Genomic DNA, 48,214 nt, shown 5'->3' with positions numbered 1-48,214 from the left:
GTTGGCAGCAGTACCGCGCCCACGCCCTCCACGGCCAGCAGTGGAACGCTGAGTTATTGGGTAACCCAAACGGTGAACAGCTGCGAAAGCACTCGCACAAAGATAGACGTGGTTGTAACGGCCACTCCCTCCCCTCCAGAGGTTACCACGCCGATAGACTATCCACAAGGTGGAATAGCGTCTCCTTTAAGCGCTGTCGGCACAAACCTAAAATGGTATTTGACTGCTTCTGGGGGTGTTGGAAGTACGGTTGCGCCAACTCCATCAACCGTTGATGCTGGAATGACTGAATATTATGTCACTCAGACAGTGAATAATTGTGAAAGTAATCGGGCTACGATTCAGGTTGAGGTCATTAATGTCGTTGGTTCTTCACAAACTACTGTTTGCTTAAATTTGGCATTATTTTTGGAAGGGCCTTATGCAGGAAGCCTGACTATGACAAACAAGCTCAATCAGCAAGGACTTTTGCCAGGGCAGACACCCATTAGTTCACTTGGTGTCCCAACCCCTGCAGGGCAGCCGTATTCAGGAGCACCGTGGAATTATTCGGGTTCGGAGACCGCAATTTCTTATCCTCCTAATGCGGTCGATTGGGTTTTGATTTCCTTGCGTACTGTTGCCCTAGATCCTCTCACAACCGTTTTTCGTACCGCTGCTTTGTTGCTTTCCAATGGCAGCGTTTCATTGATAAGCCCTTGCCCTGTGTTGTCGACAAATCAATCGTATTTTGTTGTAGTTGAGCACCGTAATCATATAGGGGCTATTTCTCATCAAGCCGTTCCTGTTGTTAATAACAGCATTAACTACAACTTTTCAACGCAGCAATCCTACATTCCCGTTGGCTCACCCGCCAATGGACAAAAGCAACTTTCGCCGGGATTCTTCGTGTTGTATGCCGCTGACTGTACTAAAAATTCGCTTTCACAAATTGACGCAAACGATACTAGTAAATGGCGAGTAGATAATGGAAAAGTAGGCCGTTATCTAACAACAGATTTTAACATGGACGGTGCTCCTGATGCTAATGACAATACGCTATGGCGTTTAAATAATGGTCGGTTTTCGGGCGTAAATTTCTATTAATGGCACGTTTATTGCTTACTAAACGATACGTGTAAAATCTATGTTAGTAAGAAAATAAAAAAAGAATAAATGATATGTAATCACTCATCATAGAGTCTTAATGAAATTATATAGTTATAAATACATATTGTCATGAAAAGTCCAGTCATTGGCCGTGGGCTAATTTTTGTTGGGATAGTACTCTTTTACGCAACGGGAGCGTTTGCCCAGACAAGTTTTAAGTTGCGACTTGTCCCCAAAGTAATCGCTTGCGATAGTGCCATTGTCAGCGTAGAAATTCAGGCCCCCGACAGTGCATTTGTAATGGGAAATGCCAATTTGAGGATTTTCTATAAAACTGCTCAGCTCGCAAACCCGTCTATTAAAAGTCGAAATAACTTTTCCTCAGGAGATTACTTTAGTATAACTTCATTGACAGATGTTGGGGTAGACACCTCTGTATTTACGCTGAATATTTTGTACAGAGGAGAGCAAGGGAGCGGAACTACCGTGGGGGCTTCTTGGATTTCAGTCGCTGACGTCAAATTTGCGTTGACTGGAACAAATACTTCTAAATGCTATGACTTGTTTTTTCTGCCAAAGGGTGCGTCCAGTTCACTGCCCAATACCGTAATAACCCGTGCTTATGCCTCCCCAACGATGGAGGATCCGAATCGGACGCTGACCGCAGAAATAAATGGGACATTTACCAACATTACGAATCAATGTTCGCTTCCAGTAGTTGCGATTGCAAAAGATACCACCATCAATGCGGGTGGAGTGGCGGTTCTGACGCTCTCGTCACAAAATGGAGTCTTTCCCGCTACGGTTACAATTACAGGGCAAGCCCCCATTCAATTAACCCAGGCAGAGCCAGTCAAAACGGTATCAGTATCACCAGCCACTGACACAATTTATCAAATTTTGACCGTTACAGGTAGTTGTGGTTCTGGATCGGCAGCTCCTGGGAAAAGTCAAGCGAAGGTGTCGGTACAGGAAGTCACTCCTCCTGAATGCCCTCCTGTTAAGTGTATCCCGTTGACAGTGAGGATAATCAACTAAGAAATTTACGAACGAAAAATATCCATCAAAAAAGTGGCGGCTCTCATAGGCAGCCACTTTTCGTTTTGTACCATTAGTTCAACTTCGTGGAGTTGTTGGGTGATTGCTTGATGGCTGTAAAATTGTTCTTCCAAGGTCTGGCGTATGAGGCTGTGCATCCACTCCAGATTTTGTTGTCGGCGGTTTTTAACGTGGAATCCAGAGGCTTTGGATTGTGAATCAAATTGAAGAATTTGATTCCATATTTCATATAAACCTCGCTTTTCTAGTGCCGAGCAGGTCAGTACGGGCGGAAACCAGCCATTTTCATTGGGAGGAAATAGATGAAATGCATTTTGGTATTCTATCACTGCCCGTTGGGCCGCGGATTGGTTGTGGCCGTCGGCTTTGGTAATTACTACGGCATCAGCCATTTCCATAATTCCCTTTTTGATGCCTTGGAGTTCATCTCCTGCTCCTGCAAGCATCAATAAAAGGAAGAAATCAACCATTCCTTTTACGACGGTTTCGGATTGACCTACTCCCATGGTTTCCACCAGTATAATCTCAAACCCTGCCGCTTCACAAAGCAGCAGGGTTTCGCGGGTTTTGTTGGCTACGCCACCTAATGAGCCTCCTGAAGGTGAAGGGCGAATGTACGCCATTGGGTCGTGGGCGAGTTCTTCCATGCGCGTTTTATCGCCCATGATACTGCCTTTGGAGCGTTGACTGGTTGGGTCAATGGCCAATACCGCCGTTTTTTTGCCGTCAGCGGTCAGTGTTTTGCCGAATGCTTCGATAAATGTACTTTTTCCAACCCCAGGTACCCCCGTGATTCCGACCCGAATGGCGGAGCCTGTATGGGGTAATATTTGTTCCAGAACCCGCTGGGCTAAAATTCTGTCGGAAGGTAGCTGGCTCTCAATCAATGTAATAGCTCTGCTAAGTATCAGCCGATTGCCTGATAATATACCTTCGACGTACGCATCAACGGAGAGACGAGCTTGCAACAGCGTAGAGATTGGTTTGTGGTAAATACTGCCTATAAACCTGAAGATAAAGATAAAATTTTGCGCCTTAGTTACCGATTTATCAATGTTATTCTTCTGGCTGGGCGGCAAATGCCTCTGCCCACAGTAAATCTTCAGGAGTGGTTATTTTGATGTTTTCATAACCGCCTTCAATGAGTGTAATGGGGTGCCCCGCGTGTTCCAAAACGCTAGCACAATCAGTAAAGGACGGTTGCTCAGGGGTGTCAAAAGCGGGGCGCATCCAGTCTAAACGGAAAGTTTGAGGAGTTTGTACCAAACGATAGGCGGCCCGGTCAACGGAATGATTAGCGCCGTCGGCGTCGACAAAACGAATGGAATCTTTGGGGGAGACCGCCGTAATTGCCGTGCCTTTTTGCGCGGCAACTTCAAAACTTTGGGCAATGATACTTGGAGAAACAAAGGGTCTGACTCCGTCGTGGACTGCAACCAACCCTTCTTTGGCACTTATTTTTTTTAAGCCATTTTTGACCGATTGAAAGCGGGTGTTTCCACCAGCTACGGTGACAATGGCTGGATAAAATCCGTGTTTGTCGCAAAGTGCATACCAGGCTTTCATCTCATTGGCGGGAAGAACCAACAGAATTTGCAACGAAAAATCGTAAGCGATAAACTTTTCAATGGTATGCATTAAAATAGGTTTACCCCTTACTAGCATGAATTGTTTGGGCGTTTTACTCCCCATGCGAGTGCCGTTTCCGCCGGCGACGATGATGGCAAATTTGGTCATAAAAAAATCGTTAGTAAACAGTCGTTAGCCGTCAGTATTAATACAAAAACGTAACTATGGACTATTTACTAACGACCAATTATGAACTTAACTTAAATAATAAGCATGGCATCGCCATAGCTAAAGAACTTGTATTTTTCCTTCATTGCTTCTTCATAAGCCTCCATGACAAGGTCATGGCCACCAAAAGCACAAGTCATCATCAACAAGATGGATTCAGGTAAATGCAGGTTGGTCAGCAATGCGTTGGAAATTTTGAAGTCGTAAGGTGGGAAAATAAATTTATCCGTCCATCCTTCAAAAGGTTTTACGCGGTTGTTGGCCGATACCGATGATTCAAGTGCTTTGAGCGAAGTTGTTCCGATGGCACAAACACGTTTGCCTTTGTCGAGCGCTTCGTTGATTACGTTGGCCGAAGCCTCGGTGATAGCAAAATTTTCGGAATCGGTCTTGTGTTTGGTCAAATCTTCAACGTCAACTTGACGGAATGTGCCTACCCCTACGTGTAACGTGATGGGGGTAAAGTTGATGCCTTTAATTTCCATCCGCCGCTGAATCACTTTCGTAAAGTGCATTCCAGCCGTTGGCGCAGCTACCGCACCAACGTGTTGAGCGAAGATGGTTTGATAGCGCTCACGGTCAGCATCTTCTACCTTGCGCTTAATGTCACGAGGAAGGGGAGTTTCTCCCAACTCGTCGATGGCACGCATCAACTCGTCGTGATTTCCGTCATACAGGAATCGAATGGTCCGCCCACGAGAGGTGGTGTTGTCAATGACTTCCGCAACCAAGTCGCTATCGCCAAAGTACAATTTATTACCTACTCGAATTTTACGGGCAGGGTCTACCAGTACATCCCAAAGCCGCATTTCACGGTTGAGCTCACGAAGTAAAAAAACTTCAATTTTCGCACCTGTTTTTTCCTTTTGACCGTATAAGCGTGCTGGAAAAACTTTGGTATCGTTGACGACCATTGCGTCGCCTTCTTCGAAGTAGTCTATAATTTCGGAGAACTTTTTGTGTTCAATCTTTTTGGTCTGACGATTTACCACCATTAGACGGGACTCGCCGCGGTCTGCAGGATAGAGAGCAATTAAGCTCTGAGGAAGGTCAAACTTAAACTCGGAAAGTTTCATATATCTTTTTGGCTAAAAGACACCGTAAAAAAAAATAAGACCGCAAAAGTAGTAATAAATTGGCTATTATCAGCTAGTTTCGTCTTTTTTTTTAGTGCATGGTCAGGAGCCAGCCCTATTTGGGGTGTGTTATAACCAAAGGAATTATTAGGGAGCTACTACTACATCAAAGGTGATATTTACATCGTCGCTTCCAGGAGCAACGGTACCATTTTTAACGGATTGTCCATTTACGGGGGGCTGGTGGCGCAACTGAAGGCGAAGCAAACCTTGGTTGATGCTTCCAGTGGCCACGGTTCCAGACAATCCAATTGGGAAATTACGGCTGTCTTTGTCGCTTGCCGTGTAGGTAAACAGCGACGAAGGCGTGGGCGTTAATACGACCAAATGTTCATCACCTTCTTCCCGTACTTCGTCGGTTATGTTATCAGTCGGTGTTTTGCTTTCATCCAAAAATTCAACATCTACTTTGTAGCTGCGGCTTGCTTTTAAGGTAATCCGTGAGGTTGTTGGGGCATTGCCGCCGTCGCCGTCCAAATCTTTCCATTCAAATTTTTGGGGAGTCGTTGTTCCGTCTTCGGTGAAAGTCAGGCGTACGGTGGTAATTAGCTCGTTTTCGTCTTCTGGGGCGGGCGCTTCTTTCGTTCCACAACTCCAAATTACCGCAGTAATGGTAAATGCCAATGTAATGGTTAATAATGAATGTGCAGGTTTCATGTTGATATGTAGTTAAAAATTAAAAAATCCATTTTAAACGCAGCGAAAAATTGCGACCCTGCTCTATTGAATAATACCGGAATCGGTTAAGATAGTCGCGGTAGGCGGTATCAAACAGGTTTTGTCCCATAATACCCCACGTTATTTTTTGTTTTTCGGTCAAAATTATGTCGCCGCCTACTTGGATTGACCATAAATGATAGGCAGAAGGCGGTGGCATAAAATCGCTATTGGGCGGAACGCGCTTTTGTTGATCGACCCATAAATGCCCAATGGAAACGAACGAATCATGGGAGTGAATCACTGTCCCTATTTTGTACCGCAAGCCGTTTTCAATGCGATTGGCGGGGATGGCCACCAAATAATCGTTGGCGGCTTGGTCGTAAGCCCTCAGGTACGAAATTTTTGCGGTGTGTTCCCAGCGGGGAGTAATATTCCATTCGGTGGTGACGTCGGCACCTGAAAATGTTGCGTTTGTTTGAACGTATTTAAAATATGGAAAAGCTCCGCGAATGGTCAGAATGGGTTCTGATTGCGGTTTTAGGTAGATAAAGTTTTGAATGGAATTGTGGTAGAGGCCTATTTCAGCGCTAAAACGTTCGGAGGTATATTCCACGTTTCCCATCAAATTATAGGCGGTTTCGGGGCGCAGGCTTTCGCTGCCTTCTTCATAGGCGGCTGCGCCGTGGTGTACTCCTTTGCTGTACAGTTCGTTGACGCTCGGCGGGCGCCAGCCAGTGCCAAAATTTGCCCTTACAGAGAGATGGGAATTGGCATTAAATACGCTCCCAACGGTACCCGACCAACTGTTGAATTGATGGTTTCGTTGGTCTAATGTTTGCCCAATAAAACGATACACTTGAAGCCAACGCATATCATATCGTAGACCCGCTTCCCATTCCCATTTTTGCCGAATCCAGCGCTCAATCACAAATGCACCCGCGTTGGATTGCTCAAAATCAGGGATTAAGGGGCGGCCATCGGTAAAGTTGTATTGGTGCAAACCGCTGAATCCGATTTGACCTGTAATTTCTTTGGCAATGGGCTTATGTTCCAAAACCATATCACCAGTTAAGGTTGTAATCCTAAACAGCAGCGCGGGCTTTAGGGCTGCCTGCGGACCGTGCAGGTCGTATTCGGCACGTTGGTTGTGCTGCCTGCCTAGGGTCAGCGAAAGACGATTCCCTGAAAACTGTCGGTAGGCTTTTATCTTTAACAAATCATGGTCAACGAGCTGATTCGGACGCTCAATGGCGCGGTTAAAATCCGCTTTGATAAAGGGCTCTCCGTTCTGAATGACGCTGAGTAAATCAGAGGTGCTTCCGATGTGCGAGCCTGAAAAGATGCCTAAATTGGTGTGGAATTGACTATAAAAAACTTCGGCACCGAATTTGACAGAACGATAACCCGCCGCTGCCGAAAAATTCTGTTCACGTACACCCGTATTGGCCAAAAAATAATCGGGTGTTCGAATATTGCCGCCATTTTTGAGGGTTCCTTGCAGACGCCAGCCAAACCCTTTCCATTTCTTGAGCCCGCCTTCAAATGTTCCCGACACAACCCCTGTACGTCCATTTGTAAATCCAACCGTATTCAACTCGCCTCGTATTGAGCCAATTGTGTAAGGCAGTTCTGCGGGCTCTACCAAAATAACCCCGCCGATGGCATCCGAACCGTACCGAACCCCGGCAGCTCCTTTCACAACGGTTAGGCGTTTGGCAATGAAGGGGTCGATTTCGGGTGCGTGTTCGGAACCCCATTGTTGCCCTTCCTGCCGTATTCCATTATTTATGATTAGAATCCGATTGCTGTGTAGTCCGTGGATAACGGGTTTGGCAATGGAAGCTCCCGTTTGTAGCATAGTAACGCCCACAATTTTTTGCAGTGCTTCGGCCAAGGTTTGGCCGCGGGTTTGTTCCAACGATTGATTTTGTAACGAACCCGAAGGTTGCGTTAGCGAAGTGACGCGCCGTGCTACGATTTCTACGTCCTGCAAGTGCACTTCATCTTCGCTGAGATTGAGGTTCTCTTCCGCGCTGTGTTGGAGCGCAATGGTGGTGCGGGTGGTTTTGTAGCCAATGATTTTACATTCCAGTACGTAACTGCCCTGACACAATCGGTCAAATTTGTAATGACCATCGGTATCAGTAGTGGTTACTTTGGAGGTGTTTTTGATGGTTAGTACGGCACCGACAATGGGGAGGTTGGTCTCACGGTCTTTTACCACGCCTTTGACGAAACAATCGCAGTTCGCCGTATTTTGGGCGTATACTGTGTTGAAGTCAAGCAAACCAATGAAGAATAATATAATAAATAGACGAACCACCCTTTGTGAATTTTTCACAAAAGTATATTAAATGCAACTTTGTTGCAAATATTAATTTTCAGATTCTTCGGCGGGCGTTTGGTCTTTGGGACGTTCGTAGATAAGTTTTCCCTTGTCATCCCATTCACTGATTAAAATTCCTTCGCCGTCTTCGTACCAGTAGCGGGGATAACGTGTCACTTTCTTGCGTTGGCGTCGGTATTGGTAGTATTCATTCCAAGTACCAATCGGAAGGTCATTGTCGTATTGGCCTTTGACCATTAATTGACCGCCGTCGTAATATTTGAGATAATCCCCTTTTCTTTTTCCATAATGGATAGGAATCACTTCAAGGACTTTGGTGTGAGCAGAGTCATAATAACTGATAACTGATTCGGCGGGGAACCCGCGCGACCATTTTGTTTTGTCCAGTAAGCGGTAGTTGGCGTCGTATGTTTCCCAACGTCCGTCTTTGGTGCCGATGTAATAATTGCCTTCTTCGACCAAGGCTCCTGAGGCATAACGTTTGTAAGGGCCGTGAAGAATAAGGGCCGATTCTTTGTCCTTGATGGCAGCTTTTGAGATGATTCGGTTGCGAGAATCGTACCAAAATACGTCAACTCCATCATATTGGCGCGGTGGACGGGTTTCTTTCAATACGTGAAATTCAATCTGGGTAATTCGGTCACCGCTTCCAGTCGAGGAAGTCATGCGAACAATAGACAACCCCTCATAATCGGTATGGAATTTCTTCTTTTTCTTGCGTTTAGCTTTTTCTGCTTTCCGGTATTCTTTGATTTTAAGGCCTAAATCAGGAATCGTTTCCGTGAAAAAGCCCACGGCGTCGGCGGGTTTTACGGCTTTTCCACCCACGGTTGCCCCAACGCTCGGGGCAGCAGCGGTTGAAAGTCCTGCTTTTTGAAGTAAGCTATCGGCTTTGGCTTTTCTCTCCTGTAACTTTTGGGTTCGCTTGTCGGTTTTTTCAGACGTTGACTGCCCATAAGAAAGCTGGAAAGAAAACAGCAGGGTGACAAAAACCGCTGCTGGGAAGTAATTTTTCATAGTATAAGCTAACTGCTGTAATTTCTCTTTAAGATGATGATATTCAACCTCCAAAATTATACCAAACTTTTAACGCTCGATTTTATAATTTGGTATAAGGAGGATAAATGTAATGAAAAAGAGAGAGTTAAAGCAAGAATTTTGATGCTGGTTTTCGGTGAAAAGGATGGTGAGGTTACATTTTTACCAATCGAATTACTTTTTGACCTGCATCGCATCTTAACATACACAGATAATACCCGGGTGTCCAATTGAGGCCGTTTATGGGAATGGTATAACTTCCGTTTTGTGCCATACCTTCGCGCAACACCTCTATTTCTCTTCCCATCAAATCGTACAGCGCCAGCTTTATATACATCTGTTTGTTGATAGTATAGGTGATTCTAGTCAAGTCGCTAAATGGATTGGGAAAGTTTTGTTCTAAATTAAAGTCAGGATTGGTCGCCAGCGTGGTATCGGGTACAGGTTTGAAAATAGGCACCGTTTTAAATTCCTTATTGCCCATAATGGTCGTTGCCATGGCGCGCTCTACCCCGAGGTAGTCTTGCAATACACTGGTGTAAACTTGACGGAAGTCAAATTCGTATTTAATATCCCCGTTGCTGTCTACGTCACTTAAAACGGGATTTTTTCCAATTAACCCCCCTAATACTGAATTGCCGACCACGAATAAAGGAGCCGCTGAGCCGTGGTCGGTCCCCATGGTTCCGTTTTGGCTTACTCTTCGGCCAAATTCGGAGAAGGTCATGACGACTACTTTGTCGCCTAAGCCTCTTTTAGTCATGTCTTTTTGAAAGGCCGCGACAGCCTCAGAGACGGTTTTGAGCAGGTTGGCGTGGGTTCCCGTGGTGGTTGCGTTGGCCACTACCTGATTGGCGTGCGTATCAAAGCCCCCGATGGTTGTTAAATAAAAAGGTGTTTGTAGTCCACCCGAAATGAGTTCTCCCACAATTTTTAACTGTGTCCCCAAATTAGTGCTGGGAAATGACGTAACGTTTTTGGTCGCATTATCCCACTTTTTCTTGATTATGTCGGAGTAAGCAACGGATTGGGAAGCCACCTGTCGCATAAATTTTAGCTCTTCGCCCGCCAGTGTGTTGGGAATGGGGTCTGTGTCAACACTGGTGCCTTTTACCAAATTATAAAAATTGTTGGGGTCATTAAAAACAACCCCCGTAGATCCTAAATCAGATTGAATCAGGAGTGATTCTACCGCGCCTAGCTGAATCGCCATGGGCTGGTCTGGAATTTGGAGTGGGAAACCTGGATAAAGTTGGGTCAAATACCGCCCCACCCAGCCTTCATCCAATACTTCGTTGGCATCAGACGCAGTTAGCCAAATATCGGTGGAACGAAAATGAGAACGGTTAGGGCTTGGATACCCTACATTTTGAACAATGCTCATTTTCCCATTGTCGTACAGCGCTTTCAACGCGCTCATGGCGGGGTTTAGCCCCATTTGGCTGGTAAGCGGGAGTACGCTTTCTTTTTTTATGGCAATATTTGCGCGCTTGTTATAATAAAGTGGATTCTCATAAGGCACCACCGTATTGAGGCCGTCGTTGCCGCCAGATAGTTGAACCAGCACAAAGATTTTGCCATTCGTGGCCTCCAGATTAAGCGCAAAAGGATTGTGAGCAAAGGCCTTTACTGGAATATTTCCCATCCCAAACGCCACTCCTCCCGAAATAAGACTCAGTTGTTGTATAAACTCTTTACGGTTCATATTCTTTTCGTTATGGATAAAAGACTAGGCAAGTTGAAACTCAGGGAGCCGCATTACAGCCTTAAAAAAAACTTTGAGTTGAACATCAGCGCCCGGCGTGCTGGTAGACCAATTGGCCAAAATAGTACCGCCGAGGAGTGTTCTTACGAGTGCGTCTTTTTTCTGCGCACTGAGTGGAAATTGTAAGAAGAGCGTCACGACATCGTCCACAAATTTTACGGCATCTTCGGAGGTTTTGTATGAGCGGGCGTAATCAACGGGCGCACTTATGTTTTTGAATTGAACCGCTCGCGCATTACCCATCATATTGACCACGTTGTCAGAAAATCCGCCTCTTACAACAAACGTTGTGGAGTTAATCCAGTCGCGTTGGCCCACCCATCCCTGCACACTCGGCGGGAAAAAGAGTTGCTGTTGTAGCGCCTGTGATTGTGTATATACATAGGCCCAGTCGGCGGTAGGGTTCATTTGCGCGGGCGTCATGTCAAAAGCTTTTAAAATACCAATGGTCGTTTCCATGGGGCTTTTGATTTTGGCACCTTTGTAATCGGTTTTATAAAACTCGTCGCTGGTAAGCATGAAAGATAGGACTGGACGAATTTCGTAGTTGTTTTTACGAAAAACATCGGCCATTTGCTTCACAAAAGTTTCGTTGGGCTTATAAAAGATGAATTCTTTGTAAAGCTTCTGGCATATAAACTCGGCCGCTTGAGGTTTTTCCAAAATGATGTCGACAATATCGCCGTAGGCGAAATTGCCTGTTTTGCCCAAAAAAGTCTTCGTAGTGTTCGAAAAACGGTTGGGGTTGAAGGTGGCATTTAAACCGTTTACTTGCCAGCCCGTAAGTGCCAAAGCGGCTTGCTTGACGTCGGTTTCGGTATAATTGCCAATTCCCAACGTAAACAGCTCCATCAACTCACGAGCGTAGTTTTCGTTGGGCGTGTTGCCGCTGCTCAGTCGGCCGTCCAAATAAATTAGCATGGCGGGGTCAATGGTGACTTCTTTGGTCAGTTGCCGGAAATTTCCCCAAGCACTGCGCCTAAAAAGCGTATTTTGTCGGTACATGTGCTGTGGAAAATTGACTTTGTCACGTTCTGAAACAAAATGATTATGCCAAAACAATACCATTTTTTCTCGCATGTTCAGCTTTTCTCCCAGTTGTTGGTTATACCACCAGTAGGTCATACTTCGATAACGGTCACCGTCGGCCGTGCCATTATTGGCAACGGGGTTTTCGTTGACCCAATCACCCGGAGGAGGGGGGAGTGGAAGCGAAGCTAAAAGTGATTTCTCCACAAACTCCTCAAGCGTTGGGTAAGATAACGCTTGCTCCAAATCTTTGCGAGAATAGCCAAATAAACACCGCGAAAGCAGATGTTTAGCGTTTGATATATCCCAAACAGGCATAAGAGTAGTTTTTAACGTTCAAGTAGATGGTATTGGTAAAATGTATTGACAAAATTGGACAAAAAAGGTTTAATAATCTAATACATTACTTTGTTGATTTTCAGGAATATGTATAAAATGGGGAGAGATGCTAATAAATATTCCAATTGGGCAGGGTATTTAATATCTTTGTTTAGACCTCAAAAGAGTCGAGTTGTTATTATAATTTTGGACTTGTTCTCATTTTTGAATTTAATCGTTTGCTTATGCAAGTTGAAGTTTGTGCTTTTTCGATAGAATCTTGTTTAAATGCCCAACAAGCGGGTGCGCACCGGGTAGAGTTGTGTGGAGGCTTATATGAAGGCGGAACCACGCCAAGTTATGGGCTGATTCAACGGGCTCGGTCTGTGCTTTCCATCCAACTCTATGTCATGATTCGACCGCGCGGAGGAGATTTTTGCTATGATGAAGAAGAGCTTGAAGTAATGCGACTGGATATTTTGGCCGCTAAAAAAAGAGGTGCTGATGGGGTAGTGTTTGGATTATTGAAGCCTGATGGACGAGTGGATATCGAACAGACAAAAGCATTGGTTGCTTTGGCTAAGCCCATGGGCGTAACTTTCCACCGGGCTTTTGATGTGGCTTCTGACCCTTTGGAAGCATTGGAGGCGATTATTGAAACGGGGGCTGAGCGTATATTGACCTCGGGTCAACAAAATACGGCGATAGAAGGCAAGGGGTTAATCGGTCAACTGGTGGAGAAATCAAATGGAAGAATAGAAATAATGGCGGGGAGTGGCGTAAATGCTGACAACGCCGTGCTTTTAGCTAAGACAGGAGCAAACGCCTTACATTTAACGGGAAAAGCGGTAAGACAAGGAGCAATGACTTATCACAAACAAGGGGTAAGTATGGCATCTGTTTTACCAGCGGATGAACACGAAATTATTTATACAAACGAGGCAAATGTTAAGAGGCTAATTGAGCGGTTGGATGACGAAAAAGTTAATTTTTAAAATTTTTTATTAATTTAACTCGCTAATTATCTTACAAGTAGCTACCTTTGGACGCAAAAATCACATTTTTTCTTGATCATGATTACTGAACCTTTAATGATTCAAGCCCAAACCGCTAATAGCGGTATTGTAGGTCAAGCCATTACCTACGAAAAGATTCCAACGCAGATATACGCTAATGCCAAAGACGCATCTGCGGCGGTGGCAAAAGAGATTGCTGATTTGATTCGGAGCAAGCAAAAAGAAGGTAAACCTTGCGTGTTAGGTCTGGCAACGGGCTCGTCGCCCAAAACGGTTTATGCGCAGCTCATCAAAATGCATCGGGAAGAAGGACTAAGTTTTAAGAACGTAATTTCGTTCAACTTAGACGAGTATTATCCCATGCAGCCGGATTCGATTCACAGTTATGTTCGCTTCATGCGGGAGCAGCTTTTTGACCACGTGGATATTCCGCAAGAGAATTATTTCATCCCTGATGGCACCGTTCCACCAACGATGATTGCTGATTTTGCCCATCGTTATGATAACAAAATCAACGCCATGGGAGGTATTGATTTTCAGTTGCTTGGGATTGGAGGAAATGGGCACATTGGTTTTAATGAGCCAGGTTCATTAATCAATTCCCGTACTCGTTTGATGACGCTCGACCACTCGACCCGTGCGGCGGCAGCCATGGAATTTGGTGGGCTACACCAAGTGCCCAAAAAAGCCATCACCATGGGGGTAGCTTCCATCATCAATGCCAAACGAGTGGTGTTGTTGGCATGGGGTGAACGCAAGGCGCCCATGATTAAGGCCGCAGTTGAAGGGCCAGTAACAGAATTGGTGCCAGCGTCGTATTTGCAGGCCCATCCCAATGTGGCCTTCTTTGTGGATGAAAGAGCGGCCAACGACCTGACTCGCGTAAAAACGCCGTGGTTGGTGGATACCGTAGAGTGGGATAACTCTATGATTAAGAAGGCCGTAACTCATTTGTCGTTTACGCTGCAAAAGCCTATCTTGAAACTTACCACCAAAGATTACAACGACAACGGGATGAGCGATATGCTGGCCGCTCATGGTTCAGCTTATGATATTAACATCAACGTTTTCAATCAATTACAACATACCATTACGGGATGGCCAGGCGGCAAGCCCAATGCCGATGATACCCACCGTCCTGAACGGGCGCTTCCTGCCAAAAAACGGGTTATTATTTTCAGCCCGCACCCCGACGATGATATTATTTCGATGGGAGGTACTTTCCAGCGCTTGGTTGATCAGGGTCATGAAGTGCACGTAGCCTATCAAACCTCGGGAAATATTGCCGTAGCCGATGATGAGGCGTTTCGTTTCATTGATTTTGTGGTAGACTACAACCACAAGTTTGGGATTGAAAGTCAGGCGGCAATGCAGATATTTAACGATGCCAAGGCGTTTTTGAAGCAGAAAAAAGACAGCGAGATTGACACCTCTGAAGTTCGATACGTAAAAGGGCTGATTCGTCGCGGAGAAGCCAAAGCTACCTGCCGTTTTGTGGGAACAGAGCATTTTCATTTTCTTGACATGCCCTTCTACGAAACTGGAACGATTCAGAAAAAAGGCATTAGTGAAGCCGATGTTAAAATTATTGCCGATTTGATTGAAGAAGTGAAACCGCACCAAATCTACGCAGCTGGCGATTTTGCCGACCCGCACGGTACGCACAAAGTGTGCTGGGATGCTATCGAGGCGGCGCTTAAGCAGCTCAAGCACAAAAACTTTATGAAAGACTGCTGGGTGTGGCTGTATCGCGGTGCCTGGGCGGAGTGGGATATTCACGAAATCGAAATGGCGGTTCCGATGAGCCCCGATCAGGTTGTCAAAAAACGCTACGGAATTTTCAAACACCAATCGCAGAAAGACGGTGTGGTGTTTCAGGGAGAGGACTCTCGTGAGTTTTGGCAGCGTGCCGAAGAGCGCAATAGCGGAACAGCACTTCTCTACGACCAACTGGGCTTAGCGGAGTATGAAGCCATGGAAGCATTTGTGCGTTGGCATTTTTAGAAAGTGACTTTATAAAATTTTACATAGACAAAAGCGTTAGTTGGTCAGAAAATCAGCTAACGCTTTTTGTTTATGGTATCTTTGTCCTAAAATCATTACCTATAGCTTTGTTATGCGTACCACATTATTGCTGTTTTTATCAAACCTATTTATGACCACGGCTTGGTATTGGCATTTAAAATACAAAGACACCTCTCTCTGGAAAGTAATTTTGATTAGTTGGCTCATTGCGTTTTTTGAATATTGTATTGCAGTTCCTGCCAACCGAATCGGGTCGTATGAGTTCAATGCTTTTGAACTCAAAACCATTCAGGAGGTAGTCAGCTTAACCGTTTTTGTAGGTTTTGCCGTTATTTACCTTAAAGAAGAAGTACGGTGGAATTATTTAGTAGGCTTCGGCTTCATAGTTCTGGCCGTCTTTTTTATTTTCAAAAAATGGTAACTTCTTTTTCAAATAATTAATTATCAATTGCTTATTCGTTTTTGAATGAAACAACGAATTGTAAAAATCGCGGTTTTTCTAATTGCACTTATCGGGGTGAATGTCTTGGCTTCTTTTGTGTTTTTTCGGTGGGATTTGACGGAAGAAAAACGGTATTCCATTTCGGATGCCACCAAACGATTGCTCCAGAATCTGGATGGACAAGTGGTGGTAAAAGTCTATTTGACGGGCGATTTTCCCGCTGGATTTGAACGCCTCGAACGCGCGGTTCAGGAAACCCTTGAGTCGTTTTCGGATTATGCAGGCGCCAATATCGCCTATCGTTTTATTGAACCCAACGATCCCAAATTACAGGAAGAGCTCACGCAGAAAGGGCTTATTCCAACCAATTTGTTTGCCAATGAAGACGGAAAACGCACCGAGCGACTGGTTTTTCCGGGAGCCATGCTGGTTTACGAAGGCAAAGAATATCCCGTCCAATTGTTGAAAGGAAATCAATCTGCTTCTCCCGAAGAACGGCTGAATCAGTCGTATGAAGGAGTGGAGTTTGAACTGGCGTCGGCTATTCGTCGACTGACGCTCAAGGAACACAAACGCATTGGTATTTTGGTGGGGCATACCAAAGTACCCCCGCCGCGTTTTTCAGATTTGTTGGCTACACTCCAACAAAACTATGATTTGTACTTCGACGTTCAGAATCCAGACTCTTGGGAGAAAGGCGATTTGCTTATCATTCCCAAACCCGATTTGCCTTTTACGGAAGATGAAAAATACCGACTCGACCAATTTGTGATGCGGGGTGGAAAATTAGTGATTTTTGCCGACGGGGCGCGGGTCGACAGTGTTAGTTTGGAAGGTACATTCGCCCAGCCCTCGGCGCTGAATTTGGATGATTTGCTGTTTAAATACGGATGCCGCATCAATCAAAATCTTATCAAAGACCTCAGCTGTGCCTTACTTCCGCTCAATGTGGGCAACATGGGCGACAAACCTCAGATTAAACCCCTGCCGTGGCGGTTTTTTCCGTTGATTAATAATTTTGGCAAACATCCGATTGTCCGAAATTTAGATGCTATTTACACGCGTTTTCCTAGTAGTATCGATACCGTCGATGCGCCTGGCATTGTCAAAACGCCGCTTTTGCTTACTTCCCAATACACTAAGCTTCTGAAAGCGCCCGCGTTGGTGGCCTACAATGAAGCGCGCCAACAACCAGACCCGAGAGAATATAATGCAGGTGTAAAAAATGTGGCTCTGCTCTTGGAGGGGTCTTTTTCATCGCTTTACAACAACCGACTTCTTCCCAACGACCCGCGCATGAGTTCTTTTGTGGGAAAGGGAAAACCCGCCAAAATATTGGTCGTTTCTGACGGCGATATGTTGGTCAATGACATTGATTACGCCCGCGATGCGCCTTTTCCGCTGGGGTATGACCGTTTGTCGGGAAAAACTTTTGCCAACAAAGATTTTGTATTGTACGCCATTGATTATCTGATGGATTCGGAAGGATTGATTACGGCGCGAAACAAACAGGTAACGCTGCGTCCGTTGGATAAAATCAGGTTGAAGGAAGAGCGGACCCAATGGCAATTGCTTAATCTATTGGCTCCATTGGTATTAATCGGACTTTTGGGGGGAGCTTGGCAATGGATTCGGAAGCGCAAATACGCCACTGGATAAACGTATAAAGACATTAAAAAAGGCCCAGAAATATTGTTTCTGGGCCTTTTTTAATGTTGAGCGAATTTATGCTACCTCTGCTATGGAAGCCTCCTCCAGAATATCTTTTTCTATCCGCAGGTTGTCAATGATAAATCGCTGACGGTCAGGGGTGTTTTTGCCCATGTAATAACTCAGTAATTTGGGGATGGTAGCTTCTTTGTCCAAAATAACGGGTTCAATACGCATATTTTCTCCGATAAACCGACCAAATTCATCGGGAGAAATCTCACCCAGGCCTTTAAATCGTGTAATCTCTACTTTTTTGCCACCGCCGAGTTTTTTGATGGCTTTCTGCCGCTCCTCATCGCTGTAGCAATAAATGGTTTCTTTATGATTGCGCGGATTGCGTACTCGAAACAAAGGTGTTTGCAAAATATACACGTGGCCATTACGTACCAAATCGGGGAAAAATTGCAGGAAGAATGTCAACATTAGCAAACGAATGTGCATCCCGTCTACGTCGGCGTCGGTGGCAATCACAATGCGGTTGTAGCGTAAGTTGTCGAGACCGTCTTCAATGTCGAGGGCGTGTTGGAGAAGGTTAAATTCCTCGTTTTCATACACCACTTTTTTCGTCATTCCGAAGCAGTTGAGCGGCTTTCCACGCAAGCTGAATACAGCTTGGGTTTGTACGTTTCGTGACTTGGTAATCGAGCCGCTGGCCGAGTCTCCTTCGGTAATAAAAAGGGTGGTTTCGTAGCGGTCTTCCGACTTGGCATCGGGAAGGTGATTGCGGCAATCGCGGAGCTTTTTGTTGTGCAAATTGGCCTTTTTGGCGCGGTCGTTAGCCAGTTTTTTAATTCCCGCCAATTCCTTACGTTCCCGCTCCGATTGCTCAATTCGCTTTTTCATGGCTTCCCGCACTGATGGATTCATGTGCAGAAAATTATCCAACTTTGCTTTCAGAAAATCATTGACAAACGTACGAATGGTGGGGCTGTTGGAATCGGGAGAAATATTATTAGAGCCCAGTTTTGTTTTGGTTTGTGATTCGAATACTGGCTCCTGTACCCGCACACTGACGGCCGCGATGATGGACGCCCGCACATCTTCAACTGCATAATCTTTGTTAAAGTGCTCGCGGACAGTATCGACCAGCGATTGGCGAAAAGCTGCTAAGTGTGTGCCCCCTTGCGTGGTGTATTGACCATTGACGAAGGAATAATATTCTTCTCCGTATTGGTTGCCATGCGTAAGCGCAATCTCAATATCATTGCCTTTCAGATGAATGATGGGGTACCGAATGGCGTCTTCGTCGGTTTTGTTCCGCAAAAGGTCTAATAACCCGTTTTGCGAAAAAAACTTTTGCCCGTTAAAATTAATGGTTAGCCCAGCGTTTAAGTAGCAGTAATTCCAAATGAGGTTTTCCAGAAACTGGGGGATGTAGTGGTAATTTTTGAAAATGGTATTATCAGGTTCAAAAATCATGTGCGTGCCATTGCGTTGGTTCGTTGCTTCTTCTGGGGATTCGGCCGTTATTTCCCCCTTGCGAAATTCTACCCACCGGGTTTTTCCCTCCCGAAACGACTGAACTTTGAAATAACTGGAAAGGGCATTCACTGCTTTGGTACCTACGCCGTTAAGGCCGACCGATTTTTGAAAGGCACCTGAATCGTATTTGCCCCCAGTATTGATTTTAGAAACACAATCAACCAATTTCCCCAAAGGAATGCCCCGACCATAATCTCGAACCTCGACGCGGTGGTCCATGATTTTTATTTCTATGGCTTTCCCATGACCCATGGTGTGCTCGTCAATGGAGTTGTCGATGATTTCCTTAACCAGCACGTATATGCCATCATCTGCGGCGGAACCATCGCCGAGTTTTCCAATGTACATTCCTGGACGGAGCCGAATATGCTCCTTCCAATCAAGAGACCTAATACTGCTTTCGTCGTACTTTACTTCTTCTGCCATTACTTTAATTATAGATTAAGGACGCTCTTCGGAAGCGCTGCGGTTACAAATTACGATTTTAAATGTACGAAATACAACGTTTAAAACGTGAAAAACAGTGTTCATAAAATAATTATGGCTAAATATTTGGGAGGTTTAAGGAAGTTTAACTTACTTTGTAAAACAAAGTTCTTTTTATACTCCACTTCGATTTCTTAATACGTTGATTGTTAATAATCTAAAAAAGGAAAAATACATCATTTACGAAAATGAAAATATCGGAAAAATTATACAATAAGCCGCGAAAATGGCCGTAAAAAAGAAAAAAGTTTAAAAAACACAAAAAGTTACGTTACTTTGTCGGCCGGATTCGTTCTTACATATCGAACGGCTTAGCGAATACGTTAAGATATTGTTAATCAGAATCTAAGAATTTTGTTTTGAACATAATTTGCATGAAGAAGTTTTTTGGAAGTTTATCTCTATCAAGCGCTCGGCGCACCATTTTCAACGTTTGCCTGGTAAGTGTTCTCGCCATTATGAGCATAAATGCTCAAACTCCCGCGGGGGCAGGCTCAACTTCAAGCGGTTCGGCAGGGGCGGGAGCTCCCGCAGCAGCACAAGGACAACCTTCGGCAACCAATGCTGGCAATACCCCGACGGCTGCTCAACAAAGTGCCATCAACAATGCGATGTCTAAAAAGGCAGAGCAAGCTAAAGACCCCAACGCTCCCGTGAATCCGACGGTTGTAAAGGCAGATTCGTCGGCATTAGATCCAGAAGAAGCGTATCGGCAGGCACAGTTGGTTAAACTGCGTCGTAAAATATTTGGTACACAGCTTTTTAATAACTCTAAAGTAAGCTTTGCTCCTTCTGAAAACATTGCCACTCCTCGCGATTATACCATTGGGCCAGGGGATGAGCTGACCGCCTATATTTATGGGTACTCGCAATCACAAATTGAAATGGTGGTAAACTCGGATGGGTTTGCATTCATTAAACCCGTCGGAACGGTTCAATTGAGTGGACGTACTATTGAACAAGCTCAGAAAGAGTTGATTACTCGATTGGCCCCTTACTACAACAATTTGGGGACTCCTGGCAATACCAGTGCAAGTACATATCTTCAAATTCGTTTGAGCAGAATCCGGACCATTCGGGTAACTGTTTTGGGCGAGGTAGCTACGCCAGGAACGTACAATGTATCTTCTTTATCATCGGCACTTAATGCCCTTTATTTGACGGGTGGTCCTAATGAACTGGGTTCATTTCGCCAAATTCAAGTGGTTCGCAGAAATAAGACCATTGCCACCCTTGATTTGTACGAATTATTAATGAACGGCACGTTGAATAGCGACATTCGCCTTCAGGATAATGACGTTATTCAGGTAGGTGTTTACAACAAACGTGTTGAAATAAAAGGCAATGTAAAACGGCCTGGTATTTATGAGTTGCTTCCGACCGAAACCATTAGTAAGGTGCTGGAATATGCTGGTGGATTTACTGACAATGCCTATACGGATCGTTTAAAAGTGTTGGGACTAACCACCAAAGAGCGCAAAATAATTGACGTAAAAATCAGCGAATTTGATAAGTATATTCCCAAGAACGGCGATGAAATAAGCGCAGAGATGCTACTGGCTCGTTTTGAAAACATGGTTGTGATTAACGGCGCGGTTTTTCGGCCTGGTCAGTACTCATTAGATCAAAACAAATCTTTGCTTGAATTAATTAAAAGCGCTGAAGGCCTAACAGGAGAGGCATTTACGGGACGGGTTAATATTATTCGTACCAGAGATGACCTATCTGTAGAGAATATTTCTATCAATTTAGCCGATATGATTAACGGCAAAACCGATGACTTGCTGCTAAGACGGGAAGACCAAGTGATTATTCCTTCCAAATTTGAATTACGCGAAGCGGCTTTTATCAACATTAGAGGAGAAGTAAACCAAGGCCCAGCCGTAGGTTTGCCTTACACCGCAAATTTAACTTTAGAAGACGCCATCATCAGAGCGGGCGGGTTTAAAGAATCAGCGGCAAATTCGCAGGTAGAGGTTGTGCGTCGCCGTCGGGATGTGAATGTACAATCTGCTTCAGCGCAAATTGCGGATATTTTCACCTTCGATGTAAACCGGGATTTGACGATTGATGGAAACGACAGTCGCTTTATGCTGGAGCCATATGACGAGATTTTGGTAAGGGCTGCATCTAACTACCAACCCCAAACTTTTGTTACGGTTCAGGGCGAAGTGGTAAATCCTGGAATGCACGGTATCAAGAGTAAAGATGAAAAATTGTCGGATTTGCTCGTGCGGGCTGGTGGCTTAACCGCCCAAGCGTATGTGAATGGAGCTACGCTGTTACGGAAAGTAACCCTGACAGATGAAGAATTAGAACAACGCAATAAGGCCGTGGCGGAGATTTCGGATGATGCAAAGAAAGGCCAATTTGTAGGCGGCGAAATTGATAAGAATAAGGAAGAAGCCATTGGAATTGATTTGAGACGAATTTTGCAAAACCCTGGTGGGAGAGAAGACATTATTTTACAAGACGGTGACATAATAGACATTCCAAAGCGACTAGAAACGGTGCGCTTACAGGGTGAGTTATTATTTCCTACCACCGTTAAGTTTCGCAGTGGTAGTTCATTTATGGACTATATATCGCAGGGAGGAGGGTTTACACGTACTTCCTTAAAAAGAAAGTCATACGTGATTTACCCGAATGGCTCTGTTGACAGAACGCGTAAATTCCTTTTCTTTAATATTTACCCTAAAGTTGAACCAGGCTCAGAGATACACGTTCCACAAAGAACTCAGTCTGATTTGGTTGAAGCGCAACGTGCTATTCAATCGGTTATTGGTATATCTTCAACATTAATGACCTTAATTACGACCGTAATAGCTTTTAGATTTTTGGGGAATCAATAAATAAGATGTAAAAAAATAGAAGCTATTCAGGCTTAAAAGCATCATGGAACAACAACAAGAACAAGTAACACTTAGTCCGAAACTTATATTTCAGAAAATAATTCAGGCCAAAGATTTAATTCTGAAAAACTGGTGGCTTATCCTGATTTTGGTCGGAGTTGGTACCGCAATAGGTTATTACGTCGATTCTGAGAAAAACAAAAGAGTACAATACGTCTCCGAAATCATCTTTAACGTAACTGGAGCTGGTGCAACCCAAGATTTAGGAGGCTTAGGAAGTTTGCTCGGTGGCATGGGAGGAGGGCGTGGTGACGCAGGCTTGTTTACGGGAGAAAATCTTTTCTATGTCATCAAAACACGCCCTGTGTTGGAAAGGGCCTTATTAACCCCCATAACACTGAGTAACGGTAAAAAAGAGCTCTTTGTCAATTATTATCTTGACTCTACTTTTATTCGTCAAGATGATTGGGGTGATTTCTTGAAAGAGTGGTTGCCTGTACGTATTCAGCACACCAAGCGCGACTCAATGTCGAGGCTAGAAAGACAAGTATTTGATGGTGTACTGCACAAAATTCGGGATCGTGAAATCACCATTGGGCAGCCTAATATAAAAACGGCATTTTATGAGCTAACCGTTTCTATGGAAAATGAGGGTGTATCCAAAGTATTTATCGAACTTTTGCTTTCAACGGTAGAAAGGGTATACCAAGAAACCCAAACCCGGAAATCCCGGGAGATGATGGGAATAATGAAAGCTAGGGTAGATTCGTTGGGACGAGTACTCAACCGAACCGAAAGCCAACTTGCCAAAACGACCGCTATCAATGTAGAAGCCGTGGCTCCTACCGCTAAAGTAGCCGAGGGAAGACTCACCCGAAGTACTTCGTTTGTTACAGCATTGTATTTGGAAGCTTCCAGAAGCCTGGAGAGTCTCCAAATGTCAATCGTGAAAGAGTCTCCTTTGTTTACGATTATTGAACCGGTGGTTTTGCCGCTAGAAACAAAGCTTTTTACCCGAGAGAATACTAAATTTGGGGCAATTCTTGGCTTCATTGTTGCTGTCATTTTTGTATTAGCCAAGCAGACGTACTCGGAGGCACTGAAAGACATGAAGAAAAAGTGAGTTGGTATTCCCTTATTTTGAAGGTACTAACTCTTAATTCGTACAATAACTACAGATGGCATATATAAATGAAGTAGTGATTGAGGCTGGCCACGGCGCCAAAAACTATTGGAAAGATTTGTGGAAAAACCGAGAGTTGCTGTGGATTCTTGCCCGGCGGGATTTGTCGGTTCGGTACAAACAAACCGCTATTGGAGCCGCTTGGGCCGTTTTACGGCCCTTGGCTACCATGGCGGTAATGGTTTTTGTTTTTGAAATGGTGGGTAAATTTGAGGGAGATGCGGGTGTCCCGTATCCCTTGATGGTACTGGCAGGTATTACGATTTGGACGTTTTTTGCCAATACATTTACCCAAATTAGCCACAGCATTTTGCTGAACTCCAACTTGGTGACCAAAACGTATTTTCCCCGACTGATTATGCCGTTAAGTTCGGTTTTGGTTGGGTTTATAGACTTTGCCGTATCGCTGGGTTTATACTTCATCATTGCCCTCTGGAAAAACCACTTGCCTGGTTTGGAGATTATTTTTCTTCCGTTATTTGTGTTATTGGCCTTATTGACTTCATTATCATTTGGGCTATTTTTCTCGGTCTTGAATGTTCGCTTCCGTGATATTGCCCAACTCATTCCTTTCTTAGTGCAGATTGGGTTCTATGCCTGTCCGATCGCGTATAGTGCGTCTTTAGTGGAAGCCAGCCAAGATGCGTGGTGGTACGATTTGTATTATCTCAACCCGATGGTGAGTATCATCAACGGATTTAAGTGGTCTTTGCTAGGAGATGGTTCCTTTTTCAAGGTAAGTAGTTTGTACAGCACGGTGGGAGTTATATCGGTAATGTTGCTAATTTCCGTTTACTATTTTCGTAAGGAAGAAAATTCATTTGTTGACTACATTTGATTACTTTTGAACCTATATAAACTTTGGCGCGCTCAATGCAGGTAATTGTAGCAGAAGATATAAGCAAAAAATACATCATCGATCACCAAAAAGCGATGCGTAAAAGTTCGACGTTACGCGATACTTTTTCGGAGAAATTCAAGCATTTTTTCGGTAAAGGTGAACAGGATGAGGTAGAAAAAGAAGAGTTTTGGGCGCTTCGCGATGTGAATTTCACCGTTGAGCAAGGTGATAGAGTAGGAATTATCGGCCATAATGGCGCTGGTAAATCTACTTTGTTGAAAATCCTCAGTAAAATTACTGAGCCTACGGGCGGAAAAGTAACGATAAAAGGACGTGTTGCGAGTTTACTAGAAGTCGGAACAGGTTTTCACCCTGAGTTAACGGGGCGAGAAAATATCTTTCTCAATGGCGCTATTCTCGGGATGAAGCGTCAGGAAATCAAGAGTGCGTTTGAGAGTATTGTGGAGTTTGCAGGAGTTGAGAAATTTTTAGATACTCCCGTAAAACGGTATTCTTCAGGGATGTATGTACGACTAGGCTTTGCCATTTCGGCTCATCTCAGTCCTGAAATCCTCATAATCGACGAAGTGCTTGCAGTAGGCGATGCTGATTTTCAGAAGAAATGCCTCGGCAAAATGCGCGATGTATCTGAAAGTGGCCGGACGATTCTATTCGTAAGTCATAACCTTGCCGCCGTGCAATCTCTTTGTAATCGTGCTTTCTATTTTGAGCACGGTCGCCTAAAAATGCAGGGCGATACCACGCACGTCGTCAATAATTACCTTAGCCATGTGGCCAAAACGAACTTGGAGCATTTTTGGGAAACCCCCGAGGAAGCCCCCGGTAGCGACGAAGTACGTTTTCGGACGGTCCGTATTGATCCTGAGTATCAGGGAGGTAAACATTACATAGATGTAACTACACCGGTCCGGGTTCATATTGAATTTTGGAATATGGCCGAGCGTGCCGATTTAAACTTAAGTCTGCACTTATATGCCTTTACGGGAGAATGTATCTTTAACGTAGGAACTACCTCCCAATCTTTTGAAAAAGGATTGGTGGCTGCTACGCTGGAGATTCCGGGTAACTTCCTGAATGACGGCTCGTACGTGATTTCAATCATGGTCGTAAAAGACACCTCTACTGTATTATTTCAGTTGCCCGATGCACTGGCTTTTGAGGTGGAAGACCACCGGGAGGGTGTTACTTGGTACGGCAAATGGCCAGGGTATGTGCGTCCTCAATTAAATTTTCAAATTTCTCAGTCAGAAGTACTGGTCTAAACGGTCGGCTCGCCGAAGCGAATGATTAACGTTACTAAAACATACCTTCCCGATTTTGATCAATATGTTTCTTATTTAAGAAAAATCTGGGACAAGGCCCTGCTTACCAACAATGGGCCTTTGGCGCAGGAATTGGAACAGGGGCTTAAAGAATACTTGAATGTAGACCATCTGTATTTTTGTGGCAATGGGACTATTGTACTTCAAATGGCGCTCAAACTACTTGATGAGCCAGGAGAGATTATTACAACGCCTTTTTCGTACGTTGCAACCACCAATGTCATATTGTGGGAAAACTCTACGCCTGTATTTGTCGATATTGATTCCCAGACCTATTGTATTAACCCCGACCTGATTGAAGCCGCCATTACCGAACGTACGCGGGCGATTTTGGCGACGCACGTCTATGGTAATGCCTGTGATGTAGAAGCGATTGAAAAAATTGCAAAGAAGCATAACCTCATCGTTATCTATGACGGTGCTCATGCATTCGGGGCTACCTTAAATGGGCGTTCTTTGCTTTCTTACGGCGATTTTTCTACGTGTAGCTTCCACGCTACCAAGCTTTTTCATACGGTAGAAGGAGGAGCAATTATTGCAAATGATGCCAAATGGCACGACAAATTACACCTATTGCGTGCTTTCGGCCATCGGGGTGATGACTATTATTTTGTCGGAATCAACGGTAAAAACTCCGAAGTTCATGCCGCCATGGGGCTTTGCAACCTGCCGCTTGTGCCGCAGTTGATTGCCGCTCGTAAAGCGGTTTGTGATTTATATACTGAGCTACTCGACTGGAATCACCTTGAAGCCCCTCAATGGGTAGAAGGACTAGGACGTAATTATGCCTACTATCCAGTGGTTTTTGAATCAGAAAGTAAAACGTTGGAAGTGCGTGATTTTCTGGTCAAAAACGAAATTACTCCGCGTCGTTATTTTTATCCTTCTCTCAATAAATTGCCCTTTTTGAAGGATGCGGAATCCTGCCCGGTTTCTGAAGATATTTCTTTGCGGGTGCTTTGTTTACCTCTGCACGCCGAACTGCCCCACGAAGACGTGAGGCGCATTTCGGAATTGATTAACCAAATTCTGTAAGTATGGTGCTGATTAGCTTACTAAGTTTCGGTGTTTTTTTAGGATACATCGGACGCACGTCTGCCGGTATTTGTCGTCCATCTTTGATAGAATGGCTGATTACATCATTTCTCCTTTTTGCAGGTAGCATTATTATCACTGGATATTGCCTCTCAGCGCTCGACCTGACAGGTAATACTTGGGCGTGGGCAATTGCGGTTTTTATTCCTCCTACGATTCTAAGAGTTGTTTTTAGTAAGATAGCTCCCCAAACAACGGCTTTTTCACCCCTTAAAATGGTGGTGAGCCGTTGGCACGCCGCCCAGCGTTGGTATGTCAGTGGGACTATATATTTGAGATTCCTGTTTGGAATCATGATTCTTTCGGTAGCCATTATCGGGATTACCAATTTACTTTTAGTGCTTTTCACGGTTCCTAATGAATGGGATAGCATGACAGGGCACTTGAATCGGGTCATTCAGTACATTCAGCGCGGTACCATGGCGCATTTTGGAGGCACCAATTGGAACATTGATACCTATCCCAAAAGCGTGTGTACCATTCAGATTTATTCGTATTTGATTACGGGAAAATTTGAAAATGCCTTTAAGCTTATCCATCATCTTTCGTACTGGATTACCCTCGTTGCTGTTTTTGGGATTGCCCAGCGAATCACCAAAAACCGTCTTAATGCAAGTTTTTTCTGTGCTTTAGCATTTGCATTGTTTTTGGATTTTTTGATGCAGGCCGTTACGACCGAAACAGACATTGTACTAGCGGCTTATTTGAGCTGCTTGCTTTATTTTTTGTTTACGTACCGCGTAACCTACGAAAACCGCTATTTGTATCTGGCAGCGTTGAGTTTTGGAGTCGTTTATGGTCATAAAGTGACGTTTACGCTACTTCTGCCCTCGGTTTTTGTGGTGATGATTTATACGGTGTTTTTGCAAAAGGGAAGAGGTCAAAAGAAAGAAAATGTAACACTGAATATCAATTGGCCCGCTATTTTTAAACTGGGAATTGCGATTGTAGTTTGCTTTTGCCTGTGGACATTGCCAACGGGCTACGTTAAAAATATACAGGTATTTGGGCATCCCATTGGGCCACCGACTTCACTCAAACACCAGTCTATCGAACGGGCTACCTCCAATGGAGGCTACCGAAATCTGTTTGAGCAAGGCTCGCGCAATGTGGTCAGATATGCCTATGATTTTGTCAATCTGGACGGGCTGCGTAATGTAAAAATAGGGCAGGATATTAATCGTGGGATGCGTATTCCGTTGGTTTGGTTAGAAGATAAACTGCGGATGCGGCTGGACGAAACTACAGAATTTTCTATTGTTCCTTTTTCTTTTGAGCGCCGGTTTGAATTTTTTAATGGCAACCCGTATTGGGGAATCTTCGGTTTTGCCTTGGTGTTTCCATTATTGTTTTTAGCGTTGTTTGGCATCCTCCGTTCGCCGGCTCACTGGTTTTTGGCCGTTGCGTTATTACTTCATTTTGCGGCATTGTCTTATTCTGCCCCCTACGACCCTTGGAAAGGACGTTATTTTCAGGAAACGGGTGTTTTTGGGGTGTTATTCTTAACGTTACTCTTTACCCATAAATACAGCCTCGAAAAATCAGGGTATTCGGTAGCGTTGAAAACATACGTGGGTGTTGTGACCGTTTTAGCCTGTATTTCAGCGCTATTGGCGGTATTTCTCAATTTCCGCTGTTTGCCTTTTGATGCCTTGGGCAGAAAGTCAGCCTTTAAAATGGAGCGCATTCCGATGATGACGTTTGCGCGGCCCGATATTACGCAGGCTTACTTGAAATTTGATGAGTTGGTGCCAGACTCCGCCACCGTGGCGTTGGGAACCATCAATGATGATTTTGAGTACCCGCTCTACGGAAAACACCTTACCCGGCGATTGATTCCGATTCGGCCTTTTGAACAACCTCTGCGGCCTATTCCGCCAGGAACCGACTATTTGATGTATGCCAAAAGCGATACCATTGACCTTTTTAAGCCTTTGCCAACGGATATTAGATTAGGAACGGATACGACCATGAAGGGAATGATTGTGAAGGGAGAAGATTATTATTTACGAAAGCTGAAATAGCGTTGGCTCGATAAATATCCTTTTTCCGAACGTTCGTATAATTTATACGAACGGTTTTTTTTAGTATTGATTATAAACTTAACATCTCTCATCTTATGCGCCTTGCCATTATGCAACCCTATTTTTTGCCTTACCTTGGGTACCTGCAACTGCTGAATGGCGTCGATAAGTTTGTGTTGTATGATGATGTCAATTACATCAATAAAGGTTGGATTAACCGGAATCGGATATTGGTAAATGGTCAGGAGTATTTGTTTACGATTCCCCTCAAAGAGGCCAGCCAAAATAAGCTTATCAACGAAATTTTCCTGAGTAATGATCCCAAATGGCGGGGAAAGCTGCTCAAAACGCTTGAACAAGCCTATAAAAAGGCGCCGTTTTATTCAACGGCTTTTGCAGTCACCGAAAAAATTATCAACTTAGATGCCGAAAAACTGAGCGACTGGATTGCCGATGGTTTTCGGATTTTGGTTGATTATCTCGATATTCAAACCGAGATTGTGCCGAGTTCTAGTCTCTATCAAAATACCCATCTGAAGGCGCAAGAACGAATTTTGGATATTTGTAAGCAAGAGAAAGCGGTGCATTACATTAATCCCATTGGGGGTATGGAGTTGTACGATAAAACCGTGTTTGAGCAAAATCACATTCGGTTAAACTTTATCAAAGCAAAGCCGATTGTATATCCCCAATTCAAAAATGAATTTGTGCCTTGGCTATCGATTGTGGACATTATGATGTTCAATGACGTGACCACAATTCAGGGTTTTTTGAACGAATATGAATTAGTTTAGAAGAAAGTCATTGGTTAAACGTTAATTGCAAATAGAATTTCAGGGTGCATAATGCTTAACCAAAGACAATTAAGGATAAAAAAATGGCTAAAGTTGTAATTTTTGGAGTGCTTGACACGGCGGAACTGGCGCATTTTTATTTAACCCACGACTCCGACCACGAGGTAGTTGCTTTTACGGTCAATCGGGAATATTTAAAGGAAGCCACGTTTTGGGGGTTACCCGTTGTTGCTTTTGAAGAAGTAGAAACCCTCTTCCCACCGTCGGAGTTTAAGTTTTTTGCCCCCATGACGGGTCGGAAAATGAACAAAAACCGCGAAAAAGTATACCTCGATGCCAAAGCCAAAGGCTACGAGTTTATCAGTTATATTAGTTCAAAAGCCACGTTATTTGGCAATGAAATTGGCGAGAACTGCTTCATTTTAGAGGATAATACTATTCAACCTTTCACCAAAATCGGTAATAATTGCGTACTGTGGAGCGGCAACCACATTGGCCACCACGGAGTCATTAAAGACCACGTATTTTTTACGTCGCATGTGGTGCTTTCGGGCCACTGCGTAGTAGAATCGTATTCGTTTTTTGGGGTCAATGCCACGATTCGCGATTATACGGTCATTGCCGAAGGTACACTCGTGGCAATGTCTGCTTCTATTACAAAAAATACGGAAGCTTGGGGGGTGTATATGGGAAGCCCTGCGGAAAAAAGACCAACTCCGAGTTATAAAGTATATTAATTCATTGATCATTTAACAATTATCTTTCAGCATAGAGGGCTTCCAAATTGCCAAAAATGGCTGATATTCAATGATAAATGTTCGCTGATAAATGATAAATGTTTTTTGAATGGACGTTTCGATTATCATCATTCATTATAAAACCCTCAAATTAACCACCGATTGTATCCGCTCAATTTATGAGCATACCAAAGGAGTTAGCTTTGAAATTATCGTGGTCGACAATGACTCGCAAGACGGTGCGGGGGAAATCATAACGCGTGAATTTAGCGGCGTTCAATGGCTCAATATGGGTTATAATGCGGGATTTTCGAGGGCCAATAACGCGGGGATTCGGGCCTCAAAAGGACGTTATTACTTGTTGCTTAATTCTGATACTGAGCTTATTGAAGATACTATTACGCGTTGTGTGCAGCGCTTAGATGCGCAACCAGAGACCGTTGCTTGCGGAGGTGTTCAGCTTTTTTCGGACCGTACCCCTCGCCCTTTTTACCGCAGTTTAGCCGTATTTAAGCGGACACTGTACGTGTTGCCGCCTGGGCAAATTTTTAAGACATTGCTCGAAAAATTAATCCCCGAAACCCATTACGACGACCCCGACCAAGTGGATTGGATTCCAGCGGCCTTTTTGTTGGCCAAACGAGAAGCGGTCGACAAAGCGGGATTATTGGATGAAGACTTCTTTTTGTACGGTGAAGATGTGGAGTGGAACTGCCGACTGGGGCGCGTCGGAAAGCTGAAAGTGTTTGAAGATTGCGGCTACATCCACCATGAGTGGGGAAGTAATCCCAAAAGGAAAGAAGTGCTGATTACCATTATCAATCGTTTTTATCCCCAAATTCAACTTTCAAACTTGGTTTGGGTGAGAAAAGAATTCGGCATTGGGCGTTTTCTGGGTCTTATGCTCAACTATTATTTGATGATTCCCGTCTATTTTGGGTGGAAAATAGCCCTTAATGCGAGTAAGTTTCGGAATCCATTTGGTGAATTGGAGCAACAAAAAGACTTCACACGTAAAGTTTGGCTGTTTTCTACCTATTTTTGGAAAATCATTCGTAACAAGCCTTATTTTTATAAGCTCGATCCAAAGAGCCATGTCTAACGCATGAAAATTTTATTTTTTACCCCTACCGGCGCGCGGACAGGTTCGGAGATGGTACTTTGGTATCTGATTAAGCATCTGGCAGGAAGCGATATAAAAACAGCAGTTTATACGCGTCAGGCGGGAGAGCTGTTTGCCAAGAACTCCCCAGCCGACGCTACCTATATTCATAAATTCCACCGTGGTTTACCTTATTATTCGGTAGAGGCGGTCTATCATCGGGTGTTTGGATTGACGCCAGAAGAGAGTTATATCAAGCGAATTCACCAAGAGTTTAAGCCAGATGTATGGTATTTCAATACAATTACGATGCCGCAGTTTGCGCGGTTGGCGCGTAAATGGAAGGTGCCCTATGTGGTACACGTGCATGAATTGCTAGAAACATTTGACACGCTCCGGGCCGATTCTTTTGCAGAAATGCTTACCTATGCGCAAACTACGCTCGGATGCTCACAAATTGTGGTGGACCAACTTCAAAAAATGGGCGCTCCCAATCTCCATCTTTTGCACTCATTTATTGATACCCAAAAAATAAATCTTCAAAAAGACCGGGCTCGTTTACGACAGGAACTAGGATTGCCAGCAGATGCTTTCGTGTGGTTGATGTCGGGTACGATGTGTATGCGTAAGGGCTACGATATGGTGCCCGATTTGCTACAACACCTCCCCAAAAATGCGTATCTGGTGTGGCTGGGAAGTGGCAGCGAGTACGGGGTTTCGTATTATTTGGAAGAACGGGTAAAAAGGGAAGGTCTCAATTTTATTGCTTTAGGGGCCAAAGGTGGACAAGACTATTATGATTATCTCAACATCTGTGACGGTTTTGTGCTCACCTCTCGCGAGGACCCTTTCCCGTTGGTGATGATTGAATCGGCTTATTTACAAAAACCAGTGGTAGGCTTTAATTCGGGCGGAATCAGTGAGTTTGTACAGCCCGGAATGGGCGAGGTAGCTCCCGCGTTTGATATTCCCAAACTGGCCGACATCATGCAAAAAATCATGAACGGGTCCATTGTTATTGATAAAAATGTGCTTCGCGAACGAGCATTAACGTTTGATGTAAATCGTCAATTGGATAATTGGCAAAAACTGTTGACGAAATTTTAATGAAAAAAATCCTCTTCATAAGCCACGATGCCAATCGTGCTGGCGGACAGATTGTATTGTTACAGTTGTTGCGGCAACTCAAACAGCATAATTTGCCTATGCACCTGCTTCTTTGCAGCGACGGGCCGTTGGAAGAGGAATTTAGGTCGTTGGTTTCCACTACCCGTTTACCTCGATTGGGGGATGTTCATTTCAACCCTTTGGTGGAAAAACTCCTTTCTTTGCTGTCGTTGGATAATTGGGTAAAACAGAAAGTGTTGAAACGCCGCTGGCGGCGCTTTAAAGAGCTGTTTATGGCGCAAGATTTTGGGCTTGTTTTTGCCAATACCATCGGCGCGGCAGCGGCGTATCGGCAGTTGGATTTTATTTCGGCGCCCACTGTCCTCTTTGCGCATGAGCTGGAAATGTCAATCAAAAAATACAGCGACCCACAGGACATGGCTTATCTCATGAGCCGTACCAATCATCTGATTGTGGTTTCGCGAGCGGTGGCGGCTTATTTTCAGAAAACATATTTGTATCCTGAAAATCAAATCAGTACGTTTCAAATTATAGATACCCCACTGATTCTTAAGAATATTGTAGAAGCAAAAAAAGTAAATATCCGTCAAAAAATGGGATTGCCAGCCGAGGCTGTTTTGGTTGGCGGCTGTGGCCATGCTGAGTGGCGTAAAGGCAATGATATTTTTATGATGGTGGCGCAGCAGGTCATCACGCATTTTGGTAACAAACCCGTTTATTTTGTGTGGGTGGGAATGCCCGTTGATTCTGAACTCTACGAAGTGCAACGTTTCGACGCCGAAAGAATGGGGCTTTCAGAACGTATTATCCACGTAGGACTGACCTCGGAGGTGTTCCATTATTTAAGCCAATTTGACGTTTTTGCGCTTACCTCTCGCGAAGACCCATATCCGTTGGTGGTCTTGGAGGCTGCTTTGGCCGAAAAACCGATTGTGTGTTTTGAAAAAGCAGGTGGCGCGCCCGAGTTGGTCGAAGAGGATGCGGGTTTTGTAGTTTCGTATCTAGACAGTGTCGCAATGAGCAATCGAATCATCGAACTGGTTGAAAATGATGCCTTGCGCTTAAAAATGGGACAAAATGCCAAACGCAAAGTCCTAGAACGGCACCCTACCGACGAAAGCGTAGAAAAAGTGGTGCATATCATTCAAGGCCTATGCGAGTAATGTTTATCAAGTTTTTGGTGAGTGTAGGAGCCTTGGTCTATGTTTCGACCGAGCTGCTTTCTGTGTTCAATGTACTGACGCCCTTTTTCCTGTACTTGTTTTGGCTAGTGACGCTGGGCGTGGGACTTTATCTATTTTGGAGAAACCGACCGCATGATATAGTAGGGGGACGGACGTTTGGTCAACTTTCTGTCAGTGAGCAGATTATGTTGATTTTGTGCGGTGTGCTTATTGTTCTGCCGTTGTTGTTTTTGGCCATTTATGCGCCGCCCAACAATGTGGACTCCAACAATTATCATCTTACGCGGGTGGTGTATTGGTTACAAAACCACAATGTAAATCACTTCCCTACGATTCATGTTCAGCAGTTGTATCACAATGTTATGTCGGAATATTTGCTGCTTCATGTTTTGGCGCTGAGCGGTCACGATTATTTTGTCAATGTGGTACAATGGGGGGCTATGCTTGGTACGGTCGCTAGTGTGGGGGCAATTGCCAAACAATTGGGGCTTAAACCTGGCGTACAAGTCTTGGTCAGTATTTTACAGCTTACCTTACCCATCGGAATTTTAGAGGCTTCTACGACCCAAAATGATTACGTAGCGGTGTTCTTCTTTACTTGTTTCATGTATTTTGGGATAAAACTGCTGCAAGAATTCAGGTGGGAGGATGTTTGGTGGATGAGTGTCTGTTTGGCGTTGGGCGGGTTTACTAAATATCCTGTTTTCTTTTATGCGTTTCCGTACTGCCTTTGGATTGGGGTTCAAGTACTTCGAAAAAAAGGACTCAAAACCGCTGTCTCAACGTTTGGGATTGCATTAGCAACGTTATTATTGGTTTTCGGCCCTTTTTTTAGTCGGAATTACGGCTTGTTTGGGTCAATCTTAAGCCCAAAGATTGGTAGTTCTTTGTTTGTTGAAAACATTGCCGTTGAGAAATACTGCTTCACCTGCACATTGAGCAATGTCGCCAAAAATATTGGGTTGCATTTAGGCCTTCCCAGCGCGGGTTACAATGCCAAAATAGATGCCGTGATGGCGAAATTTCATGCCCTGATTGGAGAGGATATCAACAATCCACAATTGTCGCTGGATAACTACCGGACGCAATTTGTGATTCAGGAAGATATGTCGGGAAATCTTTTACTATTGATTGCCATTTGTATCGCCGCAGTTTGGCTACTTTTTCAGAAAAAACAGGGTGTATTTAAGGGGATATTGGTTTGTGCGGTGGTTGGTTTTGTTATTTTTTGCAGTTCGGCTAAATTTCAATTTTGGAGCTCAAGAACCCACATGCCAGTATTTGCGCAGGGAACCTTACTGGTTGGGCTTTTAGTGGCCAATTGGCCCGCTAGAGGGCGGATTCTTGTGGGCTATTTCTTCGTTTTGACCGCAATACCCTATATTGTTGACAACTTTAATAAGCCTCTTTTCCCAATTAGATATGCGTCAAAATATTGGTTGGGATACATCCCGCGCCACCTCTGCGTGCCAGTTGGTGCCAATGAAAATCAGTACCAGGAAGCACTGGGAAGCTACTATGATTTCGCAAAACCTGAGCCTTGTTATCCTTTAAAGCAGGATTTGCCCTATGGACAAAGGCAACAAATTGTGACAAAACTGAACGCGTTGGATTATTATAAGCTGGAAAGTGAGCATATTTTTAAATACGAACGGGCGCATTACTTTTTTATCTGCGACCATGATTATCCCAATACCTATTACGATTTTAAGGAGCTTGCCAAACGCATTGAGCCAAGCTCAAAAGGGGTAGGAATGTTGTTGGAACAAAGCGTAGGATTTTACCGCTACTGGAGCATCCTTCGGCCTCGGATGTCAGAAGATTGGCAAATGAGATACATTGTTTTTGAAAAAGATTATTTGGCATTGCCCAATGCGCGTCAGATATTTGCGTACGATTATGTATTGAGTGACAATGAAAAATTTATTGACAGGTACCTGCCCAAAACACAAATCGAGGCCATTTATCGAACGGGTTCATTGGTATTGGTCAAATTAAAGAAACCATCGGTTCAATTGTATAACTATTAGCTCTACCCTTCGGCCGTCTCTCATGACGGGGCCGAAAGACGAACAGGAACCGTAACGTATATCACAGGAAGAATGACTTTAGCTTTTACGCTTTGCTCTATCAATTATCTTGCCCAAGCCCGTACGCTTGGAGATTCTTTAAAGCGTACCAATCCGCATATTCGCTTTGTTATTGGGCTGGTAGACCGTTTGGATACGGCCAATGTTCCGGCAGATAAACTCCCTGAGTTTGAACTGCTCGAACTGCACCGTATTGGCATCGACGGGCTGGATGAAATGTGTAAGCACTATAATATTACAGAGCTAAATACGGCCGTTAAACCCTATTTTTTTAGGTATTTTTTCGGTAAAGTTCCTCAGGTGAAAAACGTCATTTATTTTGACCCTGATATTATCGTTTATCAGCCGCTCGCTGAGTTGGAAGCATTGCTCGAAAAAAATGACTTTGTCTTAACGCCTCATTTGGCTACGCCTATCGAAGACCAACTCACGCCCAATGAGTTACATCACCTCAACACGGGTGTTTATAATCTTGGGTTTATAGCCCTTCATAAAAGTCCCGAAGCCTTGGATTTTGTGAAGTGGTGGGAAGAGAAACTATTTGACGAGTGCAAAATAGACCTCTGTAACGGCCTTTTTGTGGACCAACATTGGGTCAACTTTGCGCCCGTGTTTTGGAACAATGTGCACGTAGAAAAGCACCCTGGTTGGAATGCAGCCTACTGGAATCTCCACGAACGTACATTTACAAACGAAGATAAAGGACACTTTGTAAACGGACAGCCAGTCGTATTTTTTCATTACAGCGGCTACGACCCAGCTAAGCCGTCCGTTATTTCCAAATACCAAAACCGATTTACCTTTGAAAAACGACCCGATTTAAACCCGTTGTTTGACTATTATCGCGACGAATTATTACGTAATCATAATGCGTATTATCGGCAGTTTCCGTGCTATTACATCAAGTCCGAGCCGCTGTACAAGTACCAACGCATAAGGGCATTATTGAAAAAACCGTTTGAAAAATGGCTGGCAAGACTTTAATATTTACCGTTTGTACGGCAGAACATTACCCCTTTGCGCAGGCGTTGGCCGATAGCCTTCCGAAGGAATTGACGTTTAAGGTGGGGATGGTAGGAGAGGTGGCGGCGGGTGAGTTGGATGTGGTTCAATTTCGAGAATTACCGTTTGAGGTGATTCCTGAAATGCAGCAACGGTACGATAAACCCGCGCTTGTGGCCGCGGCAAAGCCTTTTTTTGCGAGTTATTTTTTGCAACAAAACGGCATTGAAAACGTCATTTATTTTGACCCAACCACGTTCACTTTCGGTGATTTTGACGATATTCTCCAGAAATCAACCACTTATGATATTGTTCTGACGCCCCGGCTGACCCGCAAGTTTGGGAAATCGACCTACGGAGATGAGAAAATGTTTCTCAATACTGGAATGTACGACAACGGTTTTTTTGCCGTACGTAAAAGCCAAAATACGTTTCGTTTTTTGGAGTGGTGGCAGCAGCGACTCACCGACAGAGCCTATCTGGACCTATGCAACGGCATGAATCATGACCAACTTTGGTTGAATTACGTCCCCATTCTTTTCGAGAATAGTTGCATTTATAAGAATATCGGTTGGAATGTGGGTTTGCAAAATTTACACGAACGCGTGCTCACTTTCAAAGACAATAAATGGGTTGTTAATCTAAGTGAACCCTTGGTGTTTTTCAATTTTAAAGAATGTCTGGAAGAAGGAACAGAGGTAAAAAAAATGATAAAAGACTCGGGGGCGACTAAGTTGTTGAGCAGGTATAAAGAAAGGCTTAAGCAATATACAGCTGTTATACCGCCCGTATTTTCATTACGAAAATCACTTCATTCTCCAGATTCTGCCTTCAGAAAAGGGTTAAAGGATACTCTGAGAACAATTGTGGATACGATTACTTATTTTCCGATTTACCATAAAATAAGTAAATAACCATTCAGATAGAGTTTTTTTGTACTTTTGCGGGAAATAACCGCAAATAGCGGCCTATTTATTATCTTTAATGAGTGCTGCATGAAAGTTCTTTATGACCACCAGACCTTTACCGGCACCCAGTATGGCGGTATTTCACGGTATTTTTATGAGCTGATGAATGCTTTTGCGGGATGCCCGGACATTGAATTTGAACTAGCATTAAAATTTTCAAATAATGAATATCTTCGGGATGTAAACTACTCACATCCTGTTCGTTATCAGCAATTTGCCAATAATCCCCGCGCCAATCAATTATTTTCACGGCTCAATCGCCTCTATAGTTCTACCAAGCTGAGCCTGGGAAATTTCGATATTTTTCATCCTACTTACTATCATTCTTACTTTTTGGATAAGGTAGGAAAAAAGCCAATGGTGCTGACTTTTCATGATGTATTGAGTGAAAAATACGGAAAAATGTTTCCAGTATTGGGCGAAGGCCTTTCGGATTTGAAACAACAGTTGCTTAAACGTGCCGACATCGTTATTTCGGTTTCAGAAGCTACCAAACGGGGTATTTTGGAATATTTTGACGTTGACGAAACCAAAATAAAAGTGGTTCCTTTGGGTAATTACCTTGATAAACCCGCGCTTATCGGACAGAAAACGCTGACGCTGCCTGAGCGTTACGTTTTGTTTGTTGGTAAACGAGATTATTACAAAAACTTCGATACTTTTCTGGCCGCTATGGCGCCTATTCTGCTCAAAGACAAAGATTTGCATCTGGTTTGTGCGGGTGGTGGAAAATTTTCAAATGAAGAAATTCGCTCAATAAACGAAGCGGGAGTGGAGAAGCAAGTACTTTATCACCCCATTTTTGATGATACTACGTTGGTTCAGTTGTACGAGCGAGCGCAGTTATTTGTGTTTCCGTCGTTGATGGAAGGTTTCGGTTTACCCGTTTTGGAAGCTATGAGTTGTGGCTGTCCAGTGGCAGTGACTGCGGGAACTTCTTTTGATGAAATTGCGGACGAAGCAGGCGTTTATTTTGAAGCTGAAAATAAAGATTCTATCAAAGACGCCATCGAAAAGGTGGTTTATAGTCAAACGCTTCAAGGGCAAATGCGCCAACGTGGCTATGAACGAGTGCCGCTTTTTAAGGCAGAAACAACGGCTAAACAAACGCTAGAAGTATACAAAGAATTGGTAAACGCATGATGCAACTCCCAGTACGCACCCTTATTTACGACCGAGACATCAGCGGGCATCATTTAGATTACTTGCAGTTTTTGGTAGAATATTTAAAAAAAATGCCTGAAGAAGTTCGGAGCCAGTTTGTGTTCGTATTGCACGAAGGGGCTCGTGACCGATTCCGTGCGGATGAATTGCTAGTGCAGTTTCATTACATAGATTCAGAGCAATTAGCCTCTTTTTTAGCCCTGACCAGTGTATTGCGACGGGCGGCGGCCGAAATGCGCTACCTGACCGATTTGATTCATAAATATAAGGTTGAGCGGCTGATTTTTATGCACATTGACGCCTTTCAATATGAGCTGGGAAGGACTTCGATAAGTAATTTGGGCGTGAAGTTTTCGGGGCTTTTATTTTTACCTTTCCGTAAATATTATGAAGACGACTCAACCCTGACCGACAAATTGCGCCGCGAATGGCGAGGATGGCGGAAAGGATGGCAAATGCGATGGATGCTGCGCAATCCACAGCTAGAACGCATTTTCTTTCTGAACGATAAACAGGGCGTAGAAGAGTACAATGTGCGTTTTGGCCCGCGATTTGAGCATTTGCCAGACCCAATTGACGTGGCGCAAGTTACCACTACATCGGTAGTAGACTTAAAAAGAAAGTACGGCGTAGCGGAGGGCCGCCGAATTTTCTTGATATATGGACATTTATCAGCCCGCAAAAACGTTCCTACCATTCTGGCGGCGTTGCAGCGATTGACTCACCAAGAGCGCAGCCAACTGAGTATTTTGATTTGTGGAGAGCCCGAAAAAGGCTACGATACTACGCTTTTTGCGGCTATTAATGAGGCCGAAAAAAAATACCCAGAGGTGTTGTTTATCAAGCATTTTCACTTTTTTGCCCCTGCTGCTACCAATGAAGTCTTTAAAATTGCGGATATTGTCTTGGTCCCTTACATCAATTTTTTCAGTTCCAGCAATATTCTGGGCTTGGCGGCTAAGTACAGTAAGCCGCTGATTGCCTCTAAACTTGGGGTAATGGGGGTATTGGTCAGCCAATATCAACTGGGTATAACGGTGGCTCCTCACCGGGCTGAAGCCATTGCCGATGCCATGAGTACTTATTTATCACAAAAGAATCCCGTAATTGATGGAAATAAATACCTTCAGGACTACCGTTCGGAGGTATTTTGTCAAAAGTTGCTGTTTTCGAAAGAGTAGTTTTTTGAGAAAATTAAATTTCACTTTGAAATACAAAGTAAAAAAATCAACTTTGTAACGCAAAGTGAATTGTACCTGTAATCAATTATGTCTAATAAAAAACAGCGGTTAGCTACATTAGATACATTTAGGGGCATTGCAGCGTTGGCGGTCGTTCTTTTCCATCTTACGTTACATCAGGCCGAAGCTCCAGTCCATTTTTCATGGGGTGTGACTGGAGTTGATTTATTTTTTATTATCAGCGGTTTTGTGATTTACATGACGCTCAATAAAACCACCCGGGCCGTAGATTTTGTATTTGCCCGTTTTTCGAGACTGTATCCAGTGTATTGGGTCGCCGTTACATTGACTGCTGGTTGGATGCTCATCGGAAAATATTGGGGCTACAGTGACATCTCTTGGGGTGATTACTTGGCCAATATGACCATGTTTCAGCATTATTTTGGAGTGAGAGATTTGGACGAATCTTACTGGACGCTGATTGTTGAGATGCTTTTTTATGGATTAATGCTGTTGGCATTTTTGTTCAATAAAGTTAAAAACCTTGAGTGGTACGGATTTGCGTTGGTCGTTATTCAGGCGATTGTTCATGGGTGGGTCAGTGTTTCGTATCCTTCTTTGTATACGTCTATTCGTGAAGGCTTTCCGTTGATTAATCATTTTCAACTTTTTTGGGCGGGTATTCTTTATTATAAAATTTATACGGAAGGTTACCAATTGCAGCGCGTTGGGGGCATTGTTCTGGCTTATTTCCTTACGCTATTCTTATTTGAAAAAGCGGGTCGGAGCAATTTGTTTTTAAGCTGGCCCGAATATATTGCCGTTAGTACGCTTTATTTTGGGAGTTTCTTTTTGTTTGTAAGCCAACGTTTGGAGTGGATTAATAACCGTATCACGCGGTTTTTGGGAACAATTTCGTACAGCCTTTATGTAATTCACCATTATTTTATGAATGGAGTTGTAACTTTACTGCGCGACAAACTAGACTGGCAATTTATCCCAGCGGCCCTTGTGGCGTTGGTGGGGGCTTTGGTGCTAGCGGTGGGGATTACGTATCTGGTCGAAAAACCAGCGTTAAACTATTTACGACTACGTTACCACTCTTAAAAAGTTGACTGACTGTATCTTGAGAATGAGAAAAAGACACTATTAAATCAGTGCAGAAATATTTAAAATAATTAATCGTGAGTTTAAAACTTAGCATTGTAATTCCCGCTTATAACGAAGAAAAAACGATTCAAACCGTTTTGAAAGCAGTTGCCTCTGTGGAGTTGATTGGTGGTTTTGAGAAAGAGATTATCGTGGTAAACGATTGCTCAAAAGATGAGACAGAAGCACAAATCTTTGCGTTTAAGGCAATGAATCCCAGCGTGGAGGTTTCTTATTTTAAGCATGAAGTAAACCAAGGAAAGGGGGCCGCCTTACATACGGGGATTCGCAGGGCACAGGGCAATTATGTCGTTATTCAGGATGCTGACTTAGAATATGACCCCAAAGAATTTAATATTTTATTACAACCCATCGTAGATGGCCACGCCGATGTGGTATATGGTTCACGTTTTATGGGTGGTAAAGCGCACCGGATTTTATTTTTCTGGCATTCAATTGGAAACAAAATCCTGACGTTTTTGAGCAACATGTTCAGCAATTTGAATTTGACGGACATGGAAACCTGCTACAAGCTTTTCAGAATTGACTTGATTCAGGGGCTGGAATTGAACGAGAAACGGTTTGGTTTTGAGCCAGAAGTAACCGCCAAAATTTCGAAAATACCCAACATACGAATCTACGAAGTAGGCGTTTCGTATTATGGCCGAACCTATGCAGAAGGCAAGAAAATCAACTGGAAGGACGGCTTTCGGGCTATTTACTGCATTTTTAGATATGGATTATTCAAATAAGTGACGGAACAATGTGGGAGGAATTAAAATACTATCGCCAGGCGCTTGGGATTAACATGCTTTGGAACGCATATCCGATTGTTTTTATCGTTCGGGATGGTTTCGGTATTGGACCTCAGGGAAGTACGTTTACTATATTGTATTGGGCAGTTGGGTTGGCATTGCTAATGCCTCTGAATATTTTCCGAACTGTATTTTTGCCTAACCAAACGCTTTTTGTTTGTTGGTTTAGCTTTTTGGTGTTGGGATGGGTGTATTGGAAATATTACCCTAGTCCAGCGGGTTCGCCAGAAAGGCTACGAGAAACATTGACTTACATCATACCCGTTGTGTTTCTTTTTGCGTCCATGTATTACCCCAATGATAAAGCAAATATTGTGCTGAAAGTCATGGTCTTTTATACACTGGTAGCCAGTATTGGCCTTCTTTACAGTTTGACCAAAGACCCTCACTGGACGTTTGGGGAGCGTGCAGCCATTAAATTTGCGGCCAATACCCAAAATAGTAACCCCCACGCCTATGCAAATAATGCGTTGTGTTCTATTCTTTCGGCATTGTTGGTGGCAGGGCGTACCAAAAACTGGATTTTCAAAATCTTTTATTTCTTGATTGCCATTTTTTCCGTTGGAGTCTTAATTCTGGCCCGGACCAACATGAGTTTGATTGGCTTAGGTGTCATGATTCTTATTTATGTTACGTTGCACGGTCGTGGTATGGTGGTCTCTATATTTAAGCCGCGTGTGTTGGCTATTGCCGCCGTAGTGTACGGAATTGTTGCATTTTTACTTTCGCAGTTTCAGTTTGCGTCGTATGCGCTTGGGGTATATTTTAACACTTTTATGTCGCGCTTCGGTAGTGTTATTTATACCGTTACGGGCGTTGAAGTAGACCAAAAAACGGCATCAATTGACCACTCTTCGGTCAACAGGGTGTACAGTTTTAAATACGTTTTCGAGGTTTTTCTGGGAGAAGGTTCCCTCGGAACTATCCTATTTGGGGAAGGCTACAAGGCCCAGTTTTTTGATGTGCCCGCCATCGAAGCGCTTGTAAATCAGGGTATATTGGGTTTTATTCTGTTTAATAGTTTCTTTGTGGTGATGGGTTTTACGGCCCTTCAGCAATTTTTCAGGCCTGCCAACGATTTGTCTTTGTTTCTGGCTTATTTTTCAATCATTGTTCTTATTGCTCTGTTTTCAGGAGCACGTCCACAAGATCTTAGTATGTGGTTGGTGTATGTAATGTTTATCCGTTTTTTTGGCGTTTATTCAACACAAAAAGCCCAAAGTACCTTACAACCTCAACCTGCATAAGTTAAGTTTAAGATTGTTTCATGGCTTTGATTGAGAAAATACTTACGCGTCGTTCTTTGGTAATCGGGGTATTGTTGTTGATGACAATGGCTGGGTATTACGTTCCCTTGGTGTTGGGAGAAGATCCAGGTTTTGGTTTAGCTGTTTGGAATGATATGCTGAGTACGGGCCAATTCAATACACTTTTAATACCGTCTCCTGTAAATATTGCCCAAAATCAATCCTTGTTTTTGACGTGGTGGAGCCCTGGTCAGTATATGGTGCCAGGGGCGCTGAGCGAATTGCTGAATATTTCGCCTGGAATGGCAAGTTTGTGGATAACGCTGGCTTTTTCGGTGGCGGGGCTAATGGGTTGGTATTTTGTATATCAGGGGTTAGAATTTGATACAACAACCATTGCGCTTGGGCTATTTTTTATTGCTACTTCTCGGTTATTTACCATCAACTTTCTCAATTATACTGGGGGTGAATTGCTCCTTTTTGGAAGTCAGCCTTGGACTATTTGGTGTTTCTTAAAATATCGCCGCCAACCTTTTATCCTTTTTGGTGGGATGTTGCTGTTGTCGTTGCTCTCCTTCTTCTTAAAAACGGCTTATACCATCGGCTTAGCTGCCTTGTGCGGTTGTGCAGGCATTGCTTTCCTGAATGATTTTAGAAAGCAAAAAAAACTTTTTATACCTGCTTTTTGGACGGCTTTAGCGGTAGGGTTGTGCATGATTTTTTATCTGGCTATCACTCAGTTGGGATTTATCAACCTCGGAACGAGCCCCATCACGAGTACCAACCAACCGTTTAATATTTCGTGGACGTCGTTTGAAACCCTTACTTATCCACTTACGCACTGGTTCAGTATTGCCGAAATATACCCTCAGTTACTGGTCCGTACGGATTTTCCTGAATGGGGGCACAGCCTGTATTATTCCCTGATGGCGGTCAGTTTTCTGGGGTTAATATGGGTAATGAAACAATCCGGACATGACGAAGCCCGCTGGCTGTTTTTAGGTTTTTATCTGGTTTATTGTGGCATATTTTTGTTATTGTACAACAAAGGCGCTGAAATTTCTGTAGAATATCGCCATACCAAAGTAGTGGCTTACTTATTTCTGCCATTGTTGTTGAGGGTATCGCGCCGGTCGCAGGTTTCGGCTAAATGGGTGCTTGGAACATTAATTATTTTGAACAGTGGTTATGGGCTTTCAACATTTATCCTCAAAAAAGTTGAAATCCGCAATGAGTCAGCGACGGGAAGCTCAGGTTTTGCATTAAGACATGCCGACGAGCAGGATTTGGCGTTTATCCATGCCGTTGACAAACCAGAAAATATCCTCTATTTTACCTCGGGTTCACTCAACGTAGATGCCGTAAAGGCGCGGAAATTGGTGGGGAGCATTGACCTCAAATTTGCCAAAGGATGTGGTTTTTTGGCCGAAAAATACGACGGGAAAGCGGGGAAAATATACGCGTTTGTACACGAAGCCTATCAACAAATTCCGACCAATCCCACGTTAGAAAATCAGTTTCCAGCTTATCGGTTTAGATTAGTGAGGCAAACTAAAAAATTTAAAATCTATGAAGGGATATAATCTACGTTTACGTATGCTGATTTGTGCTTAACAAAAGGGCTGAAAAAATGGGTTATTTTATCGTAAAGCATCCTGTATAGGCGTTTTTGCTACTTTTGTTGTGGTGTTGTCAAATGATTTATTAAAGCAAAAACGAAATTTTAGAAACCCTTCACAGATAACATCGTGCCACTATTATCGTTAGTTTAATTACCATCTTGTCGTTTGACTTTTACTACATGCTTACCCTCTTTGAGACTTCGTAAGAATTTTTACTCATTTTTGAAAAGAATTGGAAGCATGAAAAAAACATTTGTTTGCCTGCAGATTTTTTTATTCTCCTTGAGTTTTGCAGGATGGAGCCAAGACAATAAACGTTACTTGGCCATGTTAGTCCTTAATATCCAGGAAGATAATCAGTATGAACACTATGCTGATATGGTTCCGGGGGCAAAGTCGATAGGGTGCAATTCGGTGTACATAACAGTACGGTGGGATATCACCAAATGCCCTTCATTTCAGTGTCTTTCCAACCCAAATATTGCGTCAGAATGGCGGCCCGTAGATAACGTCATTGCCAAGGCACTCGAACAAGGAATGGATAAGATTGCGCTACGAATTCATTTGGGTGCCAATAATGCCTACGGCATAAACCGGTCGGGGTTTATCTGGGGAGGAGAAGCAAATGAAATGCGGGACGCGGCAGGAAATGTGTACACCGACGGCTACAACGATAAAATGTTCAGCCTTGCCCATCAGCCATCGGTAGAAAAAGCCAAAGCTTTTGTGACGGAAGTGACCCAACGCTACAAATACCTTCAGGAACAAGGCAAGTTGTTGTTTATAAGCGTTTCTATTACGTCAAATCAGGAAGGAGAATACCCGCATGGGGCTCTTTTTGACTATTCGTCGCACATGAAAAATGCGTTTAGTAACTGGCATTTAGCGCAGTACGGAACGGCAGCCCAACCCCCCATCAACCAAAATGATGAGGCGGGAAGGCGTTGGTATATATTCAGGCATTTAAAATTGAAAGAATTTATCGACCAAATGGGAAACGCGGTCAAAGCCGTTGACTCAAATATAAAGTTTGTGTTGGATATGGGGTCGGTTTTTGACGGAGCTTCAAAAAATCGAGGAACAATAGGCTTTCAAAAGTTGAATTGTCGATTTGATGGGGTCAAAGTCAATGATGATATGTTCTATAATCACCGGTTTTCGATGGATTTGTTACGAACCAATGTTCCCAATAAATGGATTATGAATGAGATGTTTCCGCAAGGAACCACAACTGATAAAATTAATTTTCTAAAACAATCGTACGAACACGGGGCTAAATTTGTAACGTTGGTCATTGGGTCCCCCAACTCAATTAACGATTTTGCTCCTGCAACGCAAAGCGCAGAAATTCAACAGCTACTAACTACTCCTATGTCGCCTATCAGTGCGACAAGTACTACGACGTACTCATTGCTAAGTATCCTTAATAATTCTGGGTATAATTTATCGGCGTATTCGCAGCCCAAAAATATCGTATTGAATGACGATGTACTGCCGCAGTGCTCGCCCAACACCTGCAATTTTACGTTGGGTATCCATGCAGATAACCCCAACCCAACCTGCGGTTCAGAGGTTACGCTCTCGGCAAATTGCACGGGAGGCAACTGTGCTGGGGTGGCCTACAACTGGAGCGGCAAGGGAATCAATAGCAGCGGGAATTTTGTGAGCGTGAACGTACCAGCAGAAAAAGGGAACTACACCTATACCCTGACGGCCACCAAAGAAGGGTGTAACAGTCAGGCCGTTACGACCCTTAGCGTGGCGGAGTGCGGAGAAGAAGAACTCTGCGCGGTGAATAGAGTACGACTTAAATTTAGGGATGATTGTTGTCAAAACCACTTGGTTGGGGCGCAGATTCAAGGTTCTTTTGATGGGGTGACTTGGGATAGTTTGTATACGATTTCTCAAAATGGAAACGGTACTTGGCAGGAGTTTAAGATTAATAATGGGGCTGTTTATCCCCAAATACGATTTGTGTCAGGCGAAAATGGAAATGGAGATCTGGCTGAAATAGAATTTTATCATGGAAGTAAAAAACTGACGGGTACTCCATTGGGAAGGGGTGGAAATTTTATAAATGCGCTGGATGGCGATGAAAGTACCCTTTGGGTTGCTCCCGCGAGCAGAGTGGCAAATTTTATCGGGTTGGTTTTGAAAGGTTGCGGAGGGGGCAGTTGAACCAAAAAGATGGATTCCTCAATAATAACCATTAATGAAATGAGAGTGACGACAATTTTGTCGCACTCTTATTTTTTTGACTACCGATTGATTCGTAGGTTTGTAGACAAGATAGAAGAAGAAAAAGCCTGAAATTAGGAAGAATTGAAATGAAAAAATGGCGTAAAATACTCGTTTTATTACTGGTTTTGCTTTCAACTGCTGAGTTATTATTACGCTTTGTGTTTGGATTTTGCAATGCTCCGCTGTATGTAGAGGACCCCGATTTTGAATACGTTTTTGCCCCTGATCAATACCGTTTTCGTTTTAGGAATGTAGTGCGTACCAATGCGTTTTCGATGCGCAGCGACCCCGTCAATCCTACCGATACGACGGTTGTTTTACTGGTTGGGGATTCGGTCATCAACGGCGGAAACCCAACCGACCACGACGATTTGGCCTCGACCATTCTCGAAAAACAATTTACGCAACACTATCATCAGCCCGTGCGCGTACTGAATGTGTCGGCAGGGTCTTGGGGGCCAGATAATGTGTTTGCTTTTTTGAAAAAGAAAGGGTTTTTTAGCGCCGATGTGATGTGCCTAGTCACCAGTAGCCACGATGCCTACGACAACATGAGCCATCATAAATTGGTAGGGGTGAATCCCAATTATCCTGACAAACAATACACGGTGGCGCTGTACGAGTTTTGGCACCGTTATATTTATACGTTGTTTGTGTATCACTACGTAGAAGTGCCTTTGAAGGAGTTTTTCTCGCCAGCCGCGCAACACGCCCCCAACGATGTGATTCATAAATTCGGAACGGTATTCAATCCTGGTTTTCAGCATCTGGCCGATACTGCTAAAGTAATGCATATTCCTTTTTGTATTTATTTGCACCCTGAATTGCCCGAAATAGCTCAAAATCGCTACGATAGTCAAGGCGAAGAGATATTGGCGTTTGCCCGAAAAAACCGCATTCCAGTGATTGATGAGTTGAAATTGCACCGAAGCGGGTTTCCGTTGACCAACGACCTTTTTCGAAATCCTGACTTTGATAGTATCCATTACAACGCCAAAGGACAGGCCTACATGGCCAAACATTTATACCCGCTATTGAAACAATACCTTGACG

The 48,214-nt window shown here is 43.8% G+C and carries 37 protein-coding genes and 1 pseudogene (2 of these 38 cut by a window edge); 29 read left to right on the top strand and 9 right to left on the bottom strand.

Annotated elements, in window-relative coordinates; genetic code table 11:
- Positions 1–1,086: pseudogene (locus NCI00_RS15310) on the top strand (hypothetical protein); the annotation flags it as partial.
- 132 nt (positions 1,087–1,218) lie between these two features.
- Positions 1,219–2,127: a hypothetical protein gene (locus NCI00_RS15305; protein ID WP_253528930.1), complete on the top strand. Its 909-nt coding sequence runs from the start codon at positions 1,219–1,221 to the stop codon at positions 2,125–2,127.
- A gap of 5 nt (positions 2,128–2,132) precedes the next feature.
- On the opposite strand, the gene meaB is transcribed toward NCI00_RS15305, so the two are convergent.
- The 8 genes from meaB to NCI00_RS15265 all read right to left on the bottom strand — a co-directional run bounded on the left by meaB (position 2,133) and on the right by NCI00_RS15265 (position 12,238).
- Positions 2,133–3,116: a methylmalonyl Co-A mutase-associated GTPase MeaB gene (gene meaB, locus NCI00_RS15300; RefSeq protein WP_253528926.1), complete on the bottom strand. Its 984-nt coding sequence runs from the start codon at positions 3,114–3,116 to the stop codon at positions 2,133–2,135.
- A gap of 88 nt (positions 3,117–3,204) precedes the next feature.
- On the bottom strand, positions 3,205–3,885 hold the full coding sequence (locus NCI00_RS15295) for a 2-C-methyl-D-erythritol 4-phosphate cytidylyltransferase (RefSeq protein WP_253528923.1): 681 nt from the start codon (positions 3,883–3,885) through the stop codon (positions 3,205–3,207).
- A 92-nt stretch (positions 3,886–3,977) separates the two neighbouring features.
- On the bottom strand, positions 3,978–5,021 hold the full coding sequence (gene queA / locus NCI00_RS15290; protein WP_114068074.1) for a tRNA preQ1(34) S-adenosylmethionine ribosyltransferase-isomerase QueA: 1,044 nt from the start codon (positions 5,019–5,021) through the stop codon (positions 3,978–3,980).
- Between the two features lie 147 nt (positions 5,022–5,168).
- Complete coding sequence (locus NCI00_RS15285) at positions 5,169–5,738, bottom strand: hypothetical protein (RefSeq protein WP_253528919.1); 570 nt, start codon at positions 5,736–5,738, stop codon at positions 5,169–5,171.
- Positions 5,739–5,757: 19 nt separating this feature from the next.
- Entirely contained in the window at positions 5,758–8,082 is a 2,325-nt protein-coding gene (locus NCI00_RS15280) for a TonB-dependent receptor (protein WP_253528917.1), read from the bottom strand.
- A 33-nt stretch (positions 8,083–8,115) separates the two neighbouring features.
- Entirely contained in the window at positions 8,116–9,105 is a 990-nt protein-coding gene (locus NCI00_RS15275) for a toxin-antitoxin system YwqK family antitoxin (RefSeq protein ID WP_253528916.1), read from the bottom strand.
- Between the two features lie 175 nt (positions 9,106–9,280).
- Positions 9,281–10,831 (bottom strand): DUF1501 domain-containing protein, encoded by a 1,551-nt coding sequence (locus tag NCI00_RS15270; protein ID WP_253528915.1) that lies wholly within the window; start codon positions 10,829–10,831, stop codon positions 9,281–9,283.
- A gap of 24 nt (positions 10,832–10,855) precedes the next feature.
- Entirely contained in the window at positions 10,856–12,238 is a 1,383-nt protein-coding gene (locus tag NCI00_RS15265; protein WP_253528913.1) for a DUF1800 domain-containing protein, read from the bottom strand.
- Between the two features lie 245 nt (positions 12,239–12,483).
- Here NCI00_RS15265 and NCI00_RS15260 point away from each other — a divergent pair, with 245 nt between their 5' ends.
- From NCI00_RS15260 to gldG, 4 genes are all read left to right on the top strand, one after another.
- Positions 12,484–13,233 (top strand): copper homeostasis protein CutC, encoded by a 750-nt coding sequence (locus NCI00_RS15260; RefSeq protein ID WP_253528912.1) that lies wholly within the window; start codon positions 12,484–12,486, stop codon positions 13,231–13,233.
- 78 nt (positions 13,234–13,311) lie between these two features.
- Complete coding sequence (gene nagB, locus NCI00_RS15255; protein ID WP_205319122.1) at positions 13,312–15,258, top strand: glucosamine-6-phosphate deaminase; 1,947 nt, start codon at positions 13,312–13,314, stop codon at positions 15,256–15,258.
- A 112-nt stretch (positions 15,259–15,370) separates the two neighbouring features.
- Positions 15,371–15,700, top strand: a complete 330-nt coding sequence (locus NCI00_RS15250) for a DMT family protein (protein ID WP_166556387.1) — start codon at positions 15,371–15,373, stop codon at positions 15,698–15,700.
- Between the two features lie 45 nt (positions 15,701–15,745).
- Positions 15,746–17,380 (top strand): gliding motility-associated ABC transporter substrate-binding protein GldG, encoded by a 1,635-nt coding sequence (gene gldG, locus NCI00_RS15245; RefSeq protein WP_253528911.1) that lies wholly within the window; start codon positions 15,746–15,748, stop codon positions 17,378–17,380.
- A 66-nt stretch (positions 17,381–17,446) separates the two neighbouring features.
- Here gldG and NCI00_RS15240 read toward each other — a convergent pair whose 3' ends face one another.
- Positions 17,447–19,339 (bottom strand): DNA topoisomerase IV subunit B, encoded by a 1,893-nt coding sequence (locus NCI00_RS15240; protein ID WP_253528910.1) that lies wholly within the window; start codon positions 19,337–19,339, stop codon positions 17,447–17,449.
- 434 nt (positions 19,340–19,773) lie between these two features.
- Here NCI00_RS15240 and NCI00_RS15235 point away from each other — a divergent pair, with 434 nt between their 5' ends.
- A complete protein-coding gene (locus tag NCI00_RS15235) occupies positions 19,774–22,251 on the top strand; it encodes a polysaccharide biosynthesis/export family protein (protein WP_253528909.1) in 2,478 nt (825 codons plus the stop codon).
- A gap of 43 nt (positions 22,252–22,294) precedes the next feature.
- Complete coding sequence (locus tag NCI00_RS15230) at positions 22,295–23,374, top strand: hypothetical protein (RefSeq protein ID WP_253528907.1); 1,080 nt, start codon at positions 22,295–22,297, stop codon at positions 23,372–23,374.
- A 55-nt stretch (positions 23,375–23,429) separates the two neighbouring features.
- On the top strand, positions 23,430–24,272 hold the full coding sequence (locus NCI00_RS15225) for an ABC transporter permease (protein WP_166556392.1): 843 nt from the start codon (positions 23,430–23,432) through the stop codon (positions 24,270–24,272).
- A gap of 35 nt (positions 24,273–24,307) precedes the next feature.
- Positions 24,308–25,558 carry an ABC transporter ATP-binding protein gene (locus tag NCI00_RS15220; RefSeq protein WP_166556393.1) on the top strand — a complete coding sequence of 417 codons (1,251 nt, stop codon included), beginning with the start codon at positions 24,308–24,310 and terminating at the stop codon, positions 25,556–25,558.
- 21 nt (positions 25,559–25,579) lie between these two features.
- Positions 25,580–26,653 (top strand): DegT/DnrJ/EryC1/StrS family aminotransferase, encoded by a 1,074-nt coding sequence (locus NCI00_RS15215; RefSeq protein WP_253528905.1) that lies wholly within the window; start codon positions 25,580–25,582, stop codon positions 26,651–26,653.
- Positions 26,654–26,655: 2 nt separating this feature from the next.
- On the top strand, positions 26,656–28,737 hold the full coding sequence (locus NCI00_RS15210; protein ID WP_253528903.1) for a glycosyltransferase family 39 protein: 2,082 nt from the start codon (positions 26,656–26,658) through the stop codon (positions 28,735–28,737).
- Between the two features lie 95 nt (positions 28,738–28,832).
- The gene (locus NCI00_RS15205) at positions 28,833–29,531 is read left to right on the top strand and encodes a WbqC family protein (protein ID WP_253528900.1); all 699 of its coding nucleotides are present in this window, start codon (positions 28,833–28,835) and stop codon (positions 29,529–29,531) included.
- Positions 29,532–29,614: 83 nt separating this feature from the next.
- Positions 29,615–30,268, top strand: a complete 654-nt coding sequence (locus NCI00_RS15200; RefSeq protein ID WP_114068060.1) for an acetyltransferase — start codon at positions 29,615–29,617, stop codon at positions 30,266–30,268.
- 109 nt (positions 30,269–30,377) lie between these two features.
- Complete coding sequence (locus NCI00_RS15195; protein ID WP_166556398.1) at positions 30,378–31,370, top strand: glycosyltransferase family 2 protein; 993 nt, start codon at positions 30,378–30,380, stop codon at positions 31,368–31,370.
- A gap of 3 nt (positions 31,371–31,373) precedes the next feature.
- Positions 31,374–32,477, top strand: a complete 1,104-nt coding sequence (locus NCI00_RS15190; protein WP_253528897.1) for a glycosyltransferase — start codon at positions 31,374–31,376, stop codon at positions 32,475–32,477.
- A complete protein-coding gene (locus NCI00_RS15185; protein WP_253528894.1) occupies positions 32,477–33,661 on the top strand; it encodes a glycosyltransferase family 4 protein in 1,185 nt (394 codons plus the stop codon). The genes NCI00_RS15190 and NCI00_RS15185 overlap by 1 nt, the downstream gene beginning before the upstream one ends.
- Positions 33,661–35,712: an ArnT family glycosyltransferase gene (locus tag NCI00_RS15180; protein ID WP_253528892.1), complete on the top strand. Its 2,052-nt coding sequence runs from the start codon at positions 33,661–33,663 to the stop codon at positions 35,710–35,712. The genes NCI00_RS15185 and NCI00_RS15180 overlap by 1 nt, the downstream gene beginning before the upstream one ends.
- A gap of 72 nt (positions 35,713–35,784) precedes the next feature.
- Entirely contained in the window at positions 35,785–36,756 is a 972-nt protein-coding gene (locus NCI00_RS15175) for a glycosyltransferase family protein (RefSeq protein WP_253528891.1), read from the top strand.
- On the top strand, positions 36,738–37,688 hold the full coding sequence (locus NCI00_RS15170) for a hypothetical protein (protein WP_253528890.1): 951 nt from the start codon (positions 36,738–36,740) through the stop codon (positions 37,686–37,688). The genes NCI00_RS15175 and NCI00_RS15170 overlap by 19 nt, the downstream gene beginning before the upstream one ends.
- Positions 37,689–37,769: 81 nt before the next feature.
- Positions 37,770–38,885 carry a glycosyltransferase family 4 protein gene (locus NCI00_RS15165; protein ID WP_253528889.1) on the top strand — a complete coding sequence of 372 codons (1,116 nt, stop codon included), beginning with the start codon at positions 37,770–37,772 and terminating at the stop codon, positions 38,883–38,885.
- Positions 38,882–40,087, top strand: coding sequence for a glycosyltransferase (locus NCI00_RS15160; protein WP_253528888.1), 1,206 nt, complete (start codon positions 38,882–38,884; stop codon positions 40,085–40,087). Before NCI00_RS15165 ends, NCI00_RS15160 begins: the two co-directional genes overlap by 4 nt.
- Before the next feature lie 87 nt (positions 40,088–40,174).
- Complete coding sequence (locus NCI00_RS15155; RefSeq protein ID WP_253528887.1) at positions 40,175–41,194, top strand: acyltransferase family protein; 1,020 nt, start codon at positions 40,175–40,177, stop codon at positions 41,192–41,194.
- 77 nt (positions 41,195–41,271) lie between these two features.
- A complete protein-coding gene (locus tag NCI00_RS15150) occupies positions 41,272–41,988 on the top strand; it encodes a glycosyltransferase family 2 protein (RefSeq protein WP_114462437.1) in 717 nt (238 codons plus the stop codon).
- Between the two features lie 11 nt (positions 41,989–41,999).
- Positions 42,000–43,298, top strand: a complete 1,299-nt coding sequence (locus tag NCI00_RS15145; RefSeq protein ID WP_253528886.1) for a hypothetical protein — start codon at positions 42,000–42,002, stop codon at positions 43,296–43,298.
- A gap of 20 nt (positions 43,299–43,318) precedes the next feature.
- Complete coding sequence (locus NCI00_RS15140) at positions 43,319–44,881, top strand: hypothetical protein (protein WP_253528883.1); 1,563 nt, start codon at positions 43,319–43,321, stop codon at positions 44,879–44,881.
- Between the two features lie 366 nt (positions 44,882–45,247).
- Positions 45,248–47,098, top strand: coding sequence for an immunoglobulin domain-containing protein (locus NCI00_RS15135; protein ID WP_253528882.1), 1,851 nt, complete (start codon positions 45,248–45,250; stop codon positions 47,096–47,098).
- A gap of 149 nt (positions 47,099–47,247) precedes the next feature.
- A protein-coding gene (locus tag NCI00_RS15130; RefSeq protein ID WP_253528880.1) for an SGNH/GDSL hydrolase family protein crosses the window boundary here: on the top strand, positions 47,248–48,214 show its 5' portion. It continues 38 nt past the right edge of the window; only the first 967 of its 1,005 coding nucleotides appear in the window; it begins with the start codon at positions 47,248–47,250; the stop codon falls past the right edge of the window.
- Positions 48,209–48,214, top strand: partial view of a glycosyltransferase family 4 protein gene (locus NCI00_RS15125; protein WP_253528879.1) — the 5' portion only. It continues 1,155 nt past the right edge of the window; the window shows 6 of its 1,161 coding nt (coding positions 1–6); its start codon is at positions 48,209–48,211; its stop codon lies beyond the right edge, outside the window. Before NCI00_RS15130 ends, NCI00_RS15125 begins: the two co-directional genes overlap by 44 nt.

This window comes from Runella salmonicolor, assembly GCF_024158025.1.
Classification (GTDB): Bacteria; Bacteroidota; Bacteroidia; order Cytophagales; family Spirosomataceae; genus Runella; species Runella salmonicolor.
This window is presented reverse-complemented; position numbering and strand designations above follow the sequence as displayed.

Excerpts from the sequence above, each read along its gene's own strand:
- queA (WP_114068074.1), bottom strand. The coding sequence starts at position 5,021 with ATGAAACTTTCCGAGTTTAAGTTTGACCTTCCTCAGAGCTTAATTGCT.
- NCI00_RS15185 (WP_253528894.1), top strand. The coding sequence starts at position 32,477 with ATGAAAAAAATCCTCTTCATAAGCCACGATGCCAATCGTGCTGGCGGA.
- NCI00_RS15140 (WP_253528883.1), top strand. The coding sequence starts at position 43,319 with ATGGCTTTGATTGAGAAAATACTTACGCGTCGTTCTTTGGTAATCGGG.
- NCI00_RS15220 (WP_166556393.1), top strand. The coding sequence starts at position 24,308 with ATGCAGGTAATTGTAGCAGAAGATATAAGCAAAAAATACATCATCGAT.
- gldG (WP_253528911.1), top strand. The coding sequence starts at position 15,746 with ATGAAACAACGAATTGTAAAAATCGCGGTTTTTCTAATTGCACTTATC.
- NCI00_RS15205 (WP_253528900.1), top strand. The coding sequence starts at position 28,833 with ATGCGCCTTGCCATTATGCAACCCTATTTTTTGCCTTACCTTGGGTAC.
- NCI00_RS15200 (WP_114068060.1), top strand. The coding sequence starts at position 29,615 with ATGGCTAAAGTTGTAATTTTTGGAGTGCTTGACACGGCGGAACTGGCG.
- NCI00_RS15265 (WP_253528913.1), bottom strand. The coding sequence starts at position 12,238 with ATGCCTGTTTGGGATATATCAAACGCTAAACATCTGCTTTCGCGGTGT.
- NCI00_RS15305 (WP_253528930.1), top strand. The coding sequence starts at position 1,219 with ATGAAAAGTCCAGTCATTGGCCGTGGGCTAATTTTTGTTGGGATAGTA.
- NCI00_RS15175 (WP_253528891.1), top strand. The coding sequence starts at position 35,785 with ATGACTTTAGCTTTTACGCTTTGCTCTATCAATTATCTTGCCCAAGCC.
- NCI00_RS15195 (WP_166556398.1), top strand. The coding sequence starts at position 30,378 with ATGGACGTTTCGATTATCATCATTCATTATAAAACCCTCAAATTAACC.
- NCI00_RS15275 (WP_253528916.1), bottom strand. The coding sequence starts at position 9,105 with ATGAAAAATTACTTCCCAGCAGCGGTTTTTGTCACCCTGCTGTTTTCT.
- NCI00_RS15160 (WP_253528888.1), top strand. The coding sequence starts at position 38,882 with ATGATGCAACTCCCAGTACGCACCCTTATTTACGACCGAGACATCAGC.
- NCI00_RS15250 (WP_166556387.1), top strand. The coding sequence starts at position 15,371 with ATGCGTACCACATTATTGCTGTTTTTATCAAACCTATTTATGACCACG.
- NCI00_RS15215 (WP_253528905.1), top strand. The coding sequence starts at position 25,580 with ATGATTAACGTTACTAAAACATACCTTCCCGATTTTGATCAATATGTT.
- NCI00_RS15145 (WP_253528886.1), top strand. The coding sequence starts at position 42,000 with ATGTGGGAGGAATTAAAATACTATCGCCAGGCGCTTGGGATTAACATG.
- NCI00_RS15135 (WP_253528882.1), top strand. The coding sequence starts at position 45,248 with ATGTTAGTCCTTAATATCCAGGAAGATAATCAGTATGAACACTATGCT.
- NCI00_RS15210 (WP_253528903.1), top strand. The coding sequence starts at position 26,656 with ATGGTGCTGATTAGCTTACTAAGTTTCGGTGTTTTTTTAGGATACATC.
- NCI00_RS15230 (WP_253528907.1), top strand. The coding sequence starts at position 22,295 with ATGGAACAACAACAAGAACAAGTAACACTTAGTCCGAAACTTATATTT.
- NCI00_RS15270 (WP_253528915.1), bottom strand. The coding sequence starts at position 10,831 with ATGAACCGTAAAGAGTTTATACAACAACTGAGTCTTATTTCGGGAGGA.
- NCI00_RS15180 (WP_253528892.1), top strand. The coding sequence starts at position 33,661 with ATGTTTATCAAGTTTTTGGTGAGTGTAGGAGCCTTGGTCTATGTTTCG.
- NCI00_RS15225 (WP_166556392.1), top strand. The coding sequence starts at position 23,430 with ATGGCATATATAAATGAAGTAGTGATTGAGGCTGGCCACGGCGCCAAA.
- NCI00_RS15260 (WP_253528912.1), top strand. The coding sequence starts at position 12,484 with ATGCAAGTTGAAGTTTGTGCTTTTTCGATAGAATCTTGTTTAAATGCC.
- NCI00_RS15165 (WP_253528889.1), top strand. The coding sequence starts at position 37,770 with ATGAAAGTTCTTTATGACCACCAGACCTTTACCGGCACCCAGTATGGC.
- NCI00_RS15170 (WP_253528890.1), top strand. The coding sequence starts at position 36,738 with ATGGCTGGCAAGACTTTAATATTTACCGTTTGTACGGCAGAACATTAC.
- NCI00_RS15240 (WP_253528910.1), bottom strand. The coding sequence starts at position 19,339 with ATGGCAGAAGAAGTAAAGTACGACGAAAGCAGTATTAGGTCTCTTGAT.
- NCI00_RS15295 (WP_253528923.1), bottom strand. The coding sequence starts at position 3,885 with ATGACCAAATTTGCCATCATCGTCGCCGGCGGAAACGGCACTCGCATG.
- NCI00_RS15190 (WP_253528897.1), top strand. The coding sequence starts at position 31,374 with ATGAAAATTTTATTTTTTACCCCTACCGGCGCGCGGACAGGTTCGGAG.
- nagB (WP_205319122.1), top strand. The coding sequence starts at position 13,312 with ATGATTACTGAACCTTTAATGATTCAAGCCCAAACCGCTAATAGCGGT.
- NCI00_RS15155 (WP_253528887.1), top strand. The coding sequence starts at position 40,175 with ATGTCTAATAAAAAACAGCGGTTAGCTACATTAGATACATTTAGGGGC.
- NCI00_RS15235 (WP_253528909.1), top strand. The coding sequence starts at position 19,774 with ATGAAGAAGTTTTTTGGAAGTTTATCTCTATCAAGCGCTCGGCGCACC.
- NCI00_RS15285 (WP_253528919.1), bottom strand. The coding sequence starts at position 5,738 with ATGAAACCTGCACATTCATTATTAACCATTACATTGGCATTTACCATT.